Genomic DNA, 56,156 nt, shown 5'->3' with positions numbered 1-56,156 from the left:
TCCTGGCTCTGATGCGCCTGCCTGAAAGCACCGCTTCGATGTGCCCAACCCGTCACGCAGTGCGGATACCGATGCCGAACGTCTGTCGGGGACGGCTCGCACTCGCTCCCTCATGCCCTCAGAGCAGGTCGAGGGCGTCGTAGCCGTAGCTGGGGCTGAGGTAGCCTCCGCCGCCCGCCGACCCGCTGGCGACGTCGATGCGCAGGGTGTTGGTTCCGGTGAGCAACTGGGCTGCGGGGATGACGTATTCGTACGTGTGGTTGTTGCCCCGGTAGCTACCGACGGTCAGGGTCCGGGTGGAGGGCTCGGTGGCCGCGGCCGGGATCGCGGAGGTCCAGGTGCTGTTGACGGCGATCTGGGGGCGACCGCCCGCCTTGGCGGTGGTGATGCCGATGCGCAGGGTGCGGTCGGCGGCGGCCTGGGCGGCGGTGAGCGTGAAGGAGATGAGCAGGCCCTGGTTGATCTCCTTGAACTGGTAGGCGGGCCACGCCGAGGCCGCCGAACTACCGATGACATAGGTGCCGGCTGTCCAGGCGGCGGCACGGGAGTCGGAAGGGTGGGCGTAGGTGACGAGGGAGGCGTTCTTGAAGCCGGTCGGGGCGCCGTTCCAGTCACCGACGCGCCAGAGGGCGGTGTCGGCGGCGGGGTCTCCGGTGATCGTGATGGTGTGCAGAGTGGTGGCGGCGCCCGCGGTGACCGTGACGCTCTCGGTGTGCACGGCGAGTTCGCCCTTGTGGACGGTGAGGGTGTAGGTGCCGGGAAGGATGCCCTTGACCGAGTACTTGCCGGTGTCCGCGTCCACCTTCGCCCAGTACTGCGCCTCGGAGTTGGCCACGCCCACAACGTAGGGGTACGAGGTGTCCCGTCCCGCGAGCCCGTTGCCGACGATCCGCCCGCGGCCGCTCGCGCCGGTCCAGCCGGTGAGGCCGAGGGCGTCCACCCAGGCGGTGTTGTCGCGCCCGGACACGGCGGTGGTCGGCGCGGAGCCGTCGGTGAAGGCGAGGACGTACGGGCCATGCAGTCCGAAGCGCTCGGGCTCGGTCTGGCCTTCGGCGTAGTAGAGGTGCTCGTAGAGACCGGCGCCCGACTCGTTTCCGTGGCGCAGGAGTTGGCGGACGAGGGGGCCGCCCGAGTCCTTCTCCTTGTTGGAGCGCACGACCCAGACCGAGGCGGCGGAGGCGCTGAAGCCGAAGTAGTGGTAGTCGATGGTCCGCAGGTTGGCGAAGTGCTTGGACCTGGTGGTGCCGTCGGCCTTGGCGAAGACGTCGGCGGACTCGATGACGGTGTCGGAGTTGGACCAGGTGTCCGGGTAGGTGGTGGGGAAGATGCCTGGCTTGAGGCGTGCGATGTAGCGACTGGCAGTGACGGAGGTGTCGGGCTTGTAGGTGAACAGGTAAATGTTGTTCTCGCCGCTGCGCGCCGCGTAGTAGTGGATCAGGGTGCCGTGGACGACCTTGATGAGGACGACGCCGGTGGCCGGCGCGGAGACGGTGACTGTCGAGGCGCCGAGGCCGCTCTCGACGTGGGAGTTCTTGCCGTCGTAGCCCTGGTACTCGGTGCCCTTGTACACGAAGGACGACAGGTCGCCGTTGCTGTGGTTGACCTTGAAGACCAGGCCGGCTCCGGTGTCGACGACGTAGTTGGTTCCGTCGTCGGTGTAGCCGAAGCCCGCGGCCCTGGCGGTGACGGGGGTGGCGAGGGCGAGGGCGAGTCCCGCCGCCGAGGCGAGGACGGTCCGGCGGGAGATCGGGCTGCCGTACGACATGCGGACAACTCCTGTGGTGCGAGGAAGGGTTGGGGTGGGAGGGCGCCCCAAGCCTGCCCGCCGCAACGGCTCCGCACGGAGATCACCGAGCGATGATCATGAAGTTGTAACAGCACGTCACACTCGGTCCCAACATGCGGGATTCGGCGGCGAATCGGCTTGATCGTGAACGCCTCTTTTCACTTCTGTGGCATTCACTGATGGGAAGGGTTGATTTACGTACGCTTCTGGCCGTCCACAGAAAGGGATCTTCCGATGCGCTACACCTGGGCCACCTTCGTGGTGAGTCTCGCCGCCGCGTTCACCACCGCCCTGTCCACCGGTGCGGCTGCCGCACCGAGCGGTCAAGGCCCGCACCACCACCGTCAGTTGCTGGCCCGCGACGACTTCCGGCACGGCACCGGCCAGTGGTCGACCGAGCTGGAGAAGGGCGGCATCGTCACGGCGAAGGGCGGTGTGCTGGACGTCGACGTGCCCGCCGGGGCCTCGGTGTGGTTCAAGCGGCCGTTCTCCGGCCGCTACGAGATCGACTTCACGGCGACCCCGGTCTCGGCGGGCGGTGTCAACGACCGCGTCAGCGACCTCAACTCCTTCTGGAACGCCCGGGATCCGAAATCCCCGGAGAACCTGTTCGCCACGACCCGCAGCGGCGCCCTGGCCGACTACGACCAGCTCACCACGTACTACGCGGGCCTCGGCGCGAACTACAACACCACCACCCGGCTTCGCCGTTACGCGGGCGTGGCGGGCGAGCGGCCCCTGATCTACGACTACACCTCGCCGCTGCTCACCGCGAACGAACCCAACCGCATCCGGCTGGTCTCCGACGGCAAGCACATCCAGTACTGGGACAACGGCGAGCTGGTCTTCGACTACACCGACGAGAACCCGTACACCAGCGGTTGGTTCGCCTTCCGCACCACCTGGAGTCACTTCCACATCAGCGACTTCCGTGTCTGGCGCCTCCAGGATGGTCACCGTGGCTGAGATGTCGCGCAGAGACGCCCTCAAGGCGGCAGCGGTGACCGTCGCGGCGACCCAGCTCTCCTGGGCGCTCACCGCCGACCCGGCCACGGCGGCGGAGGCCGCGCCCTCCACAGACCCCGTGAAGCTCACCTGGCTGGAGGGCGGCACACCCGCCGAGGCACCCGGCACCACCTTCGGCGTGGCCTGGCCCCAGGGCGCGCTCCGCGCCGACCAGGCCTTCGCCCTCACCGCCGCCGACGGGACGGCCGTCCCCGTCCAGTCCTGGCCCACCGCCCACTGGCCCGACGGCACCCTGAAGTGGACCGCCCACGCGGTCGGCTCCACCGCCGGACCCGCCGAGAGCTACACCCTGGCCCCGGGCACGCCCGCGCCGGCGGACTCCGCGCTCACCGTGGACACCAAGGGCGGCACAATCGACGTCGACACCGGCGTCATCCAGGTCAGCATCGCCAAGTCCGGCGCACACGACGTCATACGCGCCGTCAAGCGCGGCAACGCCAGGATCGCGAGCAGGGCCGAACTGGTCGTCCTGCGCCAGCCGGAACTCGACGACGACCTCGACGGCAGCGCCTCCAGTGCCCGCTGGGAACGCTTCACCGGCCGCGTGCACTCCGTCACCGTCGAGCAGGCGGGACCGGTACGCGCCGTCATCCGTATCGAGGGCGAGCACGAGCGCGGCCGTCGCTCCTGGCTGCCCTTCGTCGTCCGCCTCTACCTGTACGCCGGTTCCGAGGCGATCCGCGTCGTCCACACCATCACGTACGACGGCACACAGCAGGCCGGCAAGGCCGGCGGCGACTTCATCAAGGGCCTGGGCCTGCGCATCCGCGTGCCGCTCTCCGACGAGCTGTACAACCGGCACGTCCGCCTCGCCGGCGCCGACGACGGCTTCCTGACCGAGGCCGTCCAGGGCATCACCGGGCTGCGCCGCGACCCCGGCGCGGCCGTGCGCACGGCGCAGGTCAAGGGCGAGCGGCTGCCGGACATCTCCACCTGGGACACCCGGGTCTCCTCCGCCCTCCAGTACGTCCCGGCCTGGGGCGACTACTCCCTGGCCCAGCTGTCGGCCGACGGCTTCACCGTCCGCAAGCGCACCAAGGCCGGGCACGGCTGGATCCACACCACCGGCGGCACCCGTGCCCCCGGCTTCGGCTACGTCGGCGGGGTCAGCGGCGGACTCTCCTTCGGGCTGCGGGACTTCTGGCAGAAGCACCCCGCCCAGCTCGACGTCCGCGGCGCCGCCTCCGACGAGGCGACCGTCACCCTCTGGCTCTGGTCACCGGAGGCCCAGCCGCTCGACCTGCGCTTCTACCACGACGGCCTCGGCCAGGACACCTACGACGAGCAGACCGCCGGGCTCAACATCACCTACGAGGACTACGAACCCGGCTTCGGCACCCCGTACGGCATCGCCCGTACCTCCGAGCTCTACCTGTGGGCCAACGCCGCCACCCCGACGACCGGCACGCTGGTCGCCCAGAAGGACGCGCTGACCGCTCCTCCGCAGTTGGTCACCGCTCCCGAGACCCTGCACAAGGCGGGTGTCTTCGCCGGGCTCTGGTCGCCCGTGGACCGCTCGACCACCGCCAGGAAGACCGTCGAGGACCGACTCGACCTGCTGTTCGCCTACTACCGGGACCAGCGCGAACAGCGCCGCTGGTACGGCTTCCTGGACTACGGCGACGTCCAGCACACCTACGACCCGGCCCGCCACACCTGGTGCTACGACGTCGGCGGCTACGCCTGGGACAACTCCGAGCTCTCCACCGACCTGTGGCTCTGGCTGGCCTATCTGCGCTCCGGACGGGCCGACATCTACCGTTTCGCCGAGGCGATGACCCGGCACACCGGCGAGGTCGACGTCTACCACCTCGGGAAATGGGCGGGCCTGGGCACCCGGCACGGGGTCCAGCACTTCGGCGACAGCGCCAAGCAGGTCCGTATCTCGACGCCCGTCTACCGCCGCCTCTTCTACTACCTCACCGCCGACGAGCGCACCGGCGACCTGATGCACGCCCAGGTCGACGCGGACGAGACGTTCCTGAGGCTCGATCCCAACCGCAAGGTCCGCACCGACGGCTACACCCCCGGGGACCGCCACGCCCTGTCCATCGGATTCGGCACCGACTGGAGCGGCCTCGGCTGGGCCTGGTGGACCGAGTGGGAGCGGCGCGGCCCCAAGTGGCGGACGGCGAGGAAGAAACTGCTGGCCAGCGCCTCGACGATCGCCGCGCAGCCCAACGGTTTCGTGCAGGGCAGCGGTCTGTACGACCTCGACACGGGCGCCTTCGCCGTCCAGACCGCCCCCGTCATCGCCGTCTCCCACCTCTCCGCGAGCTTCGGTCTGCCCGAACTGGCGGCCGAGCTGATCGGCGCTCTCGACGAGAGCGACATCCCGGGCTTCCGGGCCGCGTGGCTGGACTACTGCCGCTACTTCAACGCCACCTCCGCCGAGCAGAAGGCCCGCTACGGCGCGAGTTTCAAGGTGAGCCTGGTACAGGGCCACTCCCGGCTGGACGCCTACGCGGCGAGTCAGACCGGCGAAGCCGCACTGGCCACCCGGGCCTGGAGCAAGTTCCGTACGGGCGACGGCTATCCGGACGCGAGCACCTTGTGGACGACCACCGAGATCGACGGCCCCACCGTGCTCAACGCGGGCACCGACGCTCCCTGGATCAGCACCAACTCCACGGCGCTCTACGGTCTGGCGGCCATCGAGAACCTCGCCCTGGTCGGTGACACGCCGAACTGAGCAGGCGCAGGGGCAGGGCCGTTCAGCCGCCGAGGTGGCGTTCCAGCCAGTCGGCGGCGGCCCTGCGGAACAGTCTGCGGTTGTCCGCGCGCAGGAAGTCGTGGCCCTCGTCGCGCAGGGTGAGGAGTTCGGCGGGGATGCCGCGTTCCCGGGCGGCCCGTACGAACTGCTCGGACTCCCCCGGCGGCACGTTGGTGTCGTGTTCACCGTGGACGGCGAGCAGCGGGACCCGCAGCGCGTCGACACGGCTCATCGGGGAGAGCGCGTGCAGCAGGGCGCGGTCGTGCTCGGGATGGCCGTACTTGTGCACCGCCGACTCCGCGATCCACGGCTCCGTACCGGCGAAGAAGGTCAGGAGGTCGGACATGCCGCAGACGGCGACCCCGGTGCGGAAGAGGTCCGGATGCCGCACGAGGGAGGCGAACGTGAGATAGCCGCCGTACGAGCGGCCCATGACCGCGAGCCGGGTCGGGTCGGCGGGACCCGCCGTCACCGCGTGGGCGGTGCAGTCCGCAACGTCGTCCAGGGCGGCGAAGCGGCCGGTGCCCAGGTCGGCGTCGACGAAGGACCTGCCGTGTCCCGAGGAGCCTCGGACGTCGGGGGCGAAGACGTCCAGGCCGCGGCCGAGCAGCTCGTGGTACAGCGGGCTGAAGACGGGGCGTTCCTGCTCCTCCGGGCCGCCGTGCAGATGGATCACGCAGGGCGCCGGCTCGTCCGGGGCTCGTCCGGGCGCCCTGTAGTACCAGCCGCTCAGGGGCAACCCGTCCCGTGCGGTGAGGCGCTGGGGAACGGGGCGCACGGGTGGGCGGCCCGGCGGGACGGCGTCCTCGTCGCGGGAGGACCACGGGGTGCGCAGCAGGGACACGCCCTCGTGGGCCCACCACACACCCGGGCGGCGTTGCGAGCCGGAGAGCGCGAGCAGCATGCGGCCCGGTCCGGCCGCCACCACCCGTGTGACGACCTCGTGCGGCAGGGCGACGGGTCTCGCCGGCCCTGTGCCGGGCGGGGCGTGGTGCGCCGGGGAGGTCTCGACGAGTTCGAGTTCCCCGGCGCCCTGCGCGTTCCACACCAGCACGGCGGTGCGGCCGTCGTGGGCCATCGCCAGCAGTTCCAGTTCCTGGTCCTCGCGCTGGACCACGACCGTCCTCTCGTACGGTTCGCCGTCGGCGCCGAGAGCGACCGCGAGCAGCGCCGCGTACTCCCGGCCGGCGTCGCTGCGCAGCCAGAGCGTCCGCCCGTCCGGGGAGAACCGGCCGATCCACGGATCTCCGTCGGCGACCGGCACCGTGCACGTCGTCACCGAGTCGGCCGTGCGCCGGACGACCGCCTCGCGTCGTCCGCGCGGCCCCCGGCGCAGCAGCGCGAGCGTTCCGTCGCGGCTGAGGTCGCACACGCGCAGGGTGGCGGCGTGCGTCTCCGTGGCGAGAAGTACCGGTGATGCCAGGCCGTCGGGATCGATCAGGTAGGCGGAGAGACCGCCGCCGGGCCGGACGGCCGGTGCCTCCGGTGTCCTGAGATCCACCGGCGCCGCCGCCGTCCGCTGCCCGGAGTCGTGGCCGGCGCCGCCGAGGAGCGTCGCGCGGCCGTCCCGGTCGGCCCAGTCGGACGGGAACGCGGCACCGGCGGGATCCAGATACGCGTGGGCGGTCGCGGTGACGGCGACGGCCGACCCGTCGTGTGTCCAGCACCCCAGGTGGGCGGAGCTTCCGGGGTCGGCTCCGGCCAGGATGCGACGTCCGGTGCCGTCGGGCCGTACGCACAGCACCCGCGTGTGCTCAGCGCCGCCAGGCGCGGTCGTGTACGCGATCCAGCGGCCGTCCGGCGACCAGGACACCTCCTTGACGGGATCCGGGGAGGAGTCGAGCAGCCGCACCTCGGAACCGTCCACCGGACCGGCCCACAGCTGCGGGACACCGCCCCGGTCGCAGATGAAGGCCGTCTCCGCGCCGTCGGCGCCGGCGGAGGGATACCAGCAGCCGTGCGCGTGCAGCCGGGTCACGGCCTCGCGCGGGCCGCCCGCCCCCGGCAGCGGCACCGGGACGGGGGCGGCGGCACAGTCAGGGTCGTGCGTGTCCGCCGGCCGGGCGTCCGACAGCAGGGCCGCCAGTGCTGCGAGGCCGGGTGCCCCGGGCTGGGCCACGGCTGACGGCCGGGCGGGCGCCACCGTCTCCGGCGCCCGTGTGCCCGGCTCGTCGGTCACTTGATCCCGTGCGTCTGCAGCCATGTCTCCAGCAGAGCCACCTGCCACAGGGCGTTGGCTCCGCGCTTGGTCCGGTGTTCGTCGGGCGCCGCCAGGAGTTCGGCGACGTACGACTCCTGGAACACGCCGCGCTTCCTCGCCTCGGGTGTGTCGAGTGCCGCACGCACCCGGTCCAGGACGGGCCCCGCCATGTGCTTGACCGCCGGGACGGGGAAGTAGCCCTTGGGCCGGTCGACGATCTCCCGGGGCAGAAGCTTGCGGCCTGCCTCCTTCAGTACGCCCTTGCCGCCGTCGGCCAGTTTGAGCTCCGGCGGGCAGGCAGCGGCCAGTTCCACCAGTTCGTGGTCGAGGAACGGCACCCGGGCCTCCAGACCCCAGGCCATGGTCATGTTGTCGACCCGTTTGACGGGGTCGTCGACGAGCATGACGTGGGTGTCCAGCCGGAGTGCCGCGTCCAGGGCCGTCTCCGCCCCGGGCACGGCCATGTGGTCCCTGACGAAGCGGCCCGAGACGTCGTCGCCGGGCAGCATGTGGGGCTGAAGGATGCGCGTGAGGTCGGCATGCGGGCGATCGAAGTACGTCTCGGCATACCGGTCCGGCTCCTCCTCGCGGGTGACCTCCGCCAGCTCCGGGTACCAGTGGTAGCCGGCGAACACCTCGTCCGCGCCCTGGCCGCTCTGCACGACCTTCACCTCCTTCGCCACCTGCTCGGACAGCAGGTAGAAGGCGACCGCGTCATGGCTGGTCATGGGCTCGCTCATCGCCGCGACGGCACCGTCCAGGGCCGCCGACACCCGGCCGGAGGGAATCATCAGCCGATGGTGGTCGGTGCGGAACTCCCGGGCGACGAGGTCGGAGTACCCGAACTCGTCCCCTTCCTCTCCCCCCTCCGCCTCGAACCCGACGCTGAACGTCTTCAGGTCGCGCCGGCCCTCGTCGGCCAGCAGCGCGACGACCAGGCTGGAGTCCAGCCCGCCGGAGAGCAGGACCCCGACCGGCACGTCGGCCACCGTCCGCCGGCGTACGGCGGTACGCAGCGCCTCCAGCACCGCGTCGCGCCATTCGGCCGGGGCCATGTCGGCGTACTCGGGCCGCCGGGTGTACGACGGCTGCCAGTAGCGGTGGTCGTGCTGGGTGCCGTCCGGTTCGACGACGCGCACGGTGGCCGGCGGGAGTTTGCGGACGCCGTTGAGGACGGTGCGCGGCGCCGCCACCGTGGCGTGCCAGCTCAGGTACTGGTGGAGGGCCACCGGATCGAGGGAGGTGTCGACGTCCCCGGCGGCGAGAAGGGCCGGCAGTGTGGACGCGAACCGCAACCGGTCCGGCGTCCGCGCCAGATACAGGGGCTTGATCCCGAGCCGGTCGCGGCCCAGCACCACCCGACCGGTGCGGTGTTCGACGAGAGCGAAGGCGAACATGCCGTAGAAGCGCTCGACGCAGGCGGTACCCCACTGCCGGTAGCCCTTCAGCACCACCTCGGTGTCCGACGTCGACTCGAAGCGGTGGCCCAGCCGCTGGAGCTCCTCGCGCAGCTCCTGGTAGTTGTACACACAACCGTTGAAGACCCCGGTGAGCCCGCCCCGGGCATCGGTCATCGGCTGTGCCCCGGACTCCGACAGGTCGATGATCTTCAGGCGGCGATGCCCCAGGGCGACCTCGCCCCGCGTCCACGTTCCCTGTCCGTCGGGACCACGGGCGGCAAGCCGGTCGCTCATGCGCTCGACGGCGGCGAGGTCGGGTCGCCGGCCGTCGAAGCGGATCTCCCCACTCAGGCCGCACATGGCCTACCTCCTTCATGACGGCGGAAACACCCCCGGGCCGGCCCGGCCGGCCTCATGACGTTCGCCGCCACGTCAGCGGCCGATGGCCTCCGGCGCGCCCGAGCCGAAGGGCGGACCTGTCGCGTCGGCGCCGGAGTACGGCAGGTTGACGCGGGCGGGAGAGGTCGATCTGTGGTTTCTGCGTTCGCCGCGGGTCTCGGCGATCAACAGGTCGACGCAGGCCAGCAGATCCTCTTCGCGCGCGGTACGGCGGATGCGCTCGGCGGCGCTGCCCTCGGCGAGGATCTCGTCCGTCAGTGCCCTGACGGTGCGCCAGTCGCCGTGGGACTCCAGCGCGGGGCGCAGTCGGGCGAGCAGCTTGCGCACGACCTGCGGGGCGGGCGCGTCCTTGCGCGTCCCGGGGTCGACGAGGGTGCCCTCCAGGCCGGATCGGGCGGCCCGCCAGGCGGCGCCGCGCAGCCACTCGTGCCGTCCCTGGCAGGGCGGCGCGTCGTCCTGCCCCAGCCGTTCGAGGGCCTCGGTCACCAGTGCGCGGAACAGTCCGGCGATGAGGACGACGGTCTCCGTGCGCGGGCAGGCGTCGCAGATCCGCAGTTCCAGGGTGGACAGATGGTCGGAGGGACGTATGTCGTAATAGATCATCCCGGCGTCGGTGATGATCCCGGCCCGGACCAGGTCGCGTACCGAGGCGTCGTACTCGGTCGCGCTCGGGAAGCAGCCGACCGGGCCGGCGGTGGGCCAGCGCTGCCAGAGCATCGTGCGCCAGCTGGCGTAGCCGGTGTCGGAGCCCTGCCAGAACGGTGAGCTGGCGGACAGCGCCAGGAGCACGGGCAGCCAGGGTGAGACCTCGCACATCACCCGTACCGCCGTGTCGCGGTCGGGGATGTCCACGTGGACCTGGGCGCCGCAGATGAGCTGCTCGTCGGCCACCTGCCGGTATTCCTCGACCATGTGGTGATAGCGGGCGTCTGCGGTGGGCTGCCCGGTGGAGGCGGGGGCGAGGGGCGCCGTGCCCGCGGCCACCGCGGCGAGTCCCAGCGAGGCGGCGGCCGTGTCCAGCCGCCGTCTGGTCCTGGCGAGGTCGGTGTACAGGTCGTGCAGCGATGCGTGCACTCCGCTGTTCGACTCCACGATGGACCGGTGCAGTTCGCTGGTGAAGGTCCGCTGGGGAAGCCGTCGCAGGACCTGGTCGGCTCGTGGCACGAGCAGACCGCTCTCCACCTCCAGAACGTGGAACTCTTCTTCCACTCCGATGCACATGCTCACGGTCACTCCTTGAGGCAGCAATGCCTTCCGTCCCGGGAGTTCGGTCACTCACCGGGGGGACGCGACGGCTGTGACAGGCACCGGGTTCCCCGGGTATCGACAGATAAGCTCAATTTGCACCTTTGGCCTGCCATCATCGCAGATGGGAGCACGAGCGCATCTCGTGCGGGGCGGACTGCGCGACGCCCCGGTGGGCGCGGTTGTGCGGCGGGTACCCCGTCAGCGGCACACGAGTCCGGCGGTGCCGGACGACTTCCGGACAGTTGCCCGAAGTCGTCCGGCACCGCCGGCTGCGGCGCTGTACCGATGGGGATCCGCCTCTCCCCAGGAACGTGCCGTCGTCTCCGGGGCGGGCGCCTGCCACCGCCCCGGAGACGACGGCCGGGTGTCATGCGGCGCCGGTGACCCCCGGGGCGATGAAACGCCGGTGCAGGGGACCGAACGCGGTCTCCGGAGCCCCGCCGATGCCCGCCTTCTCGATCGCGGGGGCCAGTCGCCCGGCGAAGAACGTCTGGAAGGCCTCCTCCGACTCCCAGACGTCGATCACGTGCAGCCCCTGAGTGTCGAACCAGGCCACGTGCACCTCACTGCCGTCCGGGGTCGCCTCCTCCCACCCGACGGTGTCCCGCACCATGTCGTACTGCTCGGGACTGACCCCGGCCCAACTCATCGACATCACTACAGCCATTTTCCCGCCCCCACTGTCGAGCTCCGTGTGTGCTTGAGCATCGTCCCGCCGGACCCGCCGAGGGCGAAGAGCGCACAGAGGCATGGCCTGGCCCCGCTCCACCCCCGCACGCCCGGCGTACGGCCGTGGGAGCCTCCGGGACGGCGGGCGGGCGGGGCAGGGACGGAGTGCGGGGCCTGTCGAGACCCGCGGGGTCTCTGCCTCGGCCTGCGGCTCAGTACCGTCAGCGGCTGCGGCGAGCGTTGAGCCGGGCGGCCTGGCGGGTCAGGTGGTCGCGTTCGGCGAGGTTGGGTGCCTTCCGGGCCGCCTCGGCGTAGAGCCGTGCCGCGGTCACCAGGTCGCCGTCGCGCTCGTGGAGGTAGGCCGCCACCGCGGTGCGGCGGGGCAGTGTGTCGTCGTCCAGCGCGGCGAGGGCCGCCAGGCCGGCTCGCGGTCCGTCGGCCTCGCCAACGGCCACCGCGCGGTTGAGGCGGACGACGGGACTGTCGGTCAGACGCGCGAGTTCGTCGTACCACTCGACGATCTGTACCCAGTCGGTCTCCTCGGCGGTGCGGGCGTCGGCGTGGAGGGCGGCGATGGCGGCCTGCGCCTGGAACTCGCCCAGCCGGTCGCGGGAGAGGGCCGCCTGCAGGATCCCGACACCCTCGGCGATGGCCCCGGTGTCCCATCGGCCGCGGTCCTGCTCGGCGAGGGGCACCAGGCTGCCGTCGGATGCGGTGCGGGCCGTACGCCGGGCGTGGTGCAGCAGCATGAGGGCGAGGAGCCCCGCCACCTCGGGATGGTCGACGTGGGCCGCGAGCTGCCGGGTGAGACGGATGGCCTCGGCGGCGAGGTCGACGTCGCCGGAGTAGCCCTCGTTGAAGACCAGGTAGAGGACGCGCAGCACGGTGGCGACGTCGCCCGGCCGGTCGAACCGTACGCCGGAGACGGTGCGCTTGGCCCGGCTGATGCGCTGGGCCATGGTCGCCTCGGGCACCAGGTAGGCCTGGGCGATCTGGCGGGTGGTCAGCCCGCCGACGGCGCGGAGCGTGAGCGCGACCGCGGACGAGGGTGTCAGCGACGGGTGGGCGCACAGGAAGTAGAGCTGGAGTGTGTCGTCCGTCGCGGGCGTGGGTCCGGGCGCCGGTTCCTCATCGACACGGTCCTCGCGGCGGCGGCGGGCGGTGTCCGCGCGCGTCGCGTCGAGGTACCGGCGCCACGCCACGGTGACCAGCCAGCCCTTCGCGTCCCGAGGCGGGTCGGCCGGCCAGACACGGACCGCCTCGACCAGGGCGTCCTGCACCGCGTCCTCGGCCGCCGCGAAGTCTGCTCCGCGGCGGACGAGGACGGCGAGCACGCTCGGTGTGAGGCTCCGGAGCAGGGCCTCGTTCACCCCGGGGGTCATCGCGTCAGTGGCACTCTGTGATGGTGGGCGGCGCGGACAGGAACGGGCGCAGCTCCAGCCACTCGTGGATCGGCTTGCCGCCCGCTCCCGGGGCGGCCGACAACTCCCCGGCCAGCTCGACGGCCCGCTCGTAGCTGTCGACGTCGATCACCATCCAGCCGGCGATGAGGTCCTTCGTCTCGGCGAACGGGCCGTCGGTGACCGGCGGGCGCCCCTCACCGCCGTACTGCACCCACGTGCCCTCGGGGGCGAGCGCCTGACCGTCGACGAACTCGCCCGTCTTCTCGAGCCGGTCCGCGAAGTCGCGCATGTACTGGACGTGGTCCGAGATCTCCTGCGGCGTCCACTTGTCCATGGGGATGAAACCGACCGGAGCCGGAGCGCCGCGGTAGTGCTTGAGCAGCAGGTACTTGGCCATCGTGGTTCTCCTCCGTGCTGGTGCGACCCATTGTGGCCGCCTTCACTACGGGGACGGAGCCGGGCACGGGTTCTCGACATCACCGCTCGGAATCTTCTGGAATTTCTTCGCAGGACGATGTCGAGGCCACGGTTTCACATGGTCACGCCGCCTCCGGCGCAGAGTCAGCCACCGGGGCGGGCGAGCCGGGGCGGGCCGTCAGACGTCGGCCGCCGGCGTCGGGGCGGGTCCGGTGCTGGTGCGCAGGGAGATGGGCGGCGCGAGGAGGTGGTGGCGTGGCGTCGCGCCGGGGTGGTCGAGCCGCTCGACGAGCAGTTCGACGGCGAGCCGGCCCAGCTGCTCGGCCGGTACGTCCGCCGCGGTGAGCTGCGGGGTCACGGTCTCCGCCCAGCGGCCCGCCACGACCCCGGTGATGGAGAAGTCGCGCGGCACGTGCCGTCCTGCCACGGCCAGGCCCCGGTAGAGGCCGCCGAGCGCGGCCTCGTTCAGGGTGACCAGCGCCGTGGTGTCCGGGTCCTCGTGGAGGATCCGCTCCAGGCACTCCTGCCCGGAAGGGGCGTCGTCGCCGCAGCAGTACGTCCGTACGGTGAGCCCTCGTTCGGCGGCGGCCTTGGTGAAGCCGTCGAGGCCGCGGTGCGCGGACTCGTAGCCGGCCCGCAGCAGGTGCTCGGGCCGGTTCACGAAGGCGATCCGGCGGTGTCCCAGGTCGGCGAGATGGTTGACGCAGGCCGCAGCGAGCGCGGTGTGGTCGAGCCCGACCCACCAGTCCCGGTCCGGGCGGGCCGTGCGGCCGATACAGACGGCGGGGAAGTTCTCCTCGCCCAGGTGGTCGACCCGGTCGTCCTGGAGCCTGATCTCCATGAGGATCGCGCCGTCGACCCGCCGCTCGGCCAGCAGCCGCTGGAACGAGCGGTCGCTGTCCACGCCGCTCGGGGAGAGAAGCACGTCGTAGTCGTACGCCGCCGCGGCCTCCACCACGCTGCCGATGAAGTCGAGTTGCATGCCGGTGTAGTGGTTTCCGGCCGGCGGGAAGACCAGGCCGATGGTGCTGGTCCGGCCGTTGGCCAGGGCGCGTGCGCTGGCGTTGGGCCGATAGCCCAGTTCGTCGATCACCTGCTGGATCCTGCGCCGGGTCTCCTCCGACACGGAGCGTTTGCCGCTCAGGGCGTAGGAGACGGTGCTCCGCGAGACACCGGCCCGCCGGGCGATCTCACCGATGTTCACGCCACTCCTTCGTCGAACCGGTTCGCGTGAAGGCAAGCTAGAAGTGTCGGCGGCCGATGTCAATATCGGGTGCGGCCCTCCGCTTCCTCGTCGGCCCTCCGTGGTGCAGATATCCCTCACCGTCTGTGGGCGGCGCCAGCTTCCGGCCCGCACTCTTCGAACCGGTTCGACTCTCGTGACGGTTCACTTCACGAAGCCTCGGGGCGACGCACCTGCGGCAGAACCAGAGCCGGCGCCGACACGACCGCCGTCACCGCCGGAACTGCCCGACTTCAACGGCGACACCTACGGCCAGTACGACCGGCGGTTCCCCTGCGTGCCGGTCATCGACCGCGTCTGCGCGACTCCCCTCGCGGAGCAGCAGCCCGCGTGACGACCAGGCCCGGGCCTTGCTCGGCCCGGGCCCTCTGCCGTCAGCGAATCTGCTGCGGGCCGAGAAACCGGCCGTTGGCGTCGAGTCGGGCCGAGAGTGGGAATCGCGAAGCCGTCCGCCGCACGAAATCCACGACCCACGAACGCAAGCCAACGAACGACGACTCGACGAGGAGCCCCTATGTCCCTGCTCACCGCCGCCGGTCCCCGGCCGGCACTGCTGCCCCGGGCCGAGGAGGGCGACACCCCGCCCTCCCGGTTCGACGACCATCTCGCCGCCCAACTGCTCGCCCAGCGCATCGTGTTCCTCGGTACGCAGGTCGACGAGGTCTCGGCGAACCGGATCTGCGTCCAGCTGCTCCTGCTGTCGGCGGAGGACCCGCGCACCGACATCAGCCTGTACATCAACAGCCCCGGCGGCTCGGTGACGGCGGGCCTCGCCATCTACGACACCATGCAGCTGATCCCGAACGACGTGTCCACGCTCGCCATGGGATTCGCGGCCAGCATGGGCCAGTTCCTGCTCAGCGTGGGCGCGCCCGGCAAGCGGTACGCGCTGCCGAACGCACGGATCATGATGCACCAGCCCTCGGCCGGCATCGGCGGCACCACCGCCGACATCGAGATCCAGGCGGAGAACCTGGAGTTCACGAAGCGTTCCGTCGAGCGGATCACCGCCCGGCACACCGGTCAGAGCGAGGAGACGATCTCGCGGGACGGCGACCGCGACCGCTGGTTCACGGCCGAACAGGCCAAGGAGTACGGCATGGTGGACCAGGTGGTCGGCTCGCTGGCCGACGTCCGCCCTGCCGCCTCACGACGACGGATGGGGCTCTGACATGGGGACGTACACGATTCCGAACGTCGTCGAGCGCACCCCGCAGGGCGAGCGGTCGTACGACGTGTTCAGCCGGCTGCTGGCCGAGCGGATCATCTTCCTCGGCACCGAGATCGACGACGGCGTGGCCAACGTCGTGATCGCGCAACTCCTGCACCTGGAGTCGTCGTCACCGGAGCAGGAGATCGCCATCTACATCAACTCGCCCGGCGGCTCGTTCACTTCGCTCATGGCGATCTACGACACCATGACCTACGTACAGGCGCCGATCTCGACCTTCTGTGTCGGGCAGGCCGCCTCGACGGCGGCTGTACTGCTCGCCGGAGGTGATCCCGGGCGCCGGTTCGTCCTCGAACACGCGCGGGTGCTGCTGGGCCAGCCGGCGAGCGGCGGTCACCGGGGCACGGTCTCCGACCTGGCCGTCCAGGCCCGGGAGATGGTCCGGATCCGCGCCCAGGTCGAGGAGGTGCTCTCGCGGCACACGCACCACGACGTGCCGACGCTGCGCGCGGACATGGACCGCGACAAGGTGTTCACCGCCGCGGAGGCGGTGGCGTACGGCCTGGCGGACGAGGTGGTGAGCCGACGCCTCGTCAACATCTGACGGCGGCGCCTCCGACGGGCGCGAGCCGGGCCGTCAGGCGGCCAGGCAGAGCCCGTTGTACGGCGCGGAAGTCGTCGTACGCCCACGGGTACGGCTCCGGGTGTGCCGTGTCAGCTCGTTCTGGGCCAGGGACAGCAGGTCTCCCAGGCCCAGACCGAGAGCCCCGGCGGCTGCCGCGAGGACCTCCGAGGAGGCTTCCTTGCGGCCCCGCTCCAGCTCCGACAGGTACGGCATGGAGATCCTGGCCGCGTCCGCCACATCCTTGAGGGTGCGTTCCTGGGCGAGCCGTTCGCGGCGCAGGACGTCGCCGACGAGGTCACGGAAGAGCGGTTCCCTGGGCGCGGGCCGCGCCGGGGCCACCGGTGCGGCGGGCGCCGGTGCCGGCGTGCTCTTCGGACGCAGCGGGATCACACGGGCCTGGTTCGGCGCTTGGTTGCTCACCCCCTCAGCCTAAAAGCCGTCGCTTCCGGGGGAAGGGGTCGGCATTCTGCCCTGGGTGGAATCACCACGACGGGACGGACGGGCCGAGGGGCGAACATGCTGCGTGACACATTCGACGAGGCGGCGGAACTGTACGACCGGGCCCGCCCCCGCTATCCCCAGCCCCTGGTGGACGACCTGGCCCGCGCGGCCGGACTCGGCCCGGGCAGCCGCGTCCTGGAGGTCGCCCCGGGTACCGGCCAGCTCACCGTCCCGCTGGCCGCGTCGGGATGCCGGCTCACCGCCGTCGAGCTGGGCCCGTCCCTCGCGGAGGTGACCCGGCGCAACCTGCGGGCGTTCCCGCTGGCGGAGGTGACGGTCGCCGACTTCGAACACTGGCCGCTGCCGCCCGAACCCTTCGACCTGGTCGCCTGTGCGACCGCGTTCCACTGGCTCGACCCGGCGGTACGGCTGCCCAGGATGGCCCGGGCGCTCCGGCCGGGCGGGCTGCTCGCGCTCGTCATGACGCACCATGTCAAAGGCGGCACCGTCGACTTCTTCGAGCGGGTACAGCGCTGCTACGAGCAGTGGGACCCGGCCACGCCGCCCGGCCTGCGCCAGGTCGACGAGTCGGACACGGCGACGGACACCGGGGAGTTGGACCGGTCCGAGCACTTCGGCCGGGTCACCGTCCGGCGCCACACCCAGGACATCGTGTACTCGGTCGACGAGTACATCGACGTCCTGCTCACCTACTCCAACCACCGCGCGCTGGACGCGGCCTCGCGCCATGGCCTGCTCGCCGGTATCCGGGATCTGATAGAGACGCGGTACGGCGGCCGGATCACCAAGCGCTACCTCCACGAGCTGATCATGGCGACACGGGTCGCCTGAGCCCGGCCACAACCCTCAGCACCGGGTTCTCTACGCCGATCAACTGATCACCTTCACCCACGATCACCCCATAATGTCTACGTCGGCTCCACGACCGGCCCCACGTTCCTTACCGCCAGGTCAGCCCCCGCGGTTCCGGATGCCTCGCACACCTCGCGTCCACCGGTCTTTTTGCAGAGGGCAATGTTTGTGGCATGCCCTGAGCCCGACGGGGTACGCGCAGTCAGGAAGCGTTCCATCGTCCGTAGCTCGCAGCTCGATGTATTCGTGGGAGAGGTAACAGGTAATGGACACCGCCATGATCCGGTCGAAGGCAGAGGTCGTCGTGGACACCGCCGGAGCCAGGACGGGTGACGCCCTGCCCGGAATCCCGGAACCGCGAAAGGTGGCCCCGCGTGACGCGCGGGAGCTGTCCCGCCAGTTCTTCAGGCGTATGGATGAACTCGAGGAGGGCACGCGCGAGCACCAGTACGCGCGCAACACCCTCATTGAGATGAACATGTCGCTCGTACGGTTCGCCGCGGGGCGTTTCCGGGGGCGCGGCGACGACATGGAGGACATCGTCCAGGTCGGCATGATCGGCCTGATCAAGGCCATCGACCGGTTCGAACTGTCCCGCGAGGTGGAGTTCACGTCGTTCGCGGTGCCGTACATCGTGGGTGAGATCAAGCGGTTCTTCCGCGACACGACCTGGGCGGTGCACGTGCCGCGCCGCCTCCAGGAGCTGCGCGTCGAGCTGGCGAAGGCGCGCGAGGAACTGTCGAGCAGGCTGGACCGCGATCCGACGGTGGCCGAACTCGCCACGCTGATGAACCTGTCCGAGGACGAGGTGGTCGAGGGCCAGATCGCCTCCAACGGCTACAACTCCTCCTCCCTCGACGCAGCGTTGACCGGCGACGGGCCCGACGACGGCGAGGCGGTGCTGGCCGACTTCATCGGGGTCGAGGAACACGGGATGCGACTGGTCGAGGACTTCCAGTCCCTCGCCCCGCTGCTTGCCGACCTCAGCGACCGGGACCGGCGGATCATCCATCTGCGCTTCGTCGAGGAGGCCACCCAGGCGGAGATCGGTGAGCTGCTCGGCTGCTCGCAGATGCATGTCTCCCGGCTGATCAAGCGCATCATCACGCAGCTGCGCGAGGGCATGCTCGGCGAGCTGGACTACGCCTGACCCATCGGTTGATCCGACCGCCACGCTCAGTAATCGAAGTCGGCCATGGAGTCGGGACCGGCAAGTCCGGTCCCGACTCCATGGCCGTCCCGACGCACCGCCCGGCTCGTGGCCAAGCTGAATGGCTATGGCCGAGCTCAATGGCTGAGTGGCAGCACGGCCCGTACGTACTTGCCGACCGGCACCCGGCGGGCGGTCACCTCGGTGGCGAGCGCGTGGACGATCTCCAGGCCGTGCCGGCCGATCCGCTCCGGGTCCCGCGGGTAGCGCAGGGGCAGCGCGGCACTGCTGTCGTACACGGACACCGTCACCGAGGTGTCCGTGCCCTCCAGGTCGAGGACGTACGGGCCGTGACTGTGCCGGTCCGCGTTGGTGACCAACTCGCTGACCACCAGGACCAGCTCCCCGTCGACGCGCTTGTCCCTCGGGGCGCACCATTCCTTCCTGAGCTGTTCGAGGAAGTTCTCGGCGAAGGCGCGTGCCTCCGCGATGCAGCCCGGCTCGCCGGTGAAGTGCGCCGCCCTTCGTAGCGGTTCGACGGGATCGCCGAAACCAGTCGGTATCACTGCTCCGCCCAGATGTTCGATCATGCGCCGCTCTCTCGGTGGCCGGTCCGGCCGGACCCGGTCGCATCACTGCTCGTACCCCGAGCCGCGCGCCGCAGTCCCCCGTCCCCCGGGCCTCCCCTGAACCTCAGGAGGACGGTGGGGTCGACGCCGGCTCGGGCGCCGTGTCGGAGAGGCCGTCGTCGGGCGGGGACTGGGGTGACGCGGGCACCGAGGACGGAGGCTGCACGGCCGGGGGCGAGGAGGGAGGCGCGCTCGATGTCGGAGGGCAGGGTGTGACGGACGGGCTCGCGGTGTCCGGTGTGGCCGGTGACGCGGGCGAGGCCGGTGTCCCGGTCGGGGTGCCGGGTGAGGACACGCACGGCAGCGGCGACTGCGGCGGCAGCAGGCCGGGCGACGCGGACGTGGGCTCCGAGGACGCCGCCGAGGGCGCCGACGAACTCACCGACGGGCTCGGCCCCTCGACCGGCGGATCGGTCTTCCGGTCGTGCCCGCCCGTGTCGCCCTGGCGGCGGTGGAACCAGTCGCCGCGCTCGGGGTCGTAGACGACGAAGACGTTGATGACCGTGGTCGCGGGCGCCACGACGACCACGTTCGAGGAACGGTACGAGGACCACGCGTCGCCCTTCACGTGCGGGGCGCTCCGCTGTCGTACCGGGTCGGTGAGCGGGTTGCCGCAGGCGCAGCGCACGCGCGGTCGGCCCCGGTCGTCGACGAGGACCGCCGTTCCGGTCTGGAGGACGGCCTGGAAGCTGGTGGCGGCGGCGTCGCGGTAGCCGTGGTTGGTGACGCGGGTGTCCATGCGCAGCTGCACGGGGGTGAGTGAGCGCAGGTACGCGGGGACGGCGGCCGGCCGGAGGCCCAGGACCGAGGCGAACGCCCCGTTCTTCGCGGGGGCAGCCCCGAGTACCCGGATCTGCTTCTCCACGTCGCAGCTGGCGACCTTGCGTGTGCCGCCGTACAGGCCGGGAGCACCGCCGTCCACGCCCCGGACGGCGTTCGAGGCGGCCGTCGCCGAGCCGGTGGCCGTGGGGGTCGTGGCCGGCGGGGCGGAGCTGTCCCTGGCCGTGGACTCGGTGAAGGGGTCGGGGCCCGACTTGTCCGCGGCCTGGAGGAAGACCTCGCCGCCCGCCTGGTCGGTGGTGCCGTCGGAGCGGGTGAGAACGACGATCAGGGCCACGGCGGCCACGACCGAGGTGACCAGCACGGCGATGCGGGGCACCGACCTCCACCAGGGCCGGTCGCCGCCGGGAACCGGCCCGGTGCCGGGCCCGCCGCCCGCGCCTCCGTCACCGCCGCTTCCCCCACTTCCCCCGCTCCGCCCGGTTTCCCCGACTCCCCCGCCTCCGCTGTCGGCGGGCGGCCGGGACGGTGGTCCCGCGGGCGGCCGGGAGGGGCCCGACAAGGGGCCGGAGGGCGGTCCTGTGGGGCGGCCGGAGGACGGCTGTTCGACGCTCACGGGCTCTTCTTCCGACGTGGGCTCCTGCGGCATCCACCCCGATTTAAGCCGCTTTCTTCCACAACGTTCCCATTGTGCGCCCTGGTCCCGGGTCGCCCGCAAGCCGACGCCCCCGTTCCTCCCGACAGGCGCACCGCCCGAGAGCTGCCTAGCGTGGCAGGGTGAGCACGCGAACCCCCGCTCCCGTGCCGACGTTCGCCGAGGAGCGGACCGTCTCCCGGCACGGCTGGGCACAGGCCCTGGCCGCGGTGCTGACCGGACTGGGCGCCATGGTGCTGACGGCCGGTCTGGCGCTGTGGGCGGCGGGTGCGGGCGATCTGCCGGACGGCGCGTTCCCCCGGGTCGTCGCGGCCACCGTCGTGACAGCGGTCGGCGGCACGGTCGAACTCACGGGTGACGCCGGAGACCTCGCCGAGACCGCGGGTGGCCTGACCGTGATGCCGCTGTCGGTGACGCTCGTCGGGGCGCTGGTGACGGGTGCGGGTTTCCTGCGCCCGCTGCGGCACCGGGCCGTCGCCGGGGCTCCCGAGCTGGCCGGCTGGGCCGCGCGCATCGCCGTCCTGTGGCTGCTGGGCCTGGGCGGTCTGGCGTTCGCGGCCCGCCAGACCTTCGCGGTCTCGCTGGGCGACGGAACCCTCGCCGACATCGGCGACGTCTTCGGCGCCGCACCGCAGATCGGCTTCACGGCCGACGTACCACTGACGCTCCTCGCGGGCCTGCTGTGGCTGGCGGGCGTACTGGCGCTGGCCCTGCTGGTCTCGCGCGGGGCCCCGCTGCCGCCGCGGCTGCTGCGATTCCAGGAGTCGGTACGTCCGGCCGCGTACGCCATGGTCGTGCTGCTGCTCGCCTTCGTGGCCCTCGGGACGGTGATCGGGCTCGTGGTGGCGGTGACGCGCGGACAGCCCGCGCAGTCGCTCGCGCTGGTCCTGCTCGGCATGCCGAACCTGGTGTGGCTGGCCCTGACCACCGGCCTGGGAGTCACTTGGGAGGGGCGCGTCGAAGGTCCCTTCGGGCTGCCGATGCCGCACGTCCTCGACGAGGTGCTGCGCACCCCGGACACCGCCACGCTCAACCTGAGCACCCTCTCCGGCTACGACGGCAGGGTGTGGTGGCTGGTTGCCGTCGACGCGGTGCTGCTGCTGGCCGCCGCGTTCCTGATGGCGGCGCGCTCACCGGCCCGCACGCGGGCCTGGCAGCACGCCGTGCACATGGCGGTCGCACTCGCGCTGACAGTCCTGATGATCTGCCTGCTCGGCCGGATCTCCGCCCACTACGGGCTGTCCGTGCTCGGCGTCGGCGACCTCGGCGGCAACCTCTCCGGCAGCCTGTTCCTGCGCCCGCGGCTGTGGGGTGCACTCGGTCTGGCCCTGCTGTGGGGGCTGGTCACCGGGTTCCTGGGCGCGCTGTCGGCCCGGCGGGTGCACCGGCGGGGCAGGGTCGGAAACCGTTAGGCGGGGTTCCGGCGGCCGTGGGAGCGTGGCCCCATGACGTTGACTGCCGAAGACCGTTTGGCCGTCGGGGAGTTGATCGCGCTGCACGGTCACCTCGTCGACGAGGGACACCTCGACCGCACGGCGGAGGTGTTCACCGAGGACGTGGTGTACGACCTGTCCGACTTCGGCCAGGACCTCGTCACCGGCCTCGCCGCGCTCACGGACGCGGCGCTCGCCCGCGGTCCGGCGAACCCCGTCGCCCACCACGTCACGAACGTGGTCGTCACCGAGACACCCGACGGCCGCGTCCACGCCCGTTCCAAGGGACTGGGCGTCATGGCTGACGGCACCTGCGGGTCCGTGACGTACGACGACACGGTGGTCCGGTTCGACGGGGGCTGGCGGATCTCGTACCGGAAGGTGTCCGCGCGACGGGTGCCGTTGGGCGGGCCGGGGCCACGGTGATACCGGCCGCATCAGCGCGAAGTCCCCTACCCCGACGTCCCGTTACCCCCACCGCCGGTGACCCTGCCGCGTGAACACCGGGCGGGCCCAGGCCGGCGGCCTCGGTGGCCGTTCCTCGCCGGTTTCGGGCAGCCGGACCACCTGCGTGGGCGCGTGGCCTGCGTGCACGGCTCCGGTGGAGGCGGCGCGGAGGGCGGCGACGAAGTCGAGGCAGGAGTCGTAGCGGTCGTCGGGGTTCTTGGCGAGGGCCTTCGCGAACACCGGGTCGACGGCGGCGGGGAGTTCGGGGTGCTGCTCGGTCAGCGGTGGTGGCTGGTCGTACTGGTGTGCCCACAGCAGGGCCATGTCGTCGTCGCGCTGGAAGGGCGGGCGGCCCGCCAGGATCTCGTGGACGACGCACGCGAAGCCGTAGACGTCGCAGCGGCCGTCGACCGGGCGCCCCGAGATCTGCTCGGGCGACACGTAGTCGAGGGTGCCGACGAACTGGCCGACGGTCGTGAAGCCGGTGAGCGACAGCGACTTCTTCGTCAGGCCGAAGTCGGTGAGGTAGACGTGCTCGGGATGTTCGGTGTCGGTGCCCCGGGCGACCAGGATGTTGCCGGGTTTGACGTCCCGGTGGACCAGACCGTGTTCGTGGGCGGCGTCGAGCGCCGAGGCGACCTGGGCGGCGATACGGATGGCGGCGGGAAGCCGCAACGGGCCCTCTCGGTCGAGGAGATGACGCAGGTCGCTGCCTTCGACGTACCGCATCGCGATGTAGAGGACGCCGTCCGTCTCGTCGGCCTCGAAGACGGGGACGATGTGCGGATGGTCGATCGCGGCGGCCACCCGGGACTCGTGGGTGAAGCGTCTGCGGAAGGTGTCGTTGCGGGCGAGTTCCGGGGCGAGGAGTTTCAGGGCGACGGTCCGGTCGAGACGCAGGTCCTTGGCCCGGTAGACGACGGCCATGCCGCCTCGGCCGATCTCCTCCTCGACGCGGTAGCCGGCGATCTGTGTCCCGAGCAGGTCGGAGGGCCGTCCCGCGTGCGACCGCGTGTCGTGGTCCGGGTCGCGCGCCATCAGCCGCCACCACTGCCCAGGCCGCCGCCGTCGTCCCTGACGACCTGGGTGGGCGCGTGGCCCAGGTCGGGCACCACCTGGGTCGGCTCCCGCGCCGGGGCGGCGGGTTCCCGGTCGGCGGCGTACGTGCTCAGCCGGGTGCCGTCGGTGTACACCCAGCGCTCGTGCTCGGCGTCGTACAGCCACACGGACTCGCCGTCGACGACGATCCCGATCCGCTGTCCGCGCGTACGGCCCCGGAACGACTCCCGGTCGAGCTCGCCCCCGGTCAGCTCCTCCACGGCCTCGCGGTAGCCGGCGAGCGCTTCTGCGGCGCGGGCCAGCAGGGGCCGTGGGTCGGCGGTGCGGGCGAGCGGGGCGCCGGCGGCGGGCGGGTCCTGCGGTACGGCGACCAGGAGCCGTCCGTCGACCCAGGCGGACCAGCCGTTCGCGCACCGGACGTGCCCCCAGTCGCCGCGCCGTTCGACCAGCTCGACCGGCAGCAGCGCGTCGAGGGGCACGGTGGGCCGGGACGGGTCGGGCGCGTCCCAGGCGGCCAGGCCGTCCTGCGGGACGACGTGCGTGGGCCGGAACCCGGAGATCTGGTATCCGTATCCGGGGGACGTCATCTCACCCACCCCTCTACTTCCGCATGACGGCCGGTTCGTGCCGCCGCAGCAGCCGGAGGACCAGGTACCCGAAGACCACCGACAGCACGACCAGCATCCCCGCGTCGATCAGCCAGACCCCGGCGGAGTGTTCGAACAGCGGGTCGCCGGTCAGTTCGCCGGGGACGATCCGCGACAGTCCGATCGTGCCCGCCATCGCGCCGAGCGCCCACCGGGAGGGCACCAGCCAGGAGAGCTGTTCGATGCCGGGGACACCGTCGAGTTTGAGCAGGGCCCCGCAGAACACCACCTGGACGATGGCCAGCAGCACGAGCAGCGGCATCGTCACCTCCTCCTTGCGGACCAGAGCCGAGACCAGCAGGCCGAGCATCATCGCCGTGAAGGAGAGCAGCGCGACGGAGACCGTGATCTCCACGAGGGGTGGCATCAACACGCCTTCCCCGCCAGGCGCGTCGAGGTCGACGCCGAGCAGGGCGACGAGGGTCAGTACGACGGCCTGGGCGACGGTGATCGTCCCGAGGACCACGACCTTCGACATCAGATACGCCAATCTGGACAGCCCGACGGCCCGTTCGCGCTGGTAGATCACGCGTTCCTTCACCAACTCGCGCACGGCGTTGGCCGCACCGGTCAGGACGCCGCCGACACACAGGATGAGCAGCGCGTTCATCGCCGTCTCCTGGGTGAGCCGGCTCCCGGCGAGCGCACGGGCCATCGCGCCCATCACGAACGGCAGCGCGATCATGATGGCGAGGAAGGTGCGGTCGGCGCTCAGGGCGGCCGTGTAGCGGCGGACGAGGGTGCTCAGCTGGGCGCCCCAGCTCTGTGGCTTGGGCGGGGGCGGGGCGGCGTCGACCGGGCCCGACCTCGGCAGCCGGGGCTGGGCGGTCGAGTCGACGATGTACTGCCCGTGGAAGGGTGAGGCGCGGTACTCCCCCGCCCAGTCCCGTTCCTGGTCGCGCTCGAAGGCCTCGAACGCCTCGGGCCACTGCTCGTACCCGAAGAAGGCGAGGGTGTCCGCTGGCGGCCCGTAGTAGGCGACCCTGCCGCCGGGCGCGAGGACGAGCAGCCGGTCGCAGACGTCGAGGCTGAGCACACTGTGGGTGACGACGATGACGGTCCGGCCGTCGTCGGCGAGACCGCGCAGCATGTGCATCACCGAGCGGTCCATCCCCGGGTCGAGGCCCGAGGTCGGCTCGTCGAGGAAGAGCAGCGACGGCTTGGTGAGTAGTTCCAGGGCCACGCTGACCCGTTTGCGCTGGCCACCGGAGAGGCTGTGGACGGGCTGGTGGAGGCGCTGTTCCAGGCCGAGTTCGCGCACCACCTCGTCCACGCGGGCCCGTCGTTCCGCCTTCGCCGTGTCCTGCGGGAAGCGGAGTTCGGCGGCGTAGGTGAGGGCTCCGCGCACGGTCAGCTGGGCGTGCAGGATGTCGTCCTGCGGGACCAGGCCGATGCGCTGGCGCAGTTCGGCGTAGTCGCGGTAGAGGTCGCGCCCGTCGTACAGGACCGTGCCGTGGTCGGCGGGGCGCAGGCCGGTCAGGGCGTTGAGGAGGGTGGACTTGCCGGCGCCGCTGGGTCCGACGACCGCGAGCAGGCACTTCTCCCCCACCGGGAAGGACACGCCTTCCAGGAGTGTCCGGCGGCCGTGGTCGACGGCGACGGTGAGGTCCTGCACGTCGAGGGAGACCTCGCCGGTGTCGACGTACTCCTGGAGCTGGTCGCCGACCAGGCAGAACGCGGAGTGGCCGACGCCGACGATGTCACCGGGCGTGACGATCGCCCGGGCGACGGGTGCGCCGTTGAGGAACGTGCCGTTGTGGCTGCCGAGGTCGACGATCTCGTACGTGCCGTCCGGGTGGGCGCGCAGTTCGGCGTGCCGGCGGGAGACGACGAGGTCGTCGACGACCAGGTCGTTGTCGGCGGCGCGGCCGATGCGGACGGTACGGGCGGACAGGGGCCGGACGGTGGTGGGCTGCCGGAAGGTGCCTGTCAGGGAAGGCATCGAGACTCCGGCGACCGCCGAGGGGCGCTCACGGACCGGCGGGGGCGGGCTGACCAGGACGGCGCGCGGTCCGTCGCCGGGGCTGCCGAAGCGCAGGACGCAGCCGGGTCCGACGTCCTGTTCGTGGATGCGCAGGCCGTCGGCGTACGTGCCGTTGGTGCTGTTCTCGTCCTCGACCGTCCAGTGGCCGCCCTCGGGCCGCAGCACCGCGTGGTGCCACGAGACCCGGGCGTCGTCGATGACGATCTCGCTGAGCGGGTCGCGTCCGACGTGATAGTCGCGGCCCGGACTCATCACCGTGGAGCCCGTCTCCGTCTGCAGGACGAGTTCGGGCGCGGTCGGCGCGACCGAGCGGTCTACCATGCCCAGAATTCTAGCGATTCGTCCGCATATACGCCTGGCCAGCCCGGGGGCAGCGGGGGCCTCGGCGGCTAGGCGACCGGTACGACCAGTGCCGGGTTGGTCCGCTGCATTCGCAGCGCGTCCACGGATTCGGCGAGGAGTTCGTACTCGGCGGTCTCGTCGTACGTGGCGATCCGGACCAGTCGGCCGGCCGCCAACTCGTCGGCCACCAGCTCCTGTTGGTACGGGTCCATGGACCAGGTGCGCAGCAGTCCGGGCACGTCGGGCACGGTGGCGGCCACCGGGATGAGCGAGTTCGGTGGGAAGTACAGTTCGTCGGGCTGCGGATCGAGCCGTTCGGCGATCCAGTTCGCCCGGTCCCGCAGCCACCACAGGGCCAGCGCCAGGGTGGGAGCGCGGTAGGTGCCCAGCGGTACGCCGATACGCCGGCCCGCGCAGACTCCGTACGCCGTGACATGGCAAAGGAACTCGTCGTGCACGATCTTTCCCCCGATCGCCCGCCGGCCGTGCCTCGCTTTCCGTGCGACTCGCTCGCTGTACGCGTTGGTGCTGGTCACTCGATGGTTACTCAGTGGTGCAGTGTTCTACCACTTGAGTATCTTCACTATTGACACTCTGTCACCACGCCTTTCCAGCCAGTTTCCAGGCATTCTCCTGGCATATTCCTGACAGGTATGGACCGGAATCCGACGGGACGGCCACCTCCTCCGTCGGCAGGTCCCCGAGAGATTCGCGAAGATCCCGGGATTCGCGATGACTTTTCCGCTTCCCAGTGGTCTCTTCAGCGAAGACCACTGGAAATGGAGGGCCCCATGGCCACCAGCGAAAAAATCGACACCCTCGACGAGGAATTCACAGCCGTACTGCGCAAAAGCCCGGCACCCGGGGGCTGGACCTACCTGGTCTGGCCGGAATCCGTCGCGTTCTTCGGTACCCGCGGCCTGGTCAAGGTCGGCGGGACGATCGACGGGCACCCTTTCCGCAGCTCGTTCATGGCACTGGGTGACGGCACCCACAAACTCCCCGTGAAGGCCGAGATCAGGAAAGCCATCGGAAAGAATGAGGGTGACACCGTGACAGTACGGCTGGCGGAGCGGCTCCGTTCATGACGGGGCGAGGAAAGACGGGCAGGGATCAGGACTTGATGACCGCGTCGATCCGGGCCAGCTCCTCGCCGGAGAACTCCAGGTTGCCGATGGCCGCGACGCTGTCCTCCAGCTGCTGGGGGCTGCTCGCGCCGACCAGGGCCGAGGTCACCCGGCCGCCGCGCAGGACCCAGGACAGGGCCAGCTGCGCCAGGCTCTGCCCGCGCGACCTGGCGATGCCGTCGAGGGCGCGCAGCTGCTGCACGAGGTCCTCGGTGATGCGGTCGGAGTTGAGGAAGGGGCTGTCGCTCGCCGCCCGCGAGTCCGCCGGGATGCCGTCGAGGTAGCGGCCGGTGAGCAGGCCCTGCTCCAGCGGGGAGAAGACGATGGAACCGACCTGGAGTTCGTCCAGCGCGTCCAGCAGACCCTCGTCCTCCGGGCGGCGGTCGAGCATCGAGTAGCGGGGCTGGTGGATCAGGAGCGGGGTGCCCAGCTCGGCGAGGATGCGGGCGGCCTCCCGGGTCTGCTCAGCCGAGTAGTTCGAGATGCCGGCGTAGAGCGCCTTGCCCTGCTGGACCGCCGTGTGCAGGGCGCCCATCGTCTCCTCCAGCGGAGTCTCAGGGTCGGGGCGGTGCGAGTAGAAGATGTCGACGTAGTCCAGGCCCATGCGGGTCAGGCTCTGATCGAGGGAGGACAGCAGGTACTTGCGCGAACCCCACTCGCCGTACGGGCCCGGCCACATGAGGTAGCCCGCCTTGGTGGAGATCACGAGCTCGTCGCGGTACGGGGCGAAGTCGGCCTTGAGGGCCTCACCCAGCGCGGACTCGGCGGCGCCGGGCGGCGGGCCGTAGTTGTTGGCCAGGTCGAAGTGGGTGACACCGAGGTCGAAGGCGCGGCGCAGGATTGCCCGCTGGGTGTCGACGGTCCGGTCGGGTCCGAAGTTGTGCCACAGGCCGAGCGACAGCGCGGGGAGCTTCAGGCCGCTGCGTCCGGTGCGCCGGTAGGGCATGTCCGCGTAACGGTCGGTGTGTGCGGTGTACAACGCGACTCCAGAGTGGTTGGCACGACGGATGTGATCAGTCTGGACCCACTCTTCCCCCGAAGCCGGGCAGTGGTCCAACAGGAGAATCCGATGGAATTCAGCGGATAGGCTTCTCAATCATGGAACTACGCCACCTCCAGCACTTCGTCGCGGTCGCGGAGGACCAGCACTTCACCCGGGCCGCCGAACGGCTGATGGTGTCCCAGTCGGGCCTGTCCGCCTCGATCCGCGCACTGGAGCGGGAGCTGCAGACCCCGCTGTTCGTGCGTACCACCCGCCGGGTGACGCTCACCGAGGCGGGGCGGGCGCTGCTGGGCGAGGCCGAGCGCATCCTGGCGCAGGTGCGGGCGGCGCACGACGCCGTGGCCGCCGTACAGGGCGTGCTGCGCGGGACGCTCTCGCTGGGCGCGGAGCAGTGCATCGGCGGGGTGGATGTCGCCGGGCTGCTCGCCGCGTTCCGGCGGCGTCATCCCGATGTGGAGATCCGGCTGCGCCAGGCGGGTTCCGAGGCGATCGCGGACGAGGTCGCCGCCGGGCGGCTCGACCTGGCCTTCGCCATCCGTACCCGTGGGGACTCCGACCAGCTGCGTTCCGTACCCCTGAGCAGCGAGCCGATGACCGTGCTGTGCCATCCGAGCCATCCGCTCGCCCTCGCGGGCGCGGTGACGCCGGAGGAACTGGGCGGGGAGGCGTTCGTCGACTTCCATCCGGACTGGGGGCCGCGCCGGATCACGGACGGGGTGTTCGCCGCCGCGTGCGTACGGCGGACCGTGGCGCTGGAGGTCAACGACGTGCACAGTCTGCTGGACCTGGTCGGGGAGGGGCTCGGCGTCGCGGTGGTTCCCCGGCACTTCGCGCACAAGCGCGCGGCACTGACCTCGCTGCCCGTGAAGGGCACCGGTGAGACGGTGTACGAGACAGTCGCGATGCTGCCGCCGTCGCAGGCCACGAGTCCGGCGGCCAGGGCGCTGATGGAGCTGCTGGAGCTGCCCGGGCGGCGGGTCTGACGCCGCCGGTCCACCCCTCCGATGCCGTGGGCCTCGCGGTGCCTATGGTGGGGGCATGGATGCGAAGGACGTTCTCATCGACGCGTACGGCCGGATCCAGGAAGAGGTCCACGCCGCCGTGGACGGCCTGTCACCGGACCGGCTCAACACCCGGCCCGCCCCCGACGCCAACTCCGTCGCCTGGCTGGTGTGGCATCTCACCCGGGTCCAGGACGACCATGTCGCCGGGGCGGCCGGGTTCGACCAGGTCTGGCTGACCGAGGGCTGGGAGAAACGGTTCGCGCTGGGGCTGGAGGCCGGTGACATCGGTTACGGGCACAGCGCACGGCAGGTCGCCCGGGTCCGGGTGGAGTCGGGCGACCTGCTGCTGGGCTACTACGACGCGGTGCACGCGCAGAGCCTCAGGTTCCTGCGGGGGCTTGCCGCGGACGACTTCGAGCGCGTCGTCGACGAGCGCTGGGACCCGCCGGTCACTCTCGGCGTACGGCTGGTCAGTGTCCTGGCCGACGATCTTCAGCACGTCGGCCAGGCGGCCTATCTGCGGGGGCTGCTTCAGAGCGCCGAGGCGTAGCCCGGCAGGACGACGTCCTGGATGAGGGAGTTGCGCTCGTCGAACGGGATGAACGCGCTCTTGACCGCGTTCACGGTGACCGTGCGCAGGTCCTCGACCGTCCATCCGGCCTCCTCGACGAGGAGGGACATCTCGCGGGTCATCGTCGTGCCGGAGACCAGACGGTTGTCGGTGTTGAGGGTGACGCGGAAGCCCAGGTCGCGCAGGGCGGTGATGGGGTGCTCGGCGATCGACGTGGCCGCGCCCGTCTGGAGGTTGGAGGTCGGGCACATCTCCAGGGCGATGCGGCGGTCGCGCACCCAGCCCGCGAGGTGGCCGAGCTTGCCGTCCACGATGTCGTCGGTGATGCGGACGCCGTGGCCGATGCGCTGGGCGCCGCAGACCTGGAGGGCCTGGTGAATGCTGGGCAGGCCGTGCGCCTCGCCGGCGTGGATGGTGAACGGCACACTCGCGCGGCGCAGGTGCTCGAAGGCGGCGAGGTGGTCGGCGGGCGGGAAGCCGTCCTCGGCACCGGCGATGTCGAAGCCGACGACACCGGCGTCCCGGAAGGCGACGGCCAGGTCGGCGGCCTCACGGACGCGGTCGAACATGCGCATCCCGCACAGCAGCGTCCCGACCCGCACCGGGGTTCCCGCGGCGGCGGCCTTCGCCATGCCCGCCGCCAGGCCCTCCTGGACGGTCTCGACGACCTCGGCGAGGGTCAGACCGGCGTTCACGTTGAGCTCGGGGGCGTAGCGCACCTCGGCGTAGACGACTCCGTCCTCGGCGAGGTCGAGGACGTACTCCTCGGCGGTGCGCAGCAGGCCCTCGCGGGTCTGCATCACTGCGAGGGTGTGCTCGAAGGTGGCTATGTAGCGCACCAGGTCACCGGAGTTGGCGGCCTCGTAGTACCAGGCGGCCAGCTCGTCCGGGTCGGTGGTGGGCAGGGTGTGGCCGATCCCGGCGGCGAGCTCGACCAGGGTGGCGGGGCGCAGGCCTCCGTCGAGGTGGTCGTGCAGCACTGCTTTGGGGAGGCGGCGGAGGGTGGCGGTGTCGACGGGGGACGCGGTCATGTGCGGTGTTTCCTCGGCAGGTGGTGGTGCGGTGGAGTGGGGTGGTGCTGCGGGTCAGTCCGTGGCGGGCTGGAGGAGGTCCCAGCGGTTGCCGTACAGGTCCTGGAAGACGGCCACGGAGCCGTACGGCTCGTGGCGCGGTTCCTCCAGGAAGGTCACGCCGGCGGCGGTCATCCGGGCGTGGTCGCGGGCGAAGTCGCCGGTGTGCAGGAAGAAGCCGACGCGACCGCCGGTCTGGTCGCCGATCCGGGCACGCTGCTCCTCGCCCTTGGCCCGGGCGAGCACCAGGCCGGTGCCCGGCTCTCCGGTTCCCGCTCCTGTGGCGCCCGGTTCGACGACGACCCAGCGGGAGCCGTCGGGGCGCGGGGTGTCCTCGGCGAGCCGGAAGCCGAGCGCGCCGGTGTAGAAGCGGATCGCCTCGTCGTAGTCGTCGACGACGAGGGTGACCAGGGCGATGCGTCTCATCGGCTCTCCGTGGCCTCTCGGGACAGTGGTGCGGTGGACCGTTCGGCCGCCTTGCGACGGACGTCCGGTTGACGGGTGAGGTTATACGTAACACCCCTGGTGTGTCACCTCCACACCCGCACGTGTGATCTCCTCCGCATCCGCGGGTCCCGGGAACGATCGCCGGGGTGTGATCGTCGAGCAGGTGTGAACCGTGAGCATGCCGTCGCGAAGGCCGGGACCCCCGCCCTGGGGAGCCTGGTCGCCTTTGTGCTGCTGACGCTGCTCGCCGTCACGGTCGCGGTGCGGGGCGGCGGCACCCTCGTCGGTGACCGCGATCTGCTGGAGTGGTCGCTCGCCCACCGTCCCGACCTGGCCGTCACCCTCGCCCGGATGGTGACCCACACCGGCACGGGCTTCGTTCCTTACGTCCTGGCCGCCCTGGCCGGCCACCTGCTCGGCCGGACGGCACGGCAGCGCATCCAGGCAGCCGCCGCCTGTCTCGTCTGCCTGGTCGCCGCCCAGGCGGTGCGGTTCTCGGTGATGGCACTGCTGTCCCGGCCCCGGCCCGCCACCGCGCACTGGGCGACGGACGCAGGCCACTGGTCGTTCCCCTCGGGCCACACCACCACGTCGGCCATCACCGCCGGACTGCTCGTCCTGGCCGTCCGGAGACGGGCGCCGCGCGGCCGGTACCTGCTCGTCGCCGCGGTCGGCTGCTGGGGCGTGCTGGTCGGGCTGACCAGGGTCTATCTGGGCGTCCACTGGTTCTCGGACGTGGTCGGCGGCTGGCTGTTCGCCGTATGGTGGCTGGGCCTGGCGGCGTACGGGGTGACGCGCTTCGCACCGGACGCGTGGGCGGAGGTGCCGCGCGGCGAGGGGACCCTGCGGCCGGCGGCGATGCCGTCGCCCGCCATACCGGGGCCGGAAACAGAGGTCAGATTCATCCGTGGCAAGGTGGTGATCGCGTCGGAGTCCGACTGCGGCGCACCCCCACCGAGCGTTGTCCTACCAGGAGTTGAGTGCCAGGTCCGAGCTGCCGAAGCCGACCGGATCCCCCTCCCTCCAGAACGTGACGTTTCCCAGCGCTGACACCAGCGCGCACGGCTGTCCGGCGTTGCCGCCGTCCGGCAGCGGACCCGGCGTCAGCGTCTTCCAGGAGTGGTGGGGCCTGACCGACCACATCGCGGACGTCACCGACCGGCTCGCGCAGGAGGACTTCAAGGAACAGTCCGGCATCACCCCGGACCTGCGTGTCCACCCGGCCGACCACGCCTTCTTCAACGACTCCCGCCCGGTGTACGACGCCGAGTCGGCGGCCCGGGCGTGGGAGAGCACGGTGCCGTTCCTCAAGGAGCAGGTGCGCTGAACGCCGGCGCGCTGAGCATGGATGCCTGACGCGAGTGAGGGCGGGCCCGGGGTGGCTTCCCCGGGCCCGCCCTCACCTTTCGTCCCGTCCTGTACGCCGGTTCAGGTGCCCTGCGTCAGCTGCTCGCGCCCGCGAGCCACGCCGTGGCGTTGAGGGCGAGGGGCGCGTTGGTGGCGCCGGTGTCGTTCCAGCCGTCGTACAGGGTGTTGCCGGACTGGCCGGTGCCGTCGTCGATCGGGGAGCTGTCGCCCCAGAACGCGATCCGGCCGCTGCCGAAGGTGCTGGTCAGGAAGAAGGCGCCGGTGTTGCCCGAGTAACCGGAGCGGTAGAGCAGCCCCTTCACGGCGGAGTTGTCGGCGGGCTTGAGGGTGGCCGTCGTACCGCTGGCGATGAGGCTCTTGGTGACCGTGCCGAAGGTGCCGTGCAGGACCGGGTTCGACGCGGCGGTGATCGCGGCGGGGTAGCCGGAGCTGATGCTCAGGGAGTCGATGGAGAAGCCGAAGGGGTCGGTGGAGTCGACGCTGTTGTTGGTCATCAGGTCGTTGAGGATCTCGACGGCGTCCTCGCCGTCGTTGTTGCGGTCGGCCCCGGTGTGGTCGGAGATCATGAACAGGCCGCCGCCGTTCTGGACGAACTTCATGATCGCGGTCTTCTCGGCAGTGGTGAAGAGCGTGTTGGGCTCGGGCAGCACCAGCGTGTCGAATTTCGACAGGTCGGTCGCCGTGGAGCCGCCGTAGGCGAGGCTGGAGCCCGAGGCCAGTGTCTTGAGGCTGTAGTCGCCGGTCTGCTGGAGGGCGACACCCCAGGAGGAGAGCGCGCCGGTCCAGTCGGTCTCGTCGGAGGGGGCGGAGTCCTCGGAGAGCGGGTCGGGCTGGCTCTTGGAGATGATCCAGTCGGCGTTGCCGGCCGTCTCGGCGTGGGCGTTGTCGAAGAGGATGCGGTGGGGGGTGGCCGCGGTCGCGGCGGTCGCGGTGGCGGTGGCCTGGACGGCGGCGCCGGTGGCGATCAGGCCGAGCACGGCCAGGGCCGAGGTGAGTCTGCGGCGGGACCCGGTGATGGCGTACATCTGGCATTCCTCCATGAGTGGGGGGGAGAGCTGGGGGAAAGCGGTGCGGGTGACGAATCTGCGCGCGTAGATCGGGCCTCGCGGTCCTCCCGGTGCACACAAGGCAGGACCGTACCGACAAGATCCACGCCACCGGGAGGCCCGGCCGGGGTTTCACGTAAAGCTCTTACGCACGTTCAACCACCGGCCAGTGAGGGGCATTTGAGGCGATTACGAGTGGTGTGACGCGCCGAGGCGGGCCAACTCCTCGTCCGTCAGCCGCAACGCGCCCGCCGCCACGTTGTCCACGACGTGCTCCGGGTTGCCCGTGCCCGGGATGGCGAGCACGTGCGCCCCCTGGTGCAGGCTCCAGGCGAGGCGGATCTGGGCGGGGCTCGCGCCGTGCGCGCGGGCGACGGCGAGCACCGCGTCGTCGTGGGTGTCGGCTGCGCCCCGGGCTCCGCCGCTGCCCGCGACGGCGAAGAAGGGCACGAAGGCGATGCCCGACTCCCCGCACAGCCGCAGGAGTTCGTCGCCCTCGGGGTCGGGACGGTCCAGTGCGTACCGGTTCTGCACGCACACCACCGGGGCGATCTCCCGTGCCTCGGCGAGGTGCTTCGGCTCGATGCCGGAGATGCCGAGGTGGCGGATCAGACCGGCCTCACGCAGCTCGGCGAGCGCTCCGAAGTGCTCGGCGACGGAGTCCTGTTCCAGCCTCCGCAGGTTGACCACGTCGAGGTGGTCGCGGCCGAGCTGGCGCAGGTTCTCCTCGACGTGGCCCCGCAGTTGGTCGGGGCGGGCAGCGGTGGCCCACTCCCCCGCGTAGTCGCGGTACGGGCCGACCTTGGTGACGATGACGAGGTCGTCCCCGTACGGCGCCAGCGCGCTGTTGATGAGTTCGTTGGCGGAGCGCAGCGCGGAGAAGTAGAAGGCGGCGGTGTCGATGTGGTTGACGCCGAGTTCCACGGCCTTCCGCAGCACGGCCAGCGACCGTTCGCGGTCGCTGGGCGTGCCGAGGTGGAAGGCCGCGCTGCCGGTGAGCCGCATGGCTCCGAATCCGAGCCGGTTGACGGTGAGATCGCCGAGTTTCCAGGTGCCCGCGGCGTCCGCGGTGATCGCTTCCGAGGTCATCGGCGGAGTCTCGCATGCGCCGCGAGCACTGGACCGGCGTCCGTACCGACTCTTGGAAGGTCCTTTACGGATACACGTAGGTGTTCAGCGTGGCCACCGCCGAGGCCGGATCCCCCAGGTCGTAGCGGTCCACGGCGAGGAAGTTGGGCTTCTTGCGGGCGGCCGGCCGGCAGAACCGCTGGGCCCGGTCGGCGAGTTTGGTGTTGTCGTTCGACGCCGTGGAGGCGATCGCGACGTCCCGGAAGTGGTTCATGACGAAGAGGGGCTTGAAGGCGCCCTCGGTGCGGGTCAGCGGGGTGTTGGAGTCGGCGCCGTACCAACGGCTGTAGCAGGACCAGTCGGAGGTGCCGATGCCGCCGCCCATGGACCAGTAGTTCTCCACGGTCCATTCGCGCTGGTACATCACACCGAAGGTGTCGCGGGTGAGGCCTGCGGTCTGGTCGGCGGAGCGGCTGTGGTCGGTGAAGATCAGCAGCCGGTCGTTGGCGGCGACGAGATCGGCGATCTTCGGCCAGCCGTTCTGGCGTACGCCGGTCTGGTCGGGCCGGTAGAGGACGTCCGACAGGCCGCTGACGCGTGCGAGTTCGCCGCGCAGCACGCCGGGGTCGACGTAGTCCTCCAGGAAGACGGTGACGACCTGGGTGGGGTTCTGCTTGAGGAAGTCGACCATCCGCTGGAGGTCGACCCAGAGGGCGACCGGGCTGCCGACGAGGGTGCAGCTGTTGTGGCAGAGGATCGCGCCGTCGGAGGTCTGGTGGATGTCCAGCATGAACCCCCGCACCCCGTCGGCGAGTTGCTGGTTGATGCCACGCGACTGGTTGGGGACGAAGTTCACGAAGGGCGGGGCGAAGCCGCCGTCGACGCCGTTGGCGTAGGCGTTGTGTGCGGTGAGGAACGTGACCTGGTCCAGGGTCCGCTGGTCGGCGGGCGGCATCGGGGCGACGGTGGGGGCGACCGGGGTGAGGTACCAGGCGGCCAGGCCGCCCGCACCGCCGACGGCAAGCTGGTCGGGGTAGTTGGCGCCGGACGGCTTGGCGGCGACCGTCAGGTAGCGGGTGGTCCCCGGAGCCTTGAGGGTGTACTGGTCGGTGCCGGACGGAGTGATCTCCCAGGCCGCGTCGGCGCTCGTACAGGCGACGGTCCTGGCCTGGTCACCGGAGCGGCCGAGGCAGGAGCCCGCGGTGTCGGTGCTCTCCAGGAGGTACGAGGTTCCGCTCGCGCGCAGGGTCCACTGCTGGTGGTCCTCGTTCCCCTTGGGCCGGTGCTGTTCGACGGCTCCGGCGTCGTCGGCGGCGTTGAGTCCGGTGGTGGCGCTCTGGACGTAGTAGGCGCCGGCGGCCGGAACGGGGGCGGCGGCTGCGGGAGGTGCGGGGGCGGCAACCGCCGTCGCCAAGGCGGCTGTTGCGGTGAGCAGAGCGGTGCGGGGGGTCGGCATCTACGGGGGCCCTTCATCGACTCGGCGGCTCGACGACTTGGTCGGCAGGGGCATGACATCACGAAGCCCGGCATGAAGTCAGCACACCCGTCACACCAGTACCGCAACCATCGACAGCCGTCTGTCACTTCGGTCTGACCTTTGATATGTTTCGACGCCACCGAGGCTGCGGGAGGCGTTCGGACTGTGGACTTCGAGCTGACCGAAGATCAGGAAACGATCCGCAAGGCCGTCGCCGGACTCCTGCGCGACTTCGACGACCGGTACTGGATGGAGAAGGACCGGGACCACGAGTTCCCGGCCGAGTTCTACGACGCCGTCGCGCGCGGCGGCTGGCTGGGGCTCACGGTCCCCGAGGAGTACGGCGGCCACGGCCTCGGCATCACCGAGGCCACGCTGCTCCTGGAGGAGGTCGCGCGGTCGGGCGGCGGGATGAACGCGGCCAGCGCGATCCACCTGTCGATCTTCGGGATGCAGCCCGTGGTGGTGCACGGCTCCGCGGAGCTCAAGCGCCGCACCCTTCCCCGTGTCGCCACCGGCGACCTCCACGTCTGCTTCGGCGTGACCGAGCCGGGGGCAGGACTGGACACGACAAGCATCACGACGTACGCGCGCCGGGACGGCGGCCACTACGTGGTGAACGGCCGCAAGGTGTGGATCTCGAAGGCGATGGAGTCGGAGAAGATCCTGTTGCTGACGCGGACGTCGAAGATCGGCGAGGTCGCCAGGAAGACCGACGGGATGACGCTCTTCCTCACCGATCTCGACCGCGCCCACGTCGACGTCCGCCCCATCCCGAAGATGGGCCGCAACGCCGTCACCTCGAACGAGCTGTTCATCGACGACCTGCGGGTGCCCGTGGAGGACCGGGTCGGCGAGGAGGGCCAGGGGTTCCGCTATCTCCTCGACGGGCTCAATCCGGAGCGGATGCTGATCGCCGCCGAGGCGCTGGGCATCGGGCGGGTGGCGCTCGACAAGGCTGTTCAGTACGGCAAGGAGCGGGTCGTGTTCGACCGGCCCATCGGCATGAACCAGGGCGTGCAGTTCCCACTCGCGGACTCGCTGGCCCGGCTGGACGCGGCCGAGCTGGTGCTGCGCAAGGCGACCTGGCTGTACGACCACGGGCGGCCGTGCGGGCGTGAGGCCAACACCGCCAAGTACCTGTGCGCGGACGCGGGGTTCACGGCGGCGGACCGGGCGCTGCAGACGCACGGCGGGATGGGCTACTCCGAGGAGTACCACGTGGCCCGCTACTTCCGTGAGGCGCGGCTGATGCGGATCGCGCCGATCAGCCAGGAAATGATCCTCAACTATCTCGGCTCCCATGTGCTGGGGCTGCCGAGGAGCTACTGACGGCCGTGGGTGACCGTCGGCCACCGCCCGGCCGTGCCGCTTCGATGGGGAGTCAGTGATGAGCGACAACAGTGGACTGTTCGGTCTGGCGGGCCGGTCCGCGCTGGTCACCGGGGCGGCGGGCGGAATCGGCGCCGCTGTCGCCCAGGCGCTCGCGCGCGCCGGGGCCGCCGTGCTGGTGACGGACGTGGACGGGGACGCGGCTGCCGCCGTCGCCGGGAGGATCGGCGCCGCCGGACTGACGGCGGACAGCGCCGCCCTCGACGTGCGTGACCGGGCCGCCGCCGATGCCGCGGCGGCGCGGGCGGCCGGACTGGCGGGCGGGACGCTGCACATCGTCGTCAACAACGCGGGGGTCACCGCGCCCGCCATGTTCGACAAGCTGGCGGAGGACGACTTCCGGCGGATCGTCGACATCCATCTGATGGGGACCTTCCACTGCTCCCAGGCGGCGCTGCCCTTCCTCCCGGAGGACGGCACGGGGCGGATCATCAACGTGACGTCGTCGGCCGGTCTCGTCGGGACGCTCGGTCAGGTGAACTACTCCGCCGCGAAGGCGGGCGTCGTCGGGCTCACCAAGTCGCTGGCGCGTGAACTGGCGCGCCGGCAGATCCTGGTGAACGCGCTGGCACCGCTCGCCGCGACACCGATGACGGAGACGATCCGCACCAACGAGAAGTTCGCGGCTCCCATGCTCGCGCGCATCCCGCTGGGCCGCTGGGCGACGCCCGAGGAGATCGCCGGGAGCTTCGTCTTCCTCGCCTCGGACGCCGCGTCCTTCATCACCGGGCAGGTGCTGCCGGTGGACGGGGGCCTGGTCATGTGACGGGAGGGCGGACATGTCATGTGACAGGCGGCGCGCGTCCCGTATTGAATGGTCCGGCCGAAGTGGTGCCGCCGACGAGAGGCCTGACCCGTGCAGAGCGCCGGACATTCCGCCAGTGACCCGCGCTTCGACGTGGTGAGGGTGCCCAAGGCGTCGGACGTGCTGGCCGCCGAGGTGCGTGAGCGGATCCTCTCCGGCGAGTTCACCGAGGGGATGGCGCTGCCGCCGGAGCGTCAACTGGTCGACCAGACGGGGCTGAGCCGGGCGACGGTGCGCGAGGCACTGCGCATCCTCGAAGTCGAACGGCTGGTGCGCATCAGGCCGGGCCGCGGCGGCGGCGCCTTCGTGCACCGGCCGGGCCACGAGTCGGTGACGAACACGGTACGGCTGGTCATCCGGGGGCAGCAGATCAGACTGGAGGCGCTGCACGAGACGCGCGAGGCCATCGAGCCGACGTGCGCCGCGCTGGCCGCGAAGCGGCGTACGCCGGCCGATCTGACCGAACTCGACGCCGCGCACGCCGAGTTGTTGGCCGCCGACGACGACGTCCCGCGCTTTCTGCGGGCCAACGTCCGCTGGCACACGGCCGTGGCGAAGGCGGGCGACAACGAGTTGCTGATCGGTTTCATGACCGCGCTCTCGCAGTCGATCTACGCGGCCACGGACATCGACCGGTTCATGGACACGGAGATCCGCGAGGTCACCGCCCGTGCGCACGCGCGGATCAACGAGGCGATCCGGGCACAGAACGGGCCCGCCGCCATGCGGCGCATGACCCGGCACGTGTGCGGGTTCGCCCGCGCGGCGGCCGAGGTGGACCAGCGGCAGCGGGTGGGTCTGCCCGAACCGGGCGACGACTGACAGAGCGCTCCCGCCCCCTCCCGGGAAGAGCTCGGCCTGTGCGAGAATGACATTTCCATTCAACGCGAACAGCACTCTTCACTTTCGGTCTGACCTTTACTAGCATCCGAGGTCGACCGACCGGCGCTACCAGTGGCAAGGGAGAGGGTGCGCATGGGCGAGGCCGACTCCGTCCTGACCGTGACCGCCGACGGCGATGTCCGTGTCGTCACCCTGAACAGGCCCGACAGCCTCAACGGGGTCTCCGAGGAGTTGCACCGGCTACTCGCCGAGGTGTGGCGGGAGCTGGCGGACGATCCCAAGGCGCGGGCCGTCGTTCTCACCGGCGCGGGACGGGCGTTCAGCGCGGGCGGCGACTTCGGCCATCTGCGCCGCCATCACACCGACCCCGAACTGCGGGAACGGTCGATCCGCCTCGACCGGACGATCCAGACGGAGATGATCCGCTTCCCGCTGCCCGTCGTCGCGGCGGTCAACGGCCCGGCGGTGGGCCTCGGTTGCAGCCTCGCACTGGGCTGCGACCTGGTGCTGATGGCCGACGACGCCTACCTCGCGGACCCGCACATCTCGGTGGGCCTGGTGGCCGGCGACGGCGGAGTCACCCTCTGGCCCCTGCTCACGAGCCTGCTCCGGGTGAAGGAGTACCTCTTCACCGGGGATCGCATTCCCGCCGCGACGGCGGTGCGACTCGGCCTGGCCAACCGGGTCGTACCGGCCGCCGACCTCCGCCAGGAGGCGCTGACGCTGGCCCACCGGCTGGCGGCTCAGCCCCCGGAGGCGCTGCGGGCGACGAAGGCGGCGCTGGCCGTGGTGGTCGAACAGGCGACCCGTGGCGGCATGGAGGCGGCCCTGCTGGCGGAACGGGCCACGATGACCAGCCCCGACCACATCCGGATCGTCGGCGAACTGGCGTCGCGGGCGGAGCGCCGGTCGAACGGCGGGGAGGGATAGGCCGTGGAGACCGAGGAGTTCGTGCTCGTACGCGACCTGCTGCGATCGTTCGCCGCCCGGTTCCGCGTCGGCTCCGCCGACGACGTCAAGCCCTCCGCCGGTGCCGCCGCGCAGGAGGCACTGGGCGAGCTGGGACTGGGCGAACTGCGGCGGTCCACTCCCCCGGCCGCCACCGTGCAGGAGTGCGCGCTGCTCGCCGAGGAGCACGGCAGCCTCCCGCTGCCCACCTCCCTGCTCGGTACGGTCCTGCTCGCCCCCGAGCTGCTCCGCCTGCTGGGGACACCCGCAGCGCCCGGTACGACCCCGACGATCGCCCTCGCCCGCGACCTTCGCTTCCCCGCGGCGGGCTCCTCCCCGCTCGTCGCGTGGGACAGCGAGGGCGCGGACGAGGCGCTGTGCGTGCTGCCCGACGGGACGGTGACCGTGTCCGGGCTGGGCCCGGCGGCACCGGGCGTGGACCTGTTGCGCGCGATCCGTACGGCGGAGCCCGCGGGGCGTGTGGTGGGACGGCTCGACCCGGCCGGACACCGGCACTGGCAGGCGTACACGTTGATCGTCGTGACCTCCGAACTCGTGGGCGCGGCACGGTCGTTCGTCGCGCAGAGTGTGGAGTACGCGCGGGAGCGCGCCCAGTACGGCCGTCCGATCGGGTCGTTCCAGGCGGTGCAGCATCTGCTCGCCGATGCGACGGTGCTCGTGGAGGCCTGTGCGAGCGCGACCCGGTATGCCGCCTGGTGTCTCGACCACGAGTCGCCGCAGCGGGCGCTGGCCGCCGCGCGGGTCGCGAAGGCCGAGGTGAACAGGTCGGCGGTGGAGGCGGTGTACGCCGGTACGCAGGTGTTCGGCGGGATCGCGCAGACGTGGGAGCACGTCGCGCACCTGTATCTGCGCAAGGTCCGCGTGGGCGCCACGGTGCTGGCCACGACTGCGGATCTGCTGACGGTGCTGGCCGAACCGGAGGCGGCACCATGAGCGGCACACCGCTGGACTTCGGCGACCCGGCCGACCTGAACCGGCTGCGCACGGAGTTCCGCGCCTGGCTGGCCGTACACCCGCTCCCTGAACGGCACGTGGACGAACCCGTGCCCGTCTTCCTGCTTCGCTGGCACCGGCTGCTGCACTCCGGCGGCTGGGTCGGCCTCGATGTTCCGGAGCGGTACGGCGGCCGTGGTCTGACGGCCCTTCACCAGGTGTCGGTCAGTGACGAGTTGGGGGCCTGCCGGGCGCCCGGCGTCCCCCGGATCGGCTATCTCGCGCACGCTCTGCTGGAGTTCGCCTCCGAGGATCAGCGGCTGCGCATGCTGCCGAGGATGCTGGCGGGCGACGAGGTGTGGTGCCAGGGGTTCAGCGAGCCGGGTGCGGGCTCGGACCTCGCCGGGATGAGCACCTTCGCGGAGCGTCGAGGCGACCACTACGTGGTCCGGGGCCAGAAGCTCTGGACCAGCTACGCCCAGTACTCCGACCTGTGCCTGCTCCTGGCCCGCACGGACCGCGAGGGCACGCCGCACCGTTCGATCACGGCGTTCGCGCTTCCCCTGGACCGCGCGGGCGTGACCGTACGGCCGCTGCGGGCGGCCAACGGGGACGACGAGTTCTGTGAGCTGTTCCTCGACGACGTCCGCCTGGAGGAGTCCGAACGGGTCGGCTCCGAGGGCGACGGCTGGCCGCTGGCGATGACGACGGTGTCGTACGAGCGCAATGCCCTGGACACCGGCCATCTGTCGAAGTACGGCCTGCTCGTCGAACGCCTGCGGTCCGCCGTCCGGGAGCGGGCCGGCACACTCCCGGACGGACTGCGCTCCGAGGTCGGGCAGTGCTACGTGGACTACGAGGTCCTGGTGGCGCATGCCCGGCGCCGGACCGCCGAACGCCTGGGCGGGCAGGTCGCCGGCCCCGAGTCGTCCATCGACAAGCTCCTGATGACGAGGGCCGAACAGCGCCTGTACGAGACGGCGCTCAAGGTGTTCCCGGAGCAACTGGCCGAGGACGGCGGCGAGATCTTCGGCGAGTACCTGTATTCGCGGGCCGCGTCGGTGTACGGCGGTACTTCCCAGATCCAGCGGAACATCATCGCGAAACGGGTCCTGCATCTGCCTTCGTCCGGCCGGCCTTGAGCACTGGAGCCCTCTCGATGCGATACGACGACGAATTCCTGACCATTCCCCATGCCGTCGGGCTGGCCGCCGAGCGCTTCGGAGACGACACCGCGCTGATCGACGAGGACCGCCGGTGGAGTTTCCGTGAGCTGGAACAGCGCATGGTGGAGGCGGTGAGAGCCACCGTCGCGCTGGGGATCGAGGAAGGCGACCGGGTAGGACTCTGCGCCCCCAATTCCGCGGAATGGATCTTCGCCGCACTCGGTATTCAGGGCGCGGGAGGTGTCGTCGTCCCCCTCAACACACGCTTCAAGGCGGGCGAGATCTCCTACATTCTGCGCAAGTCGGGAGCGAAGGCGGTGTTCGCTGCCCCCTTCCTCGGCAATGACTGCGTCGCCGGGCTGCTGAAGCACGACCCCGGGCTTCCGGCGCTCCGCAGGACGGTGTCGGTTCTCGGCGCGAAGGGTGCCGCGGATCTGTCGTGGACGGAATTCCTGCGGGCCGGCGGGGTCGTCCCCGCCGCCACGGCCGGGAAGACGATCGGGCGGCTCACCCCTGACGACATCTCCGACGTGATGTTCACCTCCGGTACGACGGGCCATCCCAAGGGGGTCGTCCTCACCCACGGCCAGTCGCTGCGGGCGTACGGCTGGATGGCCGAGGAGTACACGTTCCGGCGCGGCGACAGGTTTCTCGTCATTCCGCCCTTCTTCCACTGCTTCGGCTACAAGGCCGGCTGGCTGGCCTCCTTCCTGCACGGGGTGACGGTCATTCCGATGCCGGTGTTCCATCCCGGAAAGGCGCTGGAGATCATCGGCAGGGAACGCGTGAGCATTCTCCTGGGCCCGCCCACGATCTTCCACGACCTCATCAACCACCCCGACCGCTCCGGACACGATCTCTCGTCGCTCCGGGTTTCCATGACGGGCGGCACCACCATTCCGGAGTCGCTGATCCGCGCCATGAAGTCGGAGCTGTCCTTCGACATCGTGATGAGCGCGTACGGGCTGACCGAGTCGTCCGCACTCGTGACGACAACGCGCATCGGTGATTCCGCGGAGACGGTGGCCCGGACGACCGGCCGCGTCATCCCGGACGTCGAGGTTCGGATCGTCGACGAGGCGGGTCAGGAACTCGCGGCGGAACAGGACGGCGAAATCCTCGTCCGGGGATACAACGTCACCCGAGGGTACTGGGACGACCCCGAGGCGACCGCCGTCACGATCGACGGTGAGGGCTGGCTGCACACCGGGGACATCGGGCGGCTCGACGCGTCCGGGAATCTCTCGATCGTCGACCGGAAGAAGGAGATGTACATCGTCGGCGGATTCAACGCCTATCCGGCCGAGATCGAGAAACTACTGCTGGCCTACGAGCCCGTCGCGCAGGTCGCCGTGATCGGGGTGCCCGACGAGCGGCTCGGCGAGGTCGGCTGCGCCTTCGTCGTCCCGAAGCAGGGCCACGAGGTCGGCGAGCAGGACGTCGTCGAGTGGGCGCGCGAGCAGATGGCCAACTTCAAGGTGCCGCGCCACGTCCGCTTCACCGACCGGCTCCCGCGCAACGCGAGCCAGAAGATCCTCAAGAACGAGTTGCGCGCCCGCTTCGAAGCGCAGGCCTGACATGGGCGACGAAGCCGTCCCGGCCAGGGCCGTCGGACCGCTCGACGGCGTCACCGTGGTGACGTTGGAGCAGGCCGTGTCCGCACCCATGTGCACCCGTACCCTCGGAGACTTCGGCGCCCGGGTCATCAAGGTGGAGAACCCGGAGGGCGGCGACTTCGCCCGGCACTACGACGACGTGGTGAACGGCCTCGCGGCACACTTCGTGTGGATCAACCGGGGCAAGGAGTCGGTGACCCTGGATCTCAAGTCACCCGCGGGAATGGCGGTGTTGCACCGGCTGCTCGCCCGCGCCGACGTCCTCGTCTCCAACCTCACACCGGGCACCACGGCCAAACTGGGCATCGCCCCCGCCGACCTGGCCGTACGGCATCCGGAGCTGATCGCGGTCGAGATCGACGGGTACGGTCCCGGCGGCCCCCTCTCGCACAAGCGGGCCTACGACCTGCTCGTCCAGGCCGAGGCGGGGGCGTGTGCGGTGACGGGTCTGCCCGGGGCTCCGGCCAAGCCCGGGCCGCCGATGGCCGATGTGTGCGCCGGGCTGTACGCGGCCCTGTCCATCATGGCGTTGCTGTACGAGCGGGGGCGTGGGCGGCGCGGCGGTCCGGCGTCGGTCGCGGTGAGCCTGTTCGACACCATGACGGAGCTGATGGGCTATCCGCTGACGTACACCCAGCACTCGGGCGTCGACCAGCAGCCCTGGGGCATGGGGTCGCCGGCGGTGGCACCGTACGGGGCGTACGCCACGGCCGACGGTCACACCGTCGTCCTCGGGACGACGAACGACCGTGAATGGCAGCGGTTCGCACGGGAGTTGCTGGACCGGCCCGACCTCGCGGACGACGAACGGTTCGCCACGACGCCCGGCCGGGTCGCCCACCGGGCCGTCCTGGACACCGAGATCAGCACCTGGTGCGCCCGCCATGAACTCGCGCACGTCCAGAGCAGCGCGGACGCCGCCGGGATCGGCAACTCGCGGTTCAACAAGCCGAGCGAGGTGGTCGCACACCCGCATCTGAAGGCGCGCGACCGGTGGCGGGAGGTCGGGACACCGTACGGGCCGATCTCCGCGCTGCTTCCACCGCCGGTGATCTCGGGTTACGAGCAGCCGATGGGCGCGATTCCGGCGCTCGGCGAGCACACGGCGGCCGTACTCGCCGAGTTGGGCGTCGACGAGCGGGGCGAGAGAACGGGCACGGACACGGGCGGGGGTGGAGCGCCGTGAGCGACACGGAACCCGTGCTGCTGTGCGACGACCGGGACGGCGTACGGACTTTGACGCTGAACCGGCCGCACCGGAAGAACGCCCTCGACGCGGAGTTGTGGGCCGCGTTGCGGGACGCGTTGACGGACGCGGGGCGTGATCGTGACGTGCGGGCGCTGGTGGTCACGGGGGCCGGGGGCGCGTTCTGCTCGGGAGCCGACATCTCGGGTGGGCTGGGCAGCGTCCACCCTCTGTACCGGATGCGGACGTTGAGCGACATCGCCCTGCAACTGCACGAGTTGCCGGTGCCGACCATCGCCAGGGTGACCGGTGTCGCGGTCGGAGCCGGGTGGAATCTCGCGCTGGGCTGCGATCTCGTCGTGGCCACGCCGGAGGCACGGTTCTCGCAGATCTTCGCGCGGCGCGGACTCTCCCTGGACCTGGGAGGTTCCTGGCTGCTGCCCAAGCTGGTCGGGCTGCAGCAGGCCAAGCGGCTCGCGCTGCTCGCCGAGACGATCGGTGCCGAGGAGGCACGGGCGCTCGGGCTGGTGACCTGGGTGGTGGCGGCGGACGAGGTGGACTCCTTCGTCGACGCTCTCGGGTCGCGGCTGGTGGCGGGTGCGCCCGTCGCCCTCGCGCAGACCAAGGCGCTGCTGAACGAGGGTGCCGACCGCACACTGCGCGACGCGCTCGCGAACGAGGCTCGCGCCCAGGGGGTCAACTTCGCCACCGCGGACGTCGCGGAGGCGTTCACGGCGTTCGTGGAGAAGCGGGAGCCGTTCTTCGACGGGCGGTGGGCGGTGCCCGGAACCGGTCCGCAGACCAACAGGGCGACAACCGACCCGGCGACGCCCGGCGCCCCTTCGGTCAGGAGGCCGTAGTGCGTGAAGCGGTGATCGCGGCGGCGGTGCGCACTCCCGTCGGGAGGCGCGGCGGCGGGCTCGCGGGCGTCCATCCGGCCGACCTGTCCGCCCTCGTCCTGAACGCGCTGGCCGAGCGGACGGGCATCGATCCCGGTGTCGTCGACGATGTCGTCTGGGGCTGTGTCGCGCAGGTCGGCGACCAGTCGAGCAACATCGGCCGCTACTCGGTGCTCGCGGCGGGCTGGCCCGAGAGCGTTCCGGGTACGACGGTCAACCGGGCCTGTGGGTCGAGTCAGCAGGCGCTGGACTTCGCCGCGCAGGCCGTGCTGTCGGGGCAGCAGGACGTCGTCGTGGCGGGCGGGGTCGAGGTGATGAGCCGGGTTCCGCTGGGTTCGGCGCGGGCCTCCGGGATGCCGTACGGGCCCCAGGTCCTCGCGCGTTACCAGGACTTCTCGTTCGATCAGGGGGTGTCCGCCGAGAGGATCGCGCAGAAATGGGGGTTCACGCGGACGCGGCTCGACGAGTTCGCGGCGCTCTCGCACGAGCGGGCCGCGGCGGCTCTGGACTCCGGGGCGTTCGAGGAACAGATCGTGCCGGTGATCGTCGGCGACCTGACCGTGGGGACCGACGAGGGCGTGCGGCGCGGGACCAGTGCCGCCGGCCTCGCGCGGCTCAGACCCGCTTTCCAGGACGACGGTGTGATCCACGCGGGCAACGCCTCCCAGATCTCCGACGGCGCCGCCGCGCTGCTGGTGACGACGCCGGGGAGGGCGCGCGAGCTGGGTCTGGCGCCGCTCGTGCACTACCGCGCGGGGGTGGTCGTCGGCGCCGATCCGGTGCTCATGCTGACCGGGCCGATCCCCGCGACCGGGCGGCTGCTGCGGAGGACGGGCGTCCGGCTGTCCGAGGTCGGCGTCTTCGAGGTGAACGAGGCCTTCGCCCCCGTACCGCTGGCCTGGCTCGCCGAGACGGGCGCCGACCCGGCGCTCCTCAACCCGCTGGGTGGGGCCATCGCCCTGGGGCATCCGCTCGGGGCGTCCGGCGCGGTCCTGATGACCCGCATGATCCACCACATGCGGGAGCGCGGCCTGCGCTATGGCTTGCAGACCATGTGCGAGGGCGGCGGCACAGCCAACGCCACCCTCGTCGAACTCGCCTCCTGACGGGAGCAGTTGTGCGCCGAGACATCTTCACGCCCGACCACGAGGCGTTCCGAGGACTGGTGCGGGACTTCGTGGCGAACGAGGTGGTCCCCCACTACGCCGACTGGGAGGAGGCCGGACGGCTGCCCCGCGAACTCTTCGAACAGCTCGGCTCGCTGGGCCTGTTGGGCATGTCCGTCCCCGAGGAGTTCGGCGGGGCGGGACTGGACGACTACCGCTACAACGTGGTCCTCCAGGAGGAGGCGGCCCGCGCGCTGGTCACCCTGGGCACGGTACGCACCCAACTCGACGTCGTCCTGCCCTACTTCCTCACCTACGCCGACCAGGAGCAGCGCGCCCGCTGGTTCCCCGGCCTCGCCGCCGGCAAGCTCCTCACGGCCGTCGCCATGACGGAACCCGGCACGGGCTCCGACCTCGCGGGCATCCGGACGACCGCCGTGCGGGACGGCGACTCGTACGTCCTCAACGGGACGAAGACGTTCATCACGGGCGGTCTGCTGGCCGATCTGGTGGTCGTGGTGGCGCGGACGGCCGCCGATCCGGACGACCGGCGGGCGGGGTTGACCCTGCTGGTCGTCGAGGACGGCATGCCGGGGTTCACGCGGGGCCGGGTGCTGAAGAAGATGGGCATCAGGGTGCAGGACACGGTCGAGCTGGCCTTCGACGACGTCCGTGTCCCGGTCGCCAACCGGCTCGGCGAGGAGGGCGCCGCATTCGGCTACCTGGGCCACAACCTGCCGCAGGAGCGGATGACGGTGGCGGTCGGCTCGGTCGCGCAGGCACGGGCAGCCCTCGACACGACGGTCGAGTACGTCAAGGAGCGTCGGGTCTTCGGGAAACCGGTCGCCGCCTTCCAGAACACCAAGTTCGAACTCGCTTCTGTGGCAGCCGAGTTGGAGGCGGCTCAGATGATGCTCGACCGTGCGGTCCTCGAACTCGTCGACGGCGGGCTGTCCGGCGCGGACGCGGCGAAGGTCAAGCTGTTCTGCACGGAGATGCAGGCCCGGGCCGTCGACCGCTGCCTTCAACTCTTCGGCGGATACGGCTATATGCAGGAGTACCCCATCGCCCGGCTCTACACGGACGCGCGCATCACCCGTATCTACGCCGGGACGAGCGAGGTCATGAAGGTCATCATCGCCAAGTCGTTGGGACTGTGATGCGGGATTCCGGGACAGCTGACTTCGATGGCCGGACGGGCGCCGCGTTCATCGCGGGCGGCACCGGCGGCATCGGTGCGGAGATCGTGCGGACGCTCGCCGGGCGGGGCAGCGACGTGGCGTTCACCTACCGCGGCAACGAGACGGCGGCTGAGTCGATCACCGGCGAGGTGAAGGCGTACGGCCGCCAAGTGCTGGCCCTGCGGCTGGACCTGGGGGACGAGTTGGCCACGGCGGGGGCGGTGGCCGAGGCAGCCGAGGCGTTCGGAGGGCTGCACACGGTCGTGTACGCGGCCGGTCCCCACGTACCGATGCGGCATCTCAGCACGGTGACCCCGAGCGAGTACCGTGCGCAACTCGACGCGGACGCCGCGGCGTTCTTCAACCTGGTCCATCCCGCGCTGCCGAGGCTGCGGGAGACCCGGGGCAGCATCGTGGCCGTGACGACGGTGGCCACCCGGCGCTACCCGGTACGGGACGGCCTGTCGGCGGGCACGAAGGGCGCCGTCGAGGCGGTCGCCCGGGCGCTCGCGGCGGAGGAGGGACGGTACGGGGTCCGCGTGAACTGCGTGGCGCCCGGCATGCTCAACGACGGCATCGCCGCCCGCCTGATCGCCTCCGGCGAACTGGACGAGGCCGCACTGGCGATCACCCGGCGCAACATCCCGCTGCGCCGCTTCGGGGCCGCGACGGACATCGCGGAGGCGGTGGCGTTCCTCGCCTCGGAGCGCGCGGGGTTCATCACGGGGCAGGCGCTGGGGGTGGACGGCGGGTACAGCGTCTGACGGGCCTCCTCACCCGGGTGCGGTGATGCGGTCTCCGGCGACGAACGCCGCCCTTACTGTGTCGGCCGTCAGCACGTCGAGTGCCTCCCGCAGGGGTACGTGGAGCAGGCACAGGTCGGCGGCCTCGCCGACCGTCAGTCGCCGTGCCCTCGCGGGGTGTCGGGGCTCCCCGGTGAACAGGTCGAGAGCCCCTTGCGGGGTCAGGGCCTCTCCCCCGGCGCGTTCGACGGTGGCCCGCATGACGGCCCACGGATCGTGAGTTCCGTAGGGGGCGTCGGTGCCGGCGGCGAGGGGGATGCCCGCGTCGGCCAGGGACCGGCAGCGGTAGAGGTGGGGGCGGTCGTCGGGGTCCACGTCGGTGGCGTAGGCGTGACCCCGTTCGGCGGGGAAGTGCGGCTGGGTCACGACCGTCACACCGAGCTGCCTGATCCAGGGGATGGTCTCGGCCGGGACGACGGACGCGTGCTCGACGCGGTCGCCGTCGACCGGGCCGGCCTCGTCCAGCGCGAGGAGGGTCACCAGCAGCTGCACCCGGGTCACGCAGTGGACGGCCACCGGGCGTGGCCGGAGCGATGCGATTCTGGTGGCGAGTTCGGCCGGGGCTGGCAGCGTTGCGTCGTCGAGCATCAGCTTCACCGGCGCGTCGACCGTCATGACGAGCAGCCGCTGCGGCAGTACCGACAGCAGATCGAGGAGTCCGTCCGCCGGATGCGGATCGGCGTTGGTGAACCCCGTGACGCCGAGCGCCGCCGCTCTGCTCCCCACACCCTCCAGGTCCAGCCGCACGGGTGGTGCGTACGCGCGCAGCCGTTCGTCCTCGCGCCAGAACCGCCCGTCGCCCCCTCCCGTCTCCAGCCCGGCCGCCCGCAGCGCGGCACTGTTCCACACCCACAGCGCGCCGGTCCGGTGCTGGACACGGACCGGCCGGTCCGGTGCGAGGGTGTCGAGGGTCCAGCGGTCGAGCTCGCCCGCGACGCTCTCGTGGTAGCCGACGGCCCGCACCCACTGGCCGGGCGCCCCGCCGCGCAGGGCCGCGGCGAGTCCGTCCCGGCCGGTGACGTCCGCCGGGCCGACCCGGACAGAGGCGGCGTCGGCGGCCAGCGCCGCGAGGTGGACGTGGTGGTCGTGGAGGCCCGGAAGCAGCGCGCCGCCGTGTCCGTCGACGGCGTCCGGCTCGTCCCGCCCGTCCAGCCGTTCCCCGATCTCGGCGATACGCCCGTCCCGGACACGCACGTCCACCCGCCCGGCGCCCCGGATCTCGACGTTCCTGATCAGCACGGCGACGGCACCAGCGAGGCGGCGCAGGCCGACATGGCGAGGCTCAGCAGCTCGCCGCCCCCCGTGGCGAGGGAGCGGGCGGTGGCGTGGGCGGCGTGGATGCCGGTGACCGGGTCGGCGAGTGCGTCGCCCAGGAACACGGGGTCGCCCCGGCTGTCGAGGCCGGTCAGGCCGCCGGCGACGGCAGCGTCGTCGCCGAACGCGATGCGGTCGTCGTCCCTGCCGTACCCGGTGATGCTCACCCAGACCCGGCCCGGACGGGCGGCGAGGAACTCCTCCGCGTGGACCCCGAGCCGGCGCAACGCCCTCGCCCGGGATGCCTCGATGACGATGTCCGCCCCCGCGATCACCTCGGCGAGCGCGCCCGGGGCGAAGTCCAGCACCAGGCTGTCGTGGCCCTCGTGCAGCCAGCGGTAGAAGGCGGGCGACCCGGCGCGGGCGCCGTCCGGGCGGGTCGTGCTCTCCACCTTGACCACCCTGGCGCCCGCCAGACCCAGGAGGCGTGCGCACAGCGGGCCCGCCCAGAGCGCCGACAGGTCGACGACACGGAGGGCGGCCGTGTCGCGTACGCGCTGTTCGCCGAGACGCTCGGTGCGCACCGGGGCGCCGCTCACGGAGGCGTGCTCCGCTGCCGCGATCCCCAGCAGCTGCGCACTCGCCGCGGCACTGGCGGCCGGTGTCCGGCGCACCACTTCCTGGAGGGGCTCTCCCTCCGCCCCGTCCAGGAGGGCGACGAGAGCCGGAACGGCGGCCAGGTCGTCGGGGCGGGCGAGGTTCACGGCGGTCCAGCCGTCGGCCGCTTCGAGGAGGTGGCAGGAGCCGCCCGCCGATGTCCGGCCCGGGACGGTGTGCCCGACCAGCCGGGCGCGGAGGAAGAGGGCCGTGGGGAGGTCGACGGGCACGCCGGTGAGAGCGGTGAACTCCTTCGCGACCGAGGCCAGCGGCGGGAGGTACGGGTCGACCGAGCCCATCCAGTCGTCGAGAGCGTCATTCTCCAATGGCCAAACGCCCTTCTCCTGCGAGGTAGCCCCAAATTACACTCCGGTCGTGACCCTGCCCTCCCCCTTCCTCCTCGTCGACCTCGACCGTGGACCGAGCCCCGGCCTCGGCCCGGGAACGAGGGGCGTGACCGGGCGGGTGCTCGTAGGCGTCTCGGAGAAACCGACCGGGGCCGACGGCGGCTTCGACGTCCTCCTCACCGCCGAGCCCGATCCGCCGCGCCCCTGGGTGGGCTGCGCCGACCCGCGCGCCACCGCCCGCCGGCTGGCGGAGATCGTCGCGGACCGTCCCGCCGCCTCGGTCGCCCTGACGCAGGTCCTGCGGATGGGTCCGGCGCTGGCGCCGCCCGACCGTCTTGTGGCCGAGTCGCTCGCCTACTCCACGCTCCAGGCGTCCGCCGTCTTCCGCGCCTGGCTGGACTCGGCACCCCCGCGTACGCCGCGCCCCTCCCCCGCACCGGTACGGCTGGCCCGTGACGGCGACCGGCTCGCCATCACCCTCGACCGGCCGCAGGCTCGCAACGCCATGGACGCCGGCACCCGGGACGCCCTGTGCGAGGCGCTCGAAGTCGCCGCGCTGGACCCGTCGATCACCCGCGTCGACCTCTACGGCAACGGGCCGGCCTTCTGCGCCGGCGGGGATCTGAGCGAGTTCGGCACGGCCAGGGATCCCGCACAGGCCCACCTGGTGCGCGTCCACCGCAGCCCGGCCGCACTGCTCCAGCGGTGCGGTGCGCTGGTCACGGCACATCTGCACGGCGCCTGCGTCGGGGCGGGGATCGAGCTGCCAGCGTTCGCGGGGCGGGTGCGGGCGGCGCCGGATACGGTGATCCGGCTGCCGGAGGTGGAGATGGGACTGATTCCGGGTGCGGGCGGCACGGCCAGTCTGCCGCTGCGGATCGGGCGGGAGCGTACGGCGTATCTGGCGCTGTCGGGCGAGGCTCTGACCGCCGGGGAGGCGCTTCGGTGGGGGCTGGTCGACGAGGTCGTGCAGGGGGAGTAGATCTCCGCGGGCGGGGCTGTATCGAACCTCCGGGCCGCCTGTGGCTGGTCGCACAGTTCCCCGCGCCCGTCAACGGGGGCGCCGTGCCCCGTCACTCTCCTGTCCACACCGGTGGCCTTCGCTCCGCGAACGCCCTCGCTCCCTCCGTCGCGTCGGCGCTGCGGAACACCGACTCGATCTCTGCCGGCTCGGCCCAACGGCGTTCCCGCATCAGCTTCTTGGTCATGGCGACGCCCAACGGGCCGTTCTCGGCGATCCGTTCGGCAAGTGCCAGCGCCTCCGCGCGGACTGTGTCGGCCGGGACGACCCGGTTGACCAGGCCGATCTCCCGGGCCCTGGCCGCCGTGACCAGTTCGCCCGTGAGGCCCATTTCCAGGGCGACGGCGAGTGGGACGCGGTCGGCGAGGGTGGTGGCGCCGCCCGCCGCGAAGAGGCCGCGTTTCACCTCGGCGATTCCCAGGGACGCGGTGTCGGCGGCGACCACCAGGTCACAGGCCAGGGCGAGTTCGAAGCCGCCGGCCACCGCGGATCCGTTGAGGGCCGCGACGACCGGGGTGGCGACGCCCTCGCGGTAGAACCAGAGCAGGCCGTCGAATCGGGCGCCGCGCGCGAACGCCTTCAGGTCCATGCCGGCGCAGAAGGCAGCGCCCACCCCGGTGAGGACGATCGCCCGGACGGCGGGATCGGCGTCCGCCTCCTTGAGTGTCGTCGAGAGTTCGTGAAGGAGCTCCGGGTTCAGGGCGTTTCGTGCCTCGGGCCGGTTCATCGTGGCCACAAGGACGTTGCCCACCCGTTCGGTCAGGACCAGGTCGTCCCGACCGCCCTGATCTCCCTCATCGCCCTGCGGCATGACCACTCCTCGGTTCGGTTCAGTTCGGTTCAGTCGGATGCAGGCAGCGGCTTGGCCGCCTTCACGGCCATCGGAGTGCCGTCGCAGGCGAGTTCGCCCGCCCCGGAAGCGGTGCAGAGCAGTTCGAGGGTGCCCGTGGCATCCACGTACCGCTTGCCGATGAGGGTGCCCGAGCCGGTGTCCTTGACCTGCGGTGCGGAGGCCGCGGGCACCATGGGGGCACCTGCGCACGTGAGTCGGGGCTGTCCGTCCGCAGGGGCCCGGATCACGACCACCCGGGTGCCGCAGGCGGTGCTGGCGAGCTGGCTGCCTGGGCGCAGCGTCGATGCCGGAGTGGTCATGGCCTGGGTGCCTTTCGAGCGGAGGGTCGGGGGCGCGGGATGGTCGGGGGCGCGGGGTCGTTGCGCCGACCGGACGACCGGAGTTGTCGTCTCCCGGAGTCACTCCGGGTCGTGCAGCCGGTCCGGTCCGCGCAGGCTTTCGGCGAGGAGGGTGACGTCGTAGGACTGGCGGGCCATCCAGAACCGCAGGAAGCCGGTGAGGGAGTAGCGCAGGAAGAGCGCCGAGCCCACCACGCCCGCGGCGATTCCGGCCAGGCCGAGGGCGAGGCCGTCGTTCTGGACGAGAGGGTCGAGGGTGTTGTGGGCGACCAGGTAGCCGGAGGCGCCGAGGATCAGGCCGAGGGCCATCAGGGCGCCGCCGAGGCGCAGCCAGAGCCCGGAGCGGGCGGCGGCCGGGTCGGGGATCTTCAGTTCGGTCAGTTCGCGGACGAAGCGGTCCGCACGTGGCTCGGTGGATGTCATGCGGAACTCCCGAGATAGAGAGCGGACAGTTCGGCGCGCAACCCGTCGTCGGGGTGGCCCTGCCGTTGGATGCGTCCGCGCACCAGGACGGCGGCGCGGTCGGCGATGTCGAGGACGGCGGCGGCGAACTGCTCGACGACCAGGACGGCCACGCCCTGCCGGGCGATCTCGGCGACCTGCTCGTAGAGCCGGGCGACCACCAACGGGGCCAGCCCCATGGAGAGTTCGTCGAGAAGCAGGACGGCCGGGTCGGTGACAAGCCCGCGCGCCAGGGCGAGCATCTGCTGTTCGCCGCCGGACATGGTGCCGGCCGGCTGCGAGGCACATCGGGCGAGCACGGGGAAGCGGCTGAAGGCGATCTCCTCGACCTCGGCGCGGCTGCGGCCGGTGTAGGTCATCATCAGGAGGTTGTCGCGCACCGAGAGGTTGGGGAACACCCCGCGGCCCTCGGGGATCAGGCAGACACCGGCGCGCGCCAGGTCGCGCGGAGCGGCACCGGTCATGTCGCGTCCGCCCAGGAGGAGTTGGCCGGACTCCGGCGGGTGGACGCCCGCCGCGATGCTCAACGTGGTCGTCTTTCCGGCACCGTTGGGGCCGAGCAGCGCCACCACCTCGCCGGCGGCGACGCCCAGGTCGACTCCGTGCAGGACGGTGATCCGTTCGTGGGCGGCGCGGATCCCGCGCAGTTCGAGTAGCGCGTTCACGCGTCCCCCAGGTAGGCGGCCAGGACCGTCTCGTCGTCGCGGATCACCGCGGGCGGGCCGACGGCGATGACCTTCCCCAGGTCGAGGACGTACACGTCGTCGCAGACGCTCATGACGAGGCTCATGTCGTGTTCGACGAGGACGACCGCCGTGCCGTCGTCGGCGAGGGAGCGCAGGAGTGCGGCGAAACGCTCTGTCTCCTCGGCGTCCTGCCCGGCGGCGGGTTCGTCGAGGAGGAGCACCTTGGGGCGCAGGGCCAGCGCCCGGCCGACCTCGACGAGTCGGCCGACACCGGTCGGCAGGGTGTCCGGGGCGGTGTCGGCGATGCCGGTGAGGCCGAGCCGGTCGAGGATCTCCGTGACCGCGGCGACCGCGCGCGGCCGTTCGGGGCCGAGTTCCGCGGCGACGAGCAGGTTGTCGCGGACGCTGAGCCGGCCGAACAGCTCCAGTCGCTGGAACGTGCGGGCGAGTCCGCAGTGCGCGCGGGCGGAGGGGCGCATCCGGGTGACGTCGCGGTCGCCGAGGAACACCCGCCCCGAGGACGGTCTGCGCAGCCCGGACGCGACGTCGAACAGGGTACTTTTCCCTGCCCCGTTGGGCCCGATGAGCCCGGTGACTCGGCCGGGCTCGGCGGTCATGCCGACCCCGTCCAGCGCGCGGTTGCCACCGAAGGAAACCGTCACTCCGCTAACTCGCAGCGACGCCACGGGCCAGCACCTCCCCGTCCTCCGGGCGCCAG

General features: G+C 71.4%; 55 protein-coding genes and 1 pseudogene (1 of these 56 running past the window's edge). 27 read left to right on the top strand and 29 right to left on the bottom strand.

Translation table 11 applies throughout. The features are described from left to right. Positions 1-118: 118 nt before the first annotated feature. Positions 119-1,765 (bottom strand): rhamnogalacturonan lyase B N-terminal domain-containing protein, encoded by a 1,647-nt coding sequence (locus OG595_RS40990; protein WP_329281262.1) that lies wholly within the window; start codon positions 1,763-1,765, stop codon positions 119-121. 255 nt (positions 1,766-2,020) lie between these two features. Here OG595_RS40990 and OG595_RS40985 point away from each other — a divergent pair, with 255 nt between their 5' ends. Beyond that, positions 2,021-2,752 carry a DUF6250 domain-containing protein gene (locus OG595_RS40985; RefSeq protein ID WP_329281260.1) on the top strand — a complete coding sequence of 244 codons (732 nt, stop codon included), beginning with the start codon at positions 2,021-2,023 and terminating at the stop codon, positions 2,750-2,752. Next, a complete protein-coding gene (locus tag OG595_RS40980) occupies positions 2,745-5,504 on the top strand; it encodes an exo-rhamnogalacturonan lyase family protein (RefSeq protein ID WP_329281258.1) in 2,760 nt (919 codons plus the stop codon). Before OG595_RS40985 ends, OG595_RS40980 begins: the two co-directional genes overlap by 8 nt. A gap of 22 nt (positions 5,505-5,526) precedes the next feature. On the opposite strand, the gene OG595_RS40975 is transcribed toward OG595_RS40980, so the two are convergent. From OG595_RS40975 to OG595_RS40945, 7 genes are all read right to left on the bottom strand, one after another. After that, entirely contained in the window at positions 5,527-7,728 is a 2,202-nt protein-coding gene (locus tag OG595_RS40975) for a prolyl oligopeptidase family serine peptidase (RefSeq protein WP_329281257.1), read from the bottom strand. Continuing rightward, positions 7,701-9,485, bottom strand: coding sequence for an N-acetylglutaminylglutamine amidotransferase (locus tag OG595_RS40970; RefSeq protein WP_329281255.1), 1,785 nt, complete (start codon positions 9,483-9,485; stop codon positions 7,701-7,703). Before OG595_RS40970 ends, OG595_RS40975 begins: the two co-directional genes overlap by 28 nt. A 72-nt stretch (positions 9,486-9,557) precedes the next feature. After that, the gene (locus OG595_RS40965) at positions 9,558-10,745 is read right to left on the bottom strand and encodes a carboxylate-amine ligase (protein ID WP_329283577.1); all 1,188 of its coding nucleotides are present in this window, start codon (positions 10,743-10,745) and stop codon (positions 9,558-9,560) included. 394 nt (positions 10,746-11,139) lie between these two features. After that, positions 11,140-11,439 carry a hypothetical protein gene (locus OG595_RS40960; RefSeq protein WP_329281253.1) on the bottom strand — a complete coding sequence of 100 codons (300 nt, stop codon included), beginning with the start codon at positions 11,437-11,439 and terminating at the stop codon, positions 11,140-11,142. 223 nt (positions 11,440-11,662) lie between these two features. Continuing rightward, on the bottom strand, positions 11,663-12,823 hold the full coding sequence (locus tag OG595_RS40955) for an RNA polymerase sigma factor (protein ID WP_329281251.1): 1,161 nt from the start codon (positions 12,821-12,823) through the stop codon (positions 11,663-11,665). 4 nt (positions 12,824-12,827) lie between these two features. Next, on the bottom strand, positions 12,828-13,241 hold the full coding sequence (locus OG595_RS40950) for a YciI family protein (protein WP_329281249.1): 414 nt from the start codon (positions 13,239-13,241) through the stop codon (positions 12,828-12,830). Between the two features lie 198 nt (positions 13,242-13,439). Next, positions 13,440-14,465 carry a LacI family DNA-binding transcriptional regulator gene (locus OG595_RS40945; protein ID WP_329281247.1) on the bottom strand — a complete coding sequence of 342 codons (1,026 nt, stop codon included), beginning with the start codon at positions 14,463-14,465 and terminating at the stop codon, positions 13,440-13,442. 175 nt (positions 14,466-14,640) lie between these two features. On the opposite strand from OG595_RS40945, the gene OG595_RS40940 reads away from it, so the two are divergent. The 3 genes from OG595_RS40940 (at position 14,641) to OG595_RS40930 (ending at position 16,279) form a co-directional block, all read left to right on the top strand. Beyond that, positions 14,641-14,838, top strand: coding sequence for a hypothetical protein (locus tag OG595_RS40940; RefSeq protein ID WP_329281245.1), 198 nt, complete (start codon positions 14,641-14,643; stop codon positions 14,836-14,838). Positions 14,839-15,018: 180 nt separating this feature from the next. Further along, complete coding sequence (locus tag OG595_RS40935; RefSeq protein ID WP_329281243.1) at positions 15,019-15,675, top strand: ATP-dependent Clp protease proteolytic subunit; 657 nt, start codon at positions 15,019-15,021, stop codon at positions 15,673-15,675. Between the two features lies 1 nt (position 15,676). Next, positions 15,677-16,279 carry a ClpP family protease gene (locus tag OG595_RS40930; RefSeq protein WP_329281242.1) on the top strand — a complete coding sequence of 201 codons (603 nt, stop codon included), beginning with the start codon at positions 15,677-15,679 and terminating at the stop codon, positions 16,277-16,279. Between the two features lie 33 nt (positions 16,280-16,312). Here OG595_RS40930 and OG595_RS40925 read toward each other — a convergent pair whose 3' ends face one another. Next, positions 16,313-16,720: a helix-turn-helix domain-containing protein gene (locus tag OG595_RS40925; RefSeq protein WP_329281240.1), complete on the bottom strand. Its 408-nt coding sequence runs from the start codon at positions 16,718-16,720 to the stop codon at positions 16,313-16,315. A 96-nt stretch (positions 16,721-16,816) separates the two neighbouring features. Here OG595_RS40925 and OG595_RS40920 point away from each other — a divergent pair, with 96 nt between their 5' ends. Next, positions 16,817-17,593, top strand: a complete 777-nt coding sequence (locus OG595_RS40920) for a class I SAM-dependent methyltransferase (protein ID WP_329281238.1) — start codon at positions 16,817-16,819, stop codon at positions 17,591-17,593. A 286-nt stretch (positions 17,594-17,879) separates the two neighbouring features. Beyond that, complete coding sequence (locus tag OG595_RS40915; protein WP_329281236.1) at positions 17,880-18,764, top strand: RNA polymerase sigma factor SigF; 885 nt, start codon at positions 17,880-17,882, stop codon at positions 18,762-18,764. A gap of 137 nt (positions 18,765-18,901) precedes the next feature. Here the strand turns inward: OG595_RS40915 and OG595_RS40910 are convergent, their stop codons facing one another. Both OG595_RS40910 and OG595_RS40905 read right to left on the bottom strand, forming a co-directional pair. Further along, positions 18,902-19,354: an ATP-binding protein gene (locus tag OG595_RS40910; RefSeq protein WP_329281233.1), complete on the bottom strand. Its 453-nt coding sequence runs from the start codon at positions 19,352-19,354 to the stop codon at positions 18,902-18,904. A gap of 103 nt (positions 19,355-19,457) precedes the next feature. Next, positions 19,458-20,789, bottom strand: a complete 1,332-nt coding sequence (locus tag OG595_RS40905; RefSeq protein WP_329281231.1) for a DUF6777 domain-containing protein — start codon at positions 20,787-20,789, stop codon at positions 19,458-19,460. 161 nt (positions 20,790-20,950) lie between these two features. Here OG595_RS40905 and OG595_RS40900 point away from each other — a divergent pair, with 161 nt between their 5' ends. Continuing rightward, positions 20,951-22,240 carry a streptophobe family protein gene (locus OG595_RS40900; protein ID WP_329281230.1) on the top strand — a complete coding sequence of 430 codons (1,290 nt, stop codon included), beginning with the start codon at positions 20,951-20,953 and terminating at the stop codon, positions 22,238-22,240. Between the two features lie 33 nt (positions 22,241-22,273). After that, a complete protein-coding gene (locus OG595_RS40895) occupies positions 22,274-22,687 on the top strand; it encodes a nuclear transport factor 2 family protein (RefSeq protein ID WP_329281228.1) in 414 nt (137 codons plus the stop codon). Positions 22,688-22,729: 42 nt separating this feature from the next. On the opposite strand, the gene OG595_RS40890 is transcribed toward OG595_RS40895, so the two are convergent. The 4 genes from OG595_RS40890 to OG595_RS40875 all read right to left on the bottom strand — a co-directional run bounded on the left by OG595_RS40890 (position 22,730) and on the right by OG595_RS40875 (position 27,198). Then, complete coding sequence (locus OG595_RS40890) at positions 22,730-23,746, bottom strand: serine/threonine-protein kinase (protein WP_329281226.1); 1,017 nt, start codon at positions 23,744-23,746, stop codon at positions 22,730-22,732. After that, a complete protein-coding gene (locus tag OG595_RS40885; protein ID WP_329281225.1) occupies positions 23,746-24,354 on the bottom strand; it encodes a hypothetical protein in 609 nt (202 codons plus the stop codon). The genes OG595_RS40890 and OG595_RS40885 overlap by 1 nt, the downstream gene beginning before the upstream one ends. Before the next feature lie 13 nt (positions 24,355-24,367). Beyond that, on the bottom strand, positions 24,368-26,719 hold the full coding sequence (locus OG595_RS40880; protein WP_329281223.1) for an ABC transporter ATP-binding protein/permease: 2,352 nt from the start codon (positions 26,717-26,719) through the stop codon (positions 24,368-24,370). A gap of 68 nt (positions 26,720-26,787) precedes the next feature. Further along, positions 26,788-27,198: a hypothetical protein gene (locus tag OG595_RS40875; RefSeq protein WP_329283575.1), complete on the bottom strand. Its 411-nt coding sequence runs from the start codon at positions 27,196-27,198 to the stop codon at positions 26,788-26,790. Positions 27,199-27,531: 333 nt separating this feature from the next. Between OG595_RS40875 and OG595_RS40870 the strand changes: the two genes are divergently transcribed. Continuing rightward, positions 27,532-27,828, top strand: a complete 297-nt coding sequence (locus OG595_RS40870) for a DUF1905 domain-containing protein (RefSeq protein ID WP_329281220.1) — start codon at positions 27,532-27,534, stop codon at positions 27,826-27,828. 25 nt (positions 27,829-27,853) lie between these two features. Here the strand turns inward: OG595_RS40870 and mgrA are convergent, their stop codons facing one another. After that, positions 27,854-28,846: an L-glyceraldehyde 3-phosphate reductase gene (gene mgrA / locus OG595_RS40865; RefSeq protein ID WP_329281217.1), complete on the bottom strand. Its 993-nt coding sequence runs from the start codon at positions 28,844-28,846 to the stop codon at positions 27,854-27,856. Between the two features lie 119 nt (positions 28,847-28,965). On the opposite strand from mgrA, the gene OG595_RS40860 reads away from it, so the two are divergent. Next, complete coding sequence (locus OG595_RS40860) at positions 28,966-29,853, top strand: LysR family transcriptional regulator (protein WP_329281215.1); 888 nt, start codon at positions 28,966-28,968, stop codon at positions 29,851-29,853. A 55-nt stretch (positions 29,854-29,908) separates the two neighbouring features. Beyond that, positions 29,909-30,424 (top strand): mycothiol transferase, encoded by a 516-nt coding sequence (locus OG595_RS40855; protein WP_329281213.1) that lies wholly within the window; start codon positions 29,909-29,911, stop codon positions 30,422-30,424. On the opposite strand, the gene OG595_RS40850 is transcribed toward OG595_RS40855, so the two are convergent. Next, positions 30,406-31,476, bottom strand: coding sequence for an adenosine deaminase (locus OG595_RS40850; RefSeq protein ID WP_329281211.1), 1,071 nt, complete (start codon positions 31,474-31,476; stop codon positions 30,406-30,408). The two genes, OG595_RS40855 and OG595_RS40850, sit on opposite strands and share 19 nt — an antisense overlap. 54 nt (positions 31,477-31,530) lie before the next feature. Beyond that, positions 31,531-31,941, bottom strand: coding sequence for a VOC family protein (locus tag OG595_RS40845; protein WP_329281210.1), 411 nt, complete (start codon positions 31,939-31,941; stop codon positions 31,531-31,533). Positions 31,942-32,127: 186 nt separating this feature from the next. Here OG595_RS40845 and OG595_RS40840 point away from each other — a divergent pair, with 186 nt between their 5' ends. Both OG595_RS40840 and OG595_RS40835 read left to right on the top strand, forming a co-directional pair. After that, entirely contained in the window at positions 32,128-33,012 is an 885-nt protein-coding gene (locus OG595_RS40840; RefSeq protein ID WP_329281208.1) for a phosphatase PAP2 family protein, read from the top strand. Then, positions 32,993-33,289 carry a dienelactone hydrolase family protein gene (locus tag OG595_RS40835; RefSeq protein WP_329281206.1) on the top strand — a complete coding sequence of 99 codons (297 nt, stop codon included), beginning with the start codon at positions 32,993-32,995 and terminating at the stop codon, positions 33,287-33,289. Before OG595_RS40840 ends, OG595_RS40835 begins: the two co-directional genes overlap by 20 nt. A gap of 121 nt (positions 33,290-33,410) precedes the next feature. On the opposite strand, the pseudogene OG595_RS40830 reads toward OG595_RS40835, so the two are convergent. The 3 genes and pseudogenes from OG595_RS40830 to OG595_RS40820 all read right to left on the bottom strand — a co-directional run. Then, positions 33,411-34,355: pseudogene (locus OG595_RS40830) on the bottom strand (hydrolase); the annotation flags it as partial. Positions 34,356-34,565: 210 nt separating this feature from the next. Further along, complete coding sequence (locus OG595_RS40825; RefSeq protein ID WP_329281204.1) at positions 34,566-35,465, bottom strand: aldo/keto reductase; 900 nt, start codon at positions 35,463-35,465, stop codon at positions 34,566-34,568. A 64-nt stretch (positions 35,466-35,529) separates the two neighbouring features. Further along, a complete protein-coding gene (locus tag OG595_RS40820; RefSeq protein ID WP_329281202.1) occupies positions 35,530-36,900 on the bottom strand; it encodes an RICIN domain-containing protein in 1,371 nt (456 codons plus the stop codon). 186 nt (positions 36,901-37,086) lie between these two features. Here OG595_RS40820 and OG595_RS40815 point away from each other — a divergent pair, with 186 nt between their 5' ends. The 12 genes from OG595_RS40815 (at position 37,087) to OG595_RS40760 (ending at position 49,781) form a co-directional block, all read left to right on the top strand. Continuing rightward, positions 37,087-38,253, top strand: coding sequence for an acyl-CoA dehydrogenase family protein (locus tag OG595_RS40815; RefSeq protein ID WP_329281201.1), 1,167 nt, complete (start codon positions 37,087-37,089; stop codon positions 38,251-38,253). Positions 38,254-38,311: 58 nt separating this feature from the next. Next, the gene (locus OG595_RS40810) at positions 38,312-39,079 is read left to right on the top strand and encodes an SDR family NAD(P)-dependent oxidoreductase (protein WP_329281199.1); all 768 of its coding nucleotides are present in this window, start codon (positions 38,312-38,314) and stop codon (positions 39,077-39,079) included. 90 nt (positions 39,080-39,169) lie between these two features. Beyond that, positions 39,170-39,940, top strand: coding sequence for a FadR/GntR family transcriptional regulator (locus OG595_RS40805; protein ID WP_329281197.1), 771 nt, complete (start codon positions 39,170-39,172; stop codon positions 39,938-39,940). Positions 39,941-40,093: 153 nt separating this feature from the next. Further along, positions 40,094-40,891 (top strand): enoyl-CoA hydratase/isomerase family protein, encoded by a 798-nt coding sequence (locus tag OG595_RS40800; RefSeq protein WP_329281196.1) that lies wholly within the window; start codon positions 40,094-40,096, stop codon positions 40,889-40,891. 3 nt (positions 40,892-40,894) lie between these two features. Continuing rightward, a complete protein-coding gene (locus tag OG595_RS40795; protein ID WP_329281194.1) occupies positions 40,895-41,863 on the top strand; it encodes an acyl-CoA dehydrogenase family protein in 969 nt (322 codons plus the stop codon). Further along, the gene (locus OG595_RS40790) at positions 41,860-43,005 is read left to right on the top strand and encodes an acyl-CoA dehydrogenase family protein (protein ID WP_329281193.1); all 1,146 of its coding nucleotides are present in this window, start codon (positions 41,860-41,862) and stop codon (positions 43,003-43,005) included. Before OG595_RS40795 ends, OG595_RS40790 begins: the two co-directional genes overlap by 4 nt. Positions 43,006-43,022: 17 nt before the next feature. Next, positions 43,023-44,606 carry a FadD3 family acyl-CoA ligase gene (locus OG595_RS40785; RefSeq protein WP_329281191.1) on the top strand — a complete coding sequence of 528 codons (1,584 nt, stop codon included), beginning with the start codon at positions 43,023-43,025 and terminating at the stop codon, positions 44,604-44,606. A gap of 1 nt (position 44,607) precedes the next feature. Beyond that, positions 44,608-45,831: a CaiB/BaiF CoA transferase family protein gene (locus tag OG595_RS40780; protein ID WP_329281189.1), complete on the top strand. Its 1,224-nt coding sequence runs from the start codon at positions 44,608-44,610 to the stop codon at positions 45,829-45,831. After that, positions 45,828-46,691, top strand: coding sequence for an enoyl-CoA hydratase/isomerase family protein (locus OG595_RS40775; RefSeq protein ID WP_329281187.1), 864 nt, complete (start codon positions 45,828-45,830; stop codon positions 46,689-46,691). The genes OG595_RS40780 and OG595_RS40775 overlap by 4 nt, the downstream gene beginning before the upstream one ends. Further along, a complete protein-coding gene (locus tag OG595_RS40770; protein ID WP_329281185.1) occupies positions 46,691-47,836 on the top strand; it encodes a thiolase family protein in 1,146 nt (381 codons plus the stop codon). Before OG595_RS40775 ends, OG595_RS40770 begins: the two co-directional genes overlap by 1 nt. 11 nt (positions 47,837-47,847) lie before the next feature. Beyond that, complete coding sequence (locus tag OG595_RS40765; protein WP_329281183.1) at positions 47,848-48,996, top strand: acyl-CoA dehydrogenase family protein; 1,149 nt, start codon at positions 47,848-47,850, stop codon at positions 48,994-48,996. After that, complete coding sequence (locus OG595_RS40760; RefSeq protein WP_329281181.1) at positions 48,996-49,781, top strand: SDR family NAD(P)-dependent oxidoreductase; 786 nt, start codon at positions 48,996-48,998, stop codon at positions 49,779-49,781. The genes OG595_RS40765 and OG595_RS40760 overlap by 1 nt, the downstream gene beginning before the upstream one ends. A gap of 9 nt (positions 49,782-49,790) precedes the next feature. On the opposite strand, the gene OG595_RS40755 is transcribed toward OG595_RS40760, so the two are convergent. Together OG595_RS40755 and OG595_RS40750 are read right to left on the bottom strand one after the other, a co-directional pair. Further along, positions 49,791-51,059 (bottom strand): amidohydrolase family protein, encoded by a 1,269-nt coding sequence (locus OG595_RS40755; protein WP_329281179.1) that lies wholly within the window; start codon positions 51,057-51,059, stop codon positions 49,791-49,793. Then, complete coding sequence (locus tag OG595_RS40750) at positions 51,053-52,057, bottom strand: CoA transferase (protein ID WP_329281177.1); 1,005 nt, start codon at positions 52,055-52,057, stop codon at positions 51,053-51,055. Before OG595_RS40750 ends, OG595_RS40755 begins: the two co-directional genes overlap by 7 nt. 49 nt (positions 52,058-52,106) lie before the next feature. On the opposite strand from OG595_RS40750, the gene OG595_RS40745 reads away from it, so the two are divergent. Then, positions 52,107-53,060: an enoyl-CoA hydratase/isomerase family protein gene (locus OG595_RS40745; RefSeq protein WP_329281175.1), complete on the top strand. Its 954-nt coding sequence runs from the start codon at positions 52,107-52,109 to the stop codon at positions 53,058-53,060. Between the two features lie 91 nt (positions 53,061-53,151). Here OG595_RS40745 and OG595_RS40740 read toward each other — a convergent pair whose 3' ends face one another. The 6 genes from OG595_RS40740 to OG595_RS40715 form a co-directional block, all read right to left on the bottom strand. Beyond that, positions 53,152-53,910 (bottom strand): enoyl-CoA hydratase-related protein, encoded by a 759-nt coding sequence (locus OG595_RS40740; RefSeq protein ID WP_329281172.1) that lies wholly within the window; start codon positions 53,908-53,910, stop codon positions 53,152-53,154. Positions 53,911-53,939: 29 nt separating this feature from the next. Further along, on the bottom strand, positions 53,940-54,251 hold the full coding sequence (locus OG595_RS40735; RefSeq protein WP_329281170.1) for a hypothetical protein: 312 nt from the start codon (positions 54,249-54,251) through the stop codon (positions 53,940-53,942). 99 nt (positions 54,252-54,350) lie between these two features. Next, positions 54,351-54,713: a hypothetical protein gene (locus tag OG595_RS40730; protein ID WP_329281168.1), complete on the bottom strand. Its 363-nt coding sequence runs from the start codon at positions 54,711-54,713 to the stop codon at positions 54,351-54,353. Further along, positions 54,710-55,417, bottom strand: coding sequence for an ABC transporter ATP-binding protein (locus OG595_RS40725; protein WP_329281167.1), 708 nt, complete (start codon positions 55,415-55,417; stop codon positions 54,710-54,712). The genes OG595_RS40730 and OG595_RS40725 overlap by 4 nt, the downstream gene beginning before the upstream one ends. Then, entirely contained in the window at positions 55,414-56,100 is a 687-nt protein-coding gene (locus tag OG595_RS40720) for an ABC transporter ATP-binding protein (RefSeq protein WP_329281166.1), read from the bottom strand. Before OG595_RS40720 ends, OG595_RS40725 begins: the two co-directional genes overlap by 4 nt. Before the next feature lie 4 nt (positions 56,101-56,104). After that, positions 56,105-56,156, bottom strand: the end of a protein-coding gene (locus tag OG595_RS40715; RefSeq protein WP_329281165.1) for a branched-chain amino acid ABC transporter permease. 2,063 nt of this gene lie beyond the right edge of the window; the window shows 52 of its 2,115 coding nt (coding positions 2,064-2,115); its start codon lies beyond the right edge, outside the window — the gene reads right to left on this strand; the stop codon is at positions 56,105-56,107.

The organism is Streptomyces sp. NBC_01451 (genome assembly GCF_036227485.1).
In the GTDB taxonomy this organism is placed as follows: domain Bacteria; phylum Actinomycetota; class Actinomycetes; order Streptomycetales; family Streptomycetaceae; genus Streptomyces.
This window is presented reverse-complemented; position numbering and strand designations above follow the sequence as displayed.

Excerpts from the sequence above, each read along its gene's own strand:
- OG595_RS40730 (WP_329281168.1), bottom strand. The coding sequence starts at position 54,713 with ATGACATCCACCGAGCCACGTGCGGACCGCTTCGTCCGCGAACTGACC.
- OG595_RS40790 (WP_329281193.1), top strand. The coding sequence starts at position 41,860 with ATGAGCGGCACACCGCTGGACTTCGGCGACCCGGCCGACCTGAACCGG.
- OG595_RS40825 (WP_329281204.1), bottom strand. The coding sequence starts at position 35,465 with ATGACCTCGGAAGCGATCACCGCGGACGCCGCGGGCACCTGGAAACTC.
- OG595_RS40970 (WP_329281255.1), bottom strand. The coding sequence starts at position 9,485 with ATGTGCGGCCTGAGTGGGGAGATCCGCTTCGACGGCCGGCGACCCGAC.
- OG595_RS40935 (WP_329281243.1), top strand. The coding sequence starts at position 15,019 with ATGTCCCTGCTCACCGCCGCCGGTCCCCGGCCGGCACTGCTGCCCCGG.
- OG595_RS40910 (WP_329281233.1), bottom strand. The coding sequence starts at position 19,354 with ATGATCGAACATCTGGGCGGAGCAGTGATACCGACTGGTTTCGGCGAT.
- OG595_RS40850 (WP_329281211.1), bottom strand. The coding sequence starts at position 31,476 with ATGACCGCGTCCCCCGTCGACACCGCCACCCTCCGCCGCCTCCCCAAA.
- OG595_RS40880 (WP_329281223.1), bottom strand. The coding sequence starts at position 26,719 with ATGGTAGACCGCTCGGTCGCGCCGACCGCGCCCGAACTCGTCCTGCAG.
- OG595_RS40740 (WP_329281172.1), bottom strand. The coding sequence starts at position 53,910 with ATGCCGCAGGGCGATGAGGGAGATCAGGGCGGTCGGGACGACCTGGTC.
- OG595_RS40845 (WP_329281210.1), bottom strand. The coding sequence starts at position 31,941 with ATGAGACGCATCGCCCTGGTCACCCTCGTCGTCGACGACTACGACGAG.
- OG595_RS40780 (WP_329281189.1), top strand. The coding sequence starts at position 44,608 with ATGGGCGACGAAGCCGTCCCGGCCAGGGCCGTCGGACCGCTCGACGGC.
- OG595_RS40990 (WP_329281262.1), bottom strand. The coding sequence starts at position 1,765 with ATGTCGTACGGCAGCCCGATCTCCCGCCGGACCGTCCTCGCCTCGGCG.
- OG595_RS40965 (WP_329283577.1), bottom strand. The coding sequence starts at position 10,745 with ATGTGCATCGGAGTGGAAGAAGAGTTCCACGTTCTGGAGGTGGAGAGC.
- OG595_RS40895 (WP_329281228.1), top strand. The coding sequence starts at position 22,274 with ATGACGTTGACTGCCGAAGACCGTTTGGCCGTCGGGGAGTTGATCGCG.
- OG595_RS40930 (WP_329281242.1), top strand. The coding sequence starts at position 15,677 with ATGGGGACGTACACGATTCCGAACGTCGTCGAGCGCACCCCGCAGGGC.
- OG595_RS40920 (WP_329281238.1), top strand. The coding sequence starts at position 16,817 with ATGCTGCGTGACACATTCGACGAGGCGGCGGAACTGTACGACCGGGCC.
- OG595_RS40885 (WP_329281225.1), bottom strand. The coding sequence starts at position 24,354 with ATGACGTCCCCCGGATACGGATACCAGATCTCCGGGTTCCGGCCCACG.
- OG595_RS40975 (WP_329281257.1), bottom strand. The coding sequence starts at position 7,728 with ATGGCTGCAGACGCACGGGATCAAGTGACCGACGAGCCGGGCACACGG.
- OG595_RS40785 (WP_329281191.1), top strand. The coding sequence starts at position 43,023 with ATGCGATACGACGACGAATTCCTGACCATTCCCCATGCCGTCGGGCTG.
- OG595_RS40915 (WP_329281236.1), top strand. The coding sequence starts at position 17,880 with ATGGACACCGCCATGATCCGGTCGAAGGCAGAGGTCGTCGTGGACACC.
- OG595_RS40860 (WP_329281215.1), top strand. The coding sequence starts at position 28,966 with ATGGAACTACGCCACCTCCAGCACTTCGTCGCGGTCGCGGAGGACCAG.
- OG595_RS40855 (WP_329281213.1), top strand. The coding sequence starts at position 29,909 with ATGGATGCGAAGGACGTTCTCATCGACGCGTACGGCCGGATCCAGGAA.
- OG595_RS40820 (WP_329281202.1), bottom strand. The coding sequence starts at position 36,900 with ATGCCGACCCCCCGCACCGCTCTGCTCACCGCAACAGCCGCCTTGGCG.
- OG595_RS40950 (WP_329281249.1), bottom strand. The coding sequence starts at position 13,241 with ATGGCCAAGTACCTGCTGCTCAAGCACTACCGCGGCGCTCCGGCTCCG.
- OG595_RS40890 (WP_329281226.1), bottom strand. The coding sequence starts at position 23,746 with ATGGCGCGCGACCCGGACCACGACACGCGGTCGCACGCGGGACGGCCC.
- OG595_RS40955 (WP_329281251.1), bottom strand. The coding sequence starts at position 12,823 with ATGACCCCCGGGGTGAACGAGGCCCTGCTCCGGAGCCTCACACCGAGC.
- OG595_RS40960 (WP_329281253.1), bottom strand. The coding sequence starts at position 11,439 with ATGGCTGTAGTGATGTCGATGAGTTGGGCCGGGGTCAGTCCCGAGCAG.
- OG595_RS40810 (WP_329281199.1), top strand. The coding sequence starts at position 38,312 with ATGAGCGACAACAGTGGACTGTTCGGTCTGGCGGGCCGGTCCGCGCTG.
- OG595_RS40735 (WP_329281170.1), bottom strand. The coding sequence starts at position 54,251 with ATGACCACTCCGGCATCGACGCTGCGCCCAGGCAGCCAGCTCGCCAGC.
- OG595_RS40760 (WP_329281181.1), top strand. The coding sequence starts at position 48,996 with ATGCGGGATTCCGGGACAGCTGACTTCGATGGCCGGACGGGCGCCGCG.
- OG595_RS40800 (WP_329281196.1), top strand. The coding sequence starts at position 40,094 with ATGGGCGAGGCCGACTCCGTCCTGACCGTGACCGCCGACGGCGATGTC.
- OG595_RS40870 (WP_329281220.1), top strand. The coding sequence starts at position 27,532 with ATGGCCACCAGCGAAAAAATCGACACCCTCGACGAGGAATTCACAGCC.
- OG595_RS40985 (WP_329281260.1), top strand. The coding sequence starts at position 2,021 with ATGCGCTACACCTGGGCCACCTTCGTGGTGAGTCTCGCCGCCGCGTTC.